General features: G+C 71.6%; 52 protein-coding genes and 2 pseudogenes. 30 read left to right on the top strand and 24 right to left on the bottom strand.

Annotation, left to right across the window (positions count from 1 at the left end; translation table 11 throughout):
• Nucleotides 1-159: 159 nt before the first annotated feature.
• On the bottom strand, nucleotides 160-1383 hold the full coding sequence (serB, locus tag AB0J39_RS13020; protein ID WP_363463856.1) for a phosphoserine phosphatase SerB: 1224 nt from the start codon (nucleotides 1381-1383) through the stop codon (nucleotides 160-162).
• Between the two features lie 189 nt (nucleotides 1384-1572).
• Here serB and AB0J39_RS13015 point away from each other — a divergent pair, with 189 nt between their 5' ends.
• Together AB0J39_RS13015 and AB0J39_RS13010 are read left to right on the top strand one after the other, a co-directional pair.
• Nucleotides 1573-2307 (top strand): GNAT family N-acyltransferase, encoded by a 735-nt coding sequence (locus AB0J39_RS13015; RefSeq protein WP_363463854.1) that lies wholly within the window; start codon nucleotides 1573-1575, stop codon nucleotides 2305-2307.
• Entirely contained in the window at nucleotides 2304-3230 is a 927-nt protein-coding gene (locus AB0J39_RS13010) for a lysophospholipid acyltransferase family protein (RefSeq protein WP_363463852.1), read from the top strand. The genes AB0J39_RS13015 and AB0J39_RS13010 overlap by 4 nt, the downstream gene beginning before the upstream one ends.
• 229 nt (nucleotides 3231-3459) lie before the next feature.
• Here the strand turns inward: AB0J39_RS13010 and AB0J39_RS13005 are convergent, their stop codons facing one another.
• From AB0J39_RS13005 to AB0J39_RS12995, 3 genes are read right to left on the bottom strand one after another with little or no spacing between them, the layout of a single operon-like run.
• Nucleotides 3460-4098, bottom strand: coding sequence for a hypothetical protein (locus tag AB0J39_RS13005; protein WP_363463850.1), 639 nt, complete (start codon nucleotides 4096-4098; stop codon nucleotides 3460-3462).
• The gene (locus AB0J39_RS13000) at nucleotides 4098-5288 is read right to left on the bottom strand and encodes an S-adenosylmethionine:tRNA ribosyltransferase-isomerase (protein ID WP_363463849.1); all 1191 of its coding nucleotides are present in this window, start codon (nucleotides 5286-5288) and stop codon (nucleotides 4098-4100) included. The genes AB0J39_RS13005 and AB0J39_RS13000 overlap by 1 nt, the downstream gene beginning before the upstream one ends.
• Nucleotides 5285-5947, bottom strand: a complete 663-nt coding sequence (locus AB0J39_RS12995) for an SDR family NAD(P)-dependent oxidoreductase (RefSeq protein WP_363463848.1) — start codon at nucleotides 5945-5947, stop codon at nucleotides 5285-5287. Before AB0J39_RS12995 ends, AB0J39_RS13000 begins: the two co-directional genes overlap by 4 nt.
• A gap of 124 nt (nucleotides 5948-6071) precedes the next feature.
• Here AB0J39_RS12995 and AB0J39_RS12990 point away from each other — a divergent pair, with 124 nt between their 5' ends.
• The 4 genes from AB0J39_RS12990 (at nucleotide 6072) to AB0J39_RS12975 (ending at nucleotide 9411) form a co-directional block, all read left to right on the top strand.
• Entirely contained in the window at nucleotides 6072-7298 is a 1227-nt protein-coding gene (locus tag AB0J39_RS12990; protein WP_363463846.1) for a GAF domain-containing sensor histidine kinase, read from the top strand.
• Nucleotides 7295-7915 (top strand): response regulator transcription factor, encoded by a 621-nt coding sequence (locus AB0J39_RS12985; protein WP_363463845.1) that lies wholly within the window; start codon nucleotides 7295-7297, stop codon nucleotides 7913-7915. Before AB0J39_RS12990 ends, AB0J39_RS12985 begins: the two co-directional genes overlap by 4 nt.
• Before the next feature lie 44 nt (nucleotides 7916-7959).
• Nucleotides 7960-8424: a MarR family transcriptional regulator gene (locus AB0J39_RS12980; protein WP_363463844.1), complete on the top strand. Its 465-nt coding sequence runs from the start codon at nucleotides 7960-7962 to the stop codon at nucleotides 8422-8424.
• A gap of 78 nt (nucleotides 8425-8502) precedes the next feature.
• A complete protein-coding gene (locus tag AB0J39_RS12975; RefSeq protein WP_363463842.1) occupies nucleotides 8503-9411 on the top strand; it encodes an LLM class flavin-dependent oxidoreductase in 909 nt (302 codons plus the stop codon).
• A gap of 18 nt (nucleotides 9412-9429) precedes the next feature.
• Here AB0J39_RS12975 and AB0J39_RS12970 read toward each other — a convergent pair whose 3' ends face one another.
• A complete protein-coding gene (locus AB0J39_RS12970; RefSeq protein WP_363463841.1) occupies nucleotides 9430-10161 on the bottom strand; it encodes a hypothetical protein in 732 nt (243 codons plus the stop codon).
• Between the two features lie 64 nt (nucleotides 10162-10225).
• Here AB0J39_RS12970 and AB0J39_RS12965 point away from each other — a divergent pair, with 64 nt between their 5' ends.
• From AB0J39_RS12965 to AB0J39_RS12955, 3 genes are all read left to right on the top strand, one after another.
• Entirely contained in the window at nucleotides 10226-11014 is a 789-nt protein-coding gene (locus AB0J39_RS12965) for an ABC transporter ATP-binding protein (protein ID WP_363463839.1), read from the top strand.
• Nucleotides 11015-11219: 205 nt separating this feature from the next.
• Nucleotides 11220-11969: a sulfite exporter TauE/SafE family protein gene (locus tag AB0J39_RS12960; RefSeq protein ID WP_363463838.1), complete on the top strand. Its 750-nt coding sequence runs from the start codon at nucleotides 11220-11222 to the stop codon at nucleotides 11967-11969.
• A 6-nt stretch (nucleotides 11970-11975) separates the two neighbouring features.
• Nucleotides 11976-12221, top strand: a complete 246-nt coding sequence (locus tag AB0J39_RS12955) for a hypothetical protein (protein WP_363463836.1) — start codon at nucleotides 11976-11978, stop codon at nucleotides 12219-12221.
• A gap of 36 nt (nucleotides 12222-12257) precedes the next feature.
• On the opposite strand, the gene AB0J39_RS12950 is transcribed toward AB0J39_RS12955, so the two are convergent.
• The 3 genes from AB0J39_RS12950 to AB0J39_RS12940 form a co-directional block, all read right to left on the bottom strand.
• On the bottom strand, nucleotides 12258-13169 hold the full coding sequence (locus AB0J39_RS12950; RefSeq protein WP_363463834.1) for a Rieske (2Fe-2S) protein: 912 nt from the start codon (nucleotides 13167-13169) through the stop codon (nucleotides 12258-12260).
• 123 nt (nucleotides 13170-13292) lie between these two features.
• Nucleotides 13293-13844 carry an HD domain-containing protein gene (locus AB0J39_RS12945; protein ID WP_363463859.1) on the bottom strand — a complete coding sequence of 184 codons (552 nt, stop codon included), beginning with the start codon at nucleotides 13842-13844 and terminating at the stop codon, nucleotides 13293-13295.
• Between the two features lie 136 nt (nucleotides 13845-13980).
• Entirely contained in the window at nucleotides 13981-14187 is a 207-nt protein-coding gene (locus tag AB0J39_RS12940; protein WP_363463832.1) for a hypothetical protein, read from the bottom strand.
• Between the two features lie 539 nt (nucleotides 14188-14726).
• On the opposite strand from AB0J39_RS12940, the gene AB0J39_RS12935 reads away from it, so the two are divergent.
• Together AB0J39_RS12935 and AB0J39_RS12930 are read left to right on the top strand one after the other, a co-directional pair.
• Nucleotides 14727-15584, top strand: coding sequence for a helix-turn-helix transcriptional regulator (locus tag AB0J39_RS12935; protein WP_182905307.1), 858 nt, complete (start codon nucleotides 14727-14729; stop codon nucleotides 15582-15584).
• Nucleotides 15585-15645: 61 nt separating this feature from the next.
• The gene (locus AB0J39_RS12930) at nucleotides 15646-15852 is read left to right on the top strand and encodes a DUF397 domain-containing protein (RefSeq protein WP_363463830.1); all 207 of its coding nucleotides are present in this window, start codon (nucleotides 15646-15648) and stop codon (nucleotides 15850-15852) included.
• A gap of 217 nt (nucleotides 15853-16069) precedes the next feature.
• On the opposite strand, the gene AB0J39_RS12925 is transcribed toward AB0J39_RS12930, so the two are convergent.
• Together AB0J39_RS12925 and AB0J39_RS12920 are read right to left on the bottom strand one after the other, a co-directional pair.
• On the bottom strand, nucleotides 16070-16327 hold the full coding sequence (locus tag AB0J39_RS12925; protein WP_363463829.1) for a DUF6082 family protein: 258 nt from the start codon (nucleotides 16325-16327) through the stop codon (nucleotides 16070-16072).
• 130 nt (nucleotides 16328-16457) lie between these two features.
• Nucleotides 16458-17303, bottom strand: coding sequence for an SDR family NAD(P)-dependent oxidoreductase (locus AB0J39_RS12920; RefSeq protein WP_363463828.1), 846 nt, complete (start codon nucleotides 17301-17303; stop codon nucleotides 16458-16460).
• Between the two features lie 125 nt (nucleotides 17304-17428).
• On the opposite strand from AB0J39_RS12920, the gene AB0J39_RS12915 reads away from it, so the two are divergent.
• The gene (locus AB0J39_RS12915; protein ID WP_363463826.1) at nucleotides 17429-18364 is read left to right on the top strand and encodes an RNA polymerase sigma-70 factor; all 936 of its coding nucleotides are present in this window, start codon (nucleotides 17429-17431) and stop codon (nucleotides 18362-18364) included.
• A gap of 124 nt (nucleotides 18365-18488) precedes the next feature.
• Here the strand turns inward: AB0J39_RS12915 and AB0J39_RS12910 are convergent.
• The 3 genes and pseudogenes from AB0J39_RS12910 to AB0J39_RS12900 form a co-directional block, all read right to left on the bottom strand.
• Nucleotides 18489-18623, bottom strand: a pseudogene (locus tag AB0J39_RS12910) (transposase family protein); the annotation flags it as partial.
• Nucleotides 18624-18830: 207 nt separating this feature from the next.
• Entirely contained in the window at nucleotides 18831-20282 is a 1452-nt protein-coding gene (locus tag AB0J39_RS12905; protein WP_363463824.1) for a catalase, read from the bottom strand.
• Nucleotides 20283-20388: 106 nt separating this feature from the next.
• On the bottom strand, nucleotides 20389-20832 hold the full coding sequence (locus AB0J39_RS12900) for a Fur family transcriptional regulator (protein WP_363463822.1): 444 nt from the start codon (nucleotides 20830-20832) through the stop codon (nucleotides 20389-20391).
• A gap of 118 nt (nucleotides 20833-20950) precedes the next feature.
• Here AB0J39_RS12900 and AB0J39_RS12895 point away from each other — a divergent pair, with 118 nt between their 5' ends.
• Together AB0J39_RS12895 and AB0J39_RS12890 are read left to right on the top strand one after the other, a co-directional pair.
• Entirely contained in the window at nucleotides 20951-22042 is a 1092-nt protein-coding gene (locus AB0J39_RS12895) for a CapA family protein (protein WP_363463820.1), read from the top strand.
• Between the two features lie 264 nt (nucleotides 22043-22306).
• Nucleotides 22307-22957: a TetR family transcriptional regulator gene (locus tag AB0J39_RS12890; protein ID WP_363463858.1), complete on the top strand. Its 651-nt coding sequence runs from the start codon at nucleotides 22307-22309 to the stop codon at nucleotides 22955-22957.
• A gap of 36 nt (nucleotides 22958-22993) precedes the next feature.
• Here AB0J39_RS12890 and AB0J39_RS12885 read toward each other — a convergent pair whose 3' ends face one another.
• Nucleotides 22994-23389, bottom strand: coding sequence for a hypothetical protein (locus AB0J39_RS12885; RefSeq protein WP_363463818.1), 396 nt, complete (start codon nucleotides 23387-23389; stop codon nucleotides 22994-22996).
• 172 nt (nucleotides 23390-23561) lie between these two features.
• On the opposite strand from AB0J39_RS12885, the gene AB0J39_RS12880 reads away from it, so the two are divergent.
• On the top strand, nucleotides 23562-24092 hold the full coding sequence (locus AB0J39_RS12880) for a tetratricopeptide repeat protein (RefSeq protein ID WP_363463815.1): 531 nt from the start codon (nucleotides 23562-23564) through the stop codon (nucleotides 24090-24092).
• A 271-nt stretch (nucleotides 24093-24363) separates the two neighbouring features.
• Here AB0J39_RS12880 and AB0J39_RS12875 read toward each other — a convergent pair whose 3' ends face one another.
• The 7 genes and pseudogenes from AB0J39_RS12875 to AB0J39_RS12845 all read right to left on the bottom strand — a co-directional run bounded on the left by AB0J39_RS12875 (nucleotide 24364) and on the right by AB0J39_RS12845 (nucleotide 33212).
• Nucleotides 24364-25680 (bottom strand): hypothetical protein, encoded by a 1317-nt coding sequence (locus AB0J39_RS12875; protein ID WP_363463812.1) that lies wholly within the window; start codon nucleotides 25678-25680, stop codon nucleotides 24364-24366.
• A 97-nt stretch (nucleotides 25681-25777) separates the two neighbouring features.
• On the bottom strand, nucleotides 25778-28369 hold the full coding sequence (gene clpB, locus AB0J39_RS12870; protein WP_363463809.1) for an ATP-dependent chaperone ClpB: 2592 nt from the start codon (nucleotides 28367-28369) through the stop codon (nucleotides 25778-25780).
• 83 nt (nucleotides 28370-28452) lie between these two features.
• Nucleotides 28453-28740, bottom strand: a pseudogene (locus AB0J39_RS12865) (helix-turn-helix transcriptional regulator); the annotation flags it as partial.
• 4 nt (nucleotides 28741-28744) lie between these two features.
• A complete protein-coding gene (gene dnaJ, locus AB0J39_RS12860; protein WP_363463807.1) occupies nucleotides 28745-29923 on the bottom strand; it encodes a molecular chaperone DnaJ in 1179 nt (392 codons plus the stop codon).
• A 126-nt stretch (nucleotides 29924-30049) separates the two neighbouring features.
• Nucleotides 30050-30691 carry a nucleotide exchange factor GrpE gene (gene grpE / locus AB0J39_RS12855; RefSeq protein WP_363463806.1) on the bottom strand — a complete coding sequence of 214 codons (642 nt, stop codon included), beginning with the start codon at nucleotides 30689-30691 and terminating at the stop codon, nucleotides 30050-30052.
• Nucleotides 30688-32553, bottom strand: a complete 1866-nt coding sequence (gene dnaK, locus AB0J39_RS12850; protein WP_363463804.1) for a molecular chaperone DnaK — start codon at nucleotides 32551-32553, stop codon at nucleotides 30688-30690. Before dnaK ends, grpE begins: the two co-directional genes overlap by 4 nt.
• A gap of 191 nt (nucleotides 32554-32744) precedes the next feature.
• Nucleotides 32745-33212, bottom strand: a complete 468-nt coding sequence (locus tag AB0J39_RS12845) for a hypothetical protein (RefSeq protein ID WP_363463803.1) — start codon at nucleotides 33210-33212, stop codon at nucleotides 32745-32747.
• Nucleotides 33213-33356: 144 nt separating this feature from the next.
• Between AB0J39_RS12845 and AB0J39_RS12840 the strand changes: the two genes are divergently transcribed.
• From AB0J39_RS12840 to AB0J39_RS12775, 14 genes are all read left to right on the top strand, one after another.
• On the top strand, nucleotides 33357-33674 hold the full coding sequence (locus tag AB0J39_RS12840) for a hypothetical protein (RefSeq protein WP_363463801.1): 318 nt from the start codon (nucleotides 33357-33359) through the stop codon (nucleotides 33672-33674).
• A 286-nt stretch (nucleotides 33675-33960) separates the two neighbouring features.
• The gene (locus AB0J39_RS12835; protein WP_363463800.1) at nucleotides 33961-34689 is read left to right on the top strand and encodes an ABC transporter ATP-binding protein; all 729 of its coding nucleotides are present in this window, start codon (nucleotides 33961-33963) and stop codon (nucleotides 34687-34689) included.
• Entirely contained in the window at nucleotides 34686-35420 is a 735-nt protein-coding gene (locus AB0J39_RS12830; RefSeq protein WP_363463798.1) for an ABC transporter permease, read from the top strand. The genes AB0J39_RS12835 and AB0J39_RS12830 overlap by 4 nt, the downstream gene beginning before the upstream one ends.
• A gap of 97 nt (nucleotides 35421-35517) precedes the next feature.
• Nucleotides 35518-36312 (top strand): pyrroline-5-carboxylate reductase, encoded by a 795-nt coding sequence (proC, locus tag AB0J39_RS12825; RefSeq protein WP_363463797.1) that lies wholly within the window; start codon nucleotides 35518-35520, stop codon nucleotides 36310-36312.
• 125 nt (nucleotides 36313-36437) lie between these two features.
• Entirely contained in the window at nucleotides 36438-37835 is a 1398-nt protein-coding gene (locus tag AB0J39_RS12820; protein WP_363463795.1) for an HlyD family efflux transporter periplasmic adaptor subunit, read from the top strand.
• Nucleotides 37832-38578: an ABC transporter ATP-binding protein gene (locus tag AB0J39_RS12815; protein ID WP_363463794.1), complete on the top strand. Its 747-nt coding sequence runs from the start codon at nucleotides 37832-37834 to the stop codon at nucleotides 38576-38578. Before AB0J39_RS12820 ends, AB0J39_RS12815 begins: the two co-directional genes overlap by 4 nt.
• Nucleotides 38575-39759 (top strand): ABC transporter permease, encoded by a 1185-nt coding sequence (locus AB0J39_RS12810; protein WP_363463792.1) that lies wholly within the window; start codon nucleotides 38575-38577, stop codon nucleotides 39757-39759. Before AB0J39_RS12815 ends, AB0J39_RS12810 begins: the two co-directional genes overlap by 4 nt.
• A gap of 143 nt (nucleotides 39760-39902) precedes the next feature.
• Nucleotides 39903-41066: an acetoin utilization protein AcuC gene (locus AB0J39_RS12805; protein ID WP_363463790.1), complete on the top strand. Its 1164-nt coding sequence runs from the start codon at nucleotides 39903-39905 to the stop codon at nucleotides 41064-41066.
• 46 nt (nucleotides 41067-41112) lie between these two features.
• Nucleotides 41113-41904 (top strand): phosphatase, encoded by a 792-nt coding sequence (locus tag AB0J39_RS12800; protein WP_363463789.1) that lies wholly within the window; start codon nucleotides 41113-41115, stop codon nucleotides 41902-41904.
• Nucleotides 41905-42226: 322 nt separating this feature from the next.
• Complete coding sequence (locus AB0J39_RS12795; RefSeq protein ID WP_030456159.1) at nucleotides 42227-42430, top strand: helix-turn-helix domain-containing protein; 204 nt, start codon at nucleotides 42227-42229, stop codon at nucleotides 42428-42430.
• A gap of 155 nt (nucleotides 42431-42585) precedes the next feature.
• Nucleotides 42586-42684 carry an AURKAIP1/COX24 domain-containing protein gene (locus AB0J39_RS12790; protein ID WP_018654693.1) on the top strand — a complete coding sequence of 33 codons (99 nt, stop codon included), beginning with the start codon at nucleotides 42586-42588 and terminating at the stop codon, nucleotides 42682-42684.
• A 71-nt stretch (nucleotides 42685-42755) separates the two neighbouring features.
• Nucleotides 42756-43802, top strand: coding sequence for an NAD-dependent epimerase/dehydratase family protein (locus AB0J39_RS12785; protein WP_363463788.1), 1047 nt, complete (start codon nucleotides 42756-42758; stop codon nucleotides 43800-43802).
• Entirely contained in the window at nucleotides 43802-44716 is a 915-nt protein-coding gene (locus AB0J39_RS12780) for a lysophospholipid acyltransferase family protein (RefSeq protein WP_363463786.1), read from the top strand. The genes AB0J39_RS12785 and AB0J39_RS12780 overlap by 1 nt, the downstream gene beginning before the upstream one ends.
• A 170-nt stretch (nucleotides 44717-44886) precedes the next feature.
• The gene (locus AB0J39_RS12775) at nucleotides 44887-45909 is read left to right on the top strand and encodes an alpha/beta hydrolase (protein ID WP_363463785.1); all 1023 of its coding nucleotides are present in this window, start codon (nucleotides 44887-44889) and stop codon (nucleotides 45907-45909) included.
• 50 nt (nucleotides 45910-45959) lie between these two features.
• Here AB0J39_RS12775 and AB0J39_RS12770 read toward each other — a convergent pair whose 3' ends face one another.
• From AB0J39_RS12770 to AB0J39_RS12760, 3 genes are all read right to left on the bottom strand, one after another.
• Nucleotides 45960-46829 (bottom strand): HAD-IB family hydrolase, encoded by an 870-nt coding sequence (locus AB0J39_RS12770; RefSeq protein ID WP_363463783.1) that lies wholly within the window; start codon nucleotides 46827-46829, stop codon nucleotides 45960-45962.
• A 66-nt stretch (nucleotides 46830-46895) separates the two neighbouring features.
• Nucleotides 46896-47645, bottom strand: a complete 750-nt coding sequence (locus tag AB0J39_RS12765; protein ID WP_363463782.1) for a DUF5667 domain-containing protein — start codon at nucleotides 47643-47645, stop codon at nucleotides 46896-46898.
• A gap of 155 nt (nucleotides 47646-47800) precedes the next feature.
• A complete protein-coding gene (locus AB0J39_RS12760; protein WP_363463780.1) occupies nucleotides 47801-48454 on the bottom strand; it encodes a sigma-70 family RNA polymerase sigma factor in 654 nt (217 codons plus the stop codon).
• 180 nt (nucleotides 48455-48634) lie between these two features.
• Here AB0J39_RS12760 and AB0J39_RS12755 point away from each other — a divergent pair.
• A partial coding sequence (locus AB0J39_RS12755) for a hypothetical protein (protein ID WP_363463779.1) occupies nucleotides 48635-49925 on the top strand: 1291 nt, incomplete at its 3' end.

Below are 49925 nucleotides of genomic sequence, written 5' to 3'. Positions count from 1 at the left end.
CCGTCGTGACCCGGCCGTCGTGACCCGGCCGTCGTGACCCGGCCGTCGTGACCCGGCCGTCGTGACCCGGCCGTCGTGACGGGCGCCGCGCCGTGACGAGCGGGACGCGCCACCGAGGACGCGTGGTCCGGACGACGGCGGCAGACCCGCCGGGCGCACTCAGGTCAGGGCGGGCGGCATGCCGTCCTCGGCGTCGGCCGCCTCCACCTCCTCGCGGGAGATGCCGAGCAGGTAGAGGATCGAGTCGAGGTACGGCACGTTGACCGCGGTGTCGGCGGCCTGCCGCACGATCGGCTTGGCGTTGAAGGCGATGCCGAGCCCGGCGGCGGCGAACATGTCGAGGTCGTTCGCGCCGTCGCCGATCGCGACGGTCTGGCTCAGCGGGATGCCCGCCTCGGCGGCGAAGCGCTTTAGCGCGCGGGCCTTGCCCGGCCGGTCCACGATCTCACCGACCACCCGGCCGGTGAGCCGGCCGTCCACGACCTCCAGGGTGTTGGCGGCCGAGTAGTCGATGCCGAGGTCGGCCACGAGGGAGTCGGTGATCTGGGTGAAGCCGCCGCTGACGATCGCGAAGCGGTAGTCCAGCCGCTTGAGGGTGCGCACCAGCGTGCGCGCGCCGGGGGTGAGCACGACCTCCTTGACGACCTTCTCGAAAACCTCCTCCGACAGCCCTTCGAGCAGCGCGACCCGCCTGACCAGCGACTCGGCGAAGTCGAGCTCGCCCCGCATGGCCTCGTCGGTGACCCGGGCGACCTCGTCGAGGCAGCCGGCGTGCCGCGCCAGCAGCTCGATGACCTCGTTCTGGATCAGGGTCGAGTCGACGTCCATGACGATGAGGCGCTTGGCGCGGCGGTGCAGGCCGGTGCGCTGCACGGCCACGTCCACCTGCTGGGCCGCCGCCTCGGCGGCGAGTTCCGCCCGCATCGCCTGGGGGTCGGCGCCGGACACGGCGAGCTCGATGCACGTGACCGGATAGCTCGACAGCCGCTCGATCCTGTCGATGTTGGCGCCGCTCGCCGCGATGCGGCCGGCGATCCCGGCCATGGCGGCGGGCAGCAGCGGCGCGCCCAGGACGGTCACGTGCAGCCGTCCGCGCCGCCGCTTTTCCTTGGAAGTCGTGCCGGTGGCGATTTCCAGGTCCATGTCGAGGTCGGCGGCGACCTGTTCGACGGCCGTCCACAGGCCGCCGATGGTGCCTCCGGTGCCGGTGGGCGGCCCTCCGGCGTAGGCGACGAGCACGCCCAAAGTAAGACGGCCACGGATGACGACCTGCTCCACGTCGGCCACGACGACCGGGAACCCGGCCAGCACGGCGAACAGCCGCGAGGTGACGCCCGGGCGATCCGGACCGGTCAGCGTGATCAGGAGCGTGCGCTGGTTCACGTTGTTTGAGGTTACTGCGCCGCTTGTCATGAGCGCGCACGAGGTTCACGATGCGGACGCCTTCATGCCCCCGCCCTGAGGGACCGCTGTCATTTCCGCATGTCGTGATGGTGGTGGGCCGCGGAGCGGGCCGGGAGAGACGGGACGCCTCACCGTGGCCGGCACCCCCCGAGGAAGGACGCGACGCGCATGACGATCTCTCTGCAGTCCCAGCACTCCCTTGGCTCCGGCCGCTACACCGTCGGGCTCGCCGAGAGCGCCGCCGATCTGCGCGCCGCCCAGCGCCTGCGGTACGAGGTGTTCGCCGGGGAGATGGGGGCCCGGCTCGACTCCCCCGTGAGCGGGCTCGACGCCGAGCCGCTCGACGCCTACTGCGACCACCTCCTCGTCCGCGAGGGGGACACGGTGGTCGGCACCTACCGCCTGCTGCCGCCCCGCCGCAGCGACCGGCTCTACTCCGACTCCGAGTTCGACCTCGGCGCGCTGGAGGGCCTGCGCGGCGACCTGGTCGAGGCCGGGCGCACGTGCGTGCACCCGGATCACCGCGGCGGGGCGGTCGTCGCCCTGATGTGGGCCGGGATCGCCCAGTACATGACCAGCCGCGGGCACGCATGGCTGGCGGGCTGCTGCTCGGTGCCCCTGGACGACGGCGGCACGGTCGCGGCCGGGATCGTCGACCGGGTGCCGCTGGGGCCCGAGGAGCACCGCGTGAGGCCGCACACGCCCTGGCGCGACGCGGGGGTGCGGCGTTCCGACCGGTTCGTGCTGCCGCCGCTGCTGCGCGGCTACCTGCGTCTCGGCGCGTGGATCTGCGGCGCCCCCGCGCACGACCCGGATTTCGGCACCGCCGACTTCTTCGTGCTGCTCTCGGTGGCCGACGCCGACCCCCGCTACCTGCGGCGCTTCCTGGGACAGCCGCGGTGAGCGCCGTCACGCACCGGCCGGCGGCCTCCTCCGCCTGGCTGCCGGTCTCTCCCTGCGCGCCCGGCGCCTGCCTGCGCGCGCAGGCGCGTACGGCCGGCCCCCTGCGCCGGGCCGCCCGCCTGACGGGCGCGGTCGCCGTGCTGGTCGCCGGCCTGCCCATCGCGCTCACACTGGGCCGTACGGCACGGCGTGGGGCGGTCACCATGCTGTGGTCGCGGCTGTTGCTGCGGGCCCTCGGCGTGCGGCTCGTGACGCGCCGGGGGTTCTCCTTCATCGGAGGGTCGGCGCGGGCGCGGGCCGTGCCCGGGGAGGACGGGCCCGCCCTGCTCGTCGGCAACCACGTCTCCTGGCTCGATCCCCTGGTCATCACCGCGACCGTCGCCTGCCGCCCGCTGGCCAAGGCGGAGGTGGGCAGGTGGCCGATCGTCCGCACGCTCGCCGCCGGGGGCGGCGCGCTGTTCATCGACAGGGACAGGCTGTCCGCCCTGCCGGAGGTCGTCGCGGACATGACCGCCGCGCTGCGGAGCGGTGAGAGCGTGGCCGCGTTCCCGGAGGGCACCACGTGGTGCGGGCGGGAGATGGGCAGCTTCCGGCCCGCGGTGTTCCAGGCGGCGCTCGACGCGGGGGTGCCCGTACGGCCGGTGGCGCTGCGGTTCACGGAGGAGACGGGCGTCCGCGCCGCCCTGTCCACGCGGCCGTCGTACGTCGGGGACGACACGCTGCTCGCGTCCGTCCTGCGGATCGTCGCGACCCGGGGCCTCGTCGCGGAGGTGACGCTCTTCCCCGCCGTACGGCTCGACCGGCCGGCCGCGTACGGCGGGCGGGCCCGGCGGGGGGAGGCGCGCGCGGCGCTGGCGCGCATCACCGAGGCTCAGGTCAGGACCGGGCTCACCGAACCCGAGGGGCAGGCCCTGGCGGCCTGAGACGGCGCCAGCGGCCCAGGGACACCGGCGGCTCGGGGACACCGGCGGCCGCCCGGGGAGGCCCTGGACACGGTTCGCGCCCGCCCGACGAGGTGCGGGCACGGTTCGCGCCCGCCGAGGCGCGGACACGGCTCGCGCTTGCCAGACAAGGGCCCGGAAATGGCTCGCGCCCGCCCGGCGAGGCCGGGCGGGCGCCATGGACAGGGGGACTTTCCGCGTCGCGCGGGGCTCAGCGGGTGATCGAGCTCTTCGTCTTCACCCAGCCGATGCTGTCGCCGAATTCGCTGAGCAGCTCCCTCGGGTCGGTGTTCAGCGACGTGTCGGTGACCGCGCCGCCGAAGTAGCCATAGAGCTTGCCGCTGGCCGACCCGCTCACCTGGGCCTTCGCCCAGAACGTGTAGCTCCTGCCCTTCTTCAGACCGGGCAGCACGCACAGCGCGCGGGTCCGCTCCCGGGTGCAGTGCTCGTGGTAGTTGGTGCCGCGCGGGACGTAGATCCGGGTCTTGGTGACGTTCTTGGGGAACTTGACCGCGAGGAAGATCTCGTCGGTCTTCGTCTTGAGCTTGTTGACGAGCGTGACCTTGAAGGACACCACGCGTCCGCGACGGACGCCGTAGGGATAGCTGACCTGGATGCGGACGGGCGCCGACGCCGCCTTGGCCGAGGTCGACGCGGTGGACGCCGTGGACGCCGCCGGCGCGGTGACCGCCGTGGTCGCGGTGGACGCGGACGACGCGGCGGAGGCGGGCACGCCGGAGGCGACCAGCGCGCCCGCGGCCAGTGGCACGGCGAGCAGCGCGGTCGGCTTGCCGATGGGGGTACGCATGCGGAAAGCCTTGACGATCGAGATCACGGTTTGATCACGCATCACAAGATGAGATGGCTGTCGCCGAACTCGTGCCAGAGGTAGCCCTCGTCGATCGCCGCCTCGTACGCGCGGGCCAGGACGCCGGTCCCGGTGATCGCCGACAGCATCATCAGGTGGCTGGAGCGGGGCTCGTGCAGGCCCGTGACCAGGCCGTCGACCGCTCGCACGCCTCCCTCCGGGGTCACGACGTGGGAGGTCCAGCCGGTCGCCGCCCGCACCGTTCCCGGGACGGCTGTGTCGAGGGCGGCGGTCTCCAGAGCCCGTACGACGGTCGTGCCGACGGCGATCACCCGGCCCTCGTGCTCGCGGGTGATGTTCACCTGCCGTGCCGTCCGCGACGAGACCGAGAACCACTCGGGATAGGGCGGTTCGTCCTTCTCGGGAGACGCGACCCCGGTGTGCAGCGTGATCGGCGCGACCCCGATTCCCCGGCTGACCAGCGCGGTGACGAGTTCCGGGGTGAACGGCCGGCCCGCGCTGGGCATCTCCGCGCTGCCCGGCTCGACCCCGAAGACCGTCTGGTAGTCGGCGAGCGGCCAGTCGCGCCCCACGTAGCCGTACCGGATGGGCACGCCGTGCGCGGCGAGGTAGGAGAGCACGTCGCGGTCCAGCCGAGCGCGCCACAGGCGCGGCGTCTCCTGCGCCAGCAGGCGCAGCGTGGCGCCTCCCGGCAACGGCAGCCACTCTCCGGGCGCGGCGCCGGAGTAGGGCTCGGTCGCCGTCGCCGTACGGCGGCGCAGTTCGACCAGCCACTCGCCGGACGCGAGCCGGCCGGAGAAGTGGACGGCGAGCCGGTCCAGCCGCACCGCCGCGGGCAGGGTGGCGGAGTTGTTGACCACCAGCAGGTCGCCGGGCGACAGCAGCGACGGCAGGTCGGCGAAGACGTGGTGGGTGACCTCGCCGGTGTCGCGGCGGGACACCAGCAGCCTGACCTCGTCGCGGTGCAGCCCGCGGGCCTCCGGCGGCTCGTGCGCCTCCAGCGGCGCCGTCAGCGCGAACTCGAACGATCCCCCCGGCCCGTACGGCCGGATTCCCGGGGGGAGTGCTCCGGTGCCGGCGGGCGCCGGGCCGGACTCGCTAGCCGGGCCGGGGCCGCCGGTCGCCGGGGATTCGGCCCGGCTCCGGGCGGTGGCATAGGGACCGGGGCCGGCCTCGCCCCGGCGGGCGGTGTGGGGGCCGGGGGTGGTCATTCCAGCTCTCCCCGGGTGAAGCGGCCGGGCGCGGGGCGGCTGTGCACGAGGCGCAGCAGCCCCGGAACCACGCTCTCGGGCGGCGGCGCGGCCCCGGCCTCCTCCGGGCCGACGGCGTCGGCCAGCATGCGGGTGCGCATCTCGCCGGGGTCCACCCACCAGACCGCGACGTCGGGCTCCTCGGCGGCGAGGACGTGGGAGACCTGGTCGAGGGCGGCCTTGGTCGCGCCGTAGCCGCCCCAGCCCTCGTACGCCTCGACGGCCGCGTCGGACGAGATGTTCAGGATCGCGCCCCGCCGCTTGCGCAGCGCGGGCAGCGTCGCCTGCGCCAGTGCGAGCGGCGCGATCACATTGGTCTCGAACAGCGCGCGCAGCGCGTCCAGCGGGTAGTCGGCGAGCCCGGGCATCGGGGTGGGGCCGAGCCCGCTCGCGTTGTTGACCAGAAGGTCGAGCTCGGGCACGGCCTCGGCGAGCCTGGCCACGTGCGCCGGGTCGGCGACGTCACCCGCAATGGCCCGGGCCCCGAGGTCGAAGGCCGCGGACATCAGGTCCTCCTCGCCCCGGGCGGTGAGCAGGAGCGACCAGCCGTCGGCGGCGAGCGCCTTGGCGAGGGCGAGTCCCAGCCCTCGCGACGCTCCGGTGATCAGTGCGTGCTTCATGTGCTTCACGCTAGAAAGCAGCACGTCAGACGCGCATCGGGCGGAGGTCCGGCCGTTACTCGGCAGATGGGACTAGGACCCGCGGCCGACGCGGGACGCCCGATCCGAGGCCTAATCTGTGTCCGTGCCCCAGTCCGCCGATCCCGCCGTAGACCCCGCCGCCGGTCCCGCCGTAGACCCCGCTGCCGTGTCCGCGCGGGACCGCGACGCGGTGCTGCACGCGGTCAGCTCGGCCGTGCTCGCCGTCACCCGGCACCTGTCGGTCCGCGAGGTCCTCCAGGTGATCGTGCGGTCGGCGGCGCGGCTGCTCGACGCGAAGTACGCCGCGCTCGGCGTGCCCGACGACGACGGCGCGTTCGCCGAGTTCGTGGCCGAGGGCATCTCCGACGAGCAATGGAAGGCCATCGGCCCGACCCCGCGCCAGCACGGCATGCTGGGCGCGATGCTGCGTCAGGGGACGCCGGTCCGGCTCGCCGACATCCGCAAGGACCCCAGGTTCGAGTGGTGGCCGAAGGCCCATCCGATCCTCAAGGACTTCCTGGGCGTGCCGATCACGGACGGCGGCACGGTCCTCGGAATCATCTTCCTGTCCAACAAGCGGACGCCCGGCGGGTTCGACGATGCCGACGAGGAACTGCTGACGTTGTTCGCGGCGCACGCCGCCATCGCGATCACCAACGCCCGGCTCTACGAGCGGGGGCGCGAGCTCACGGTGATCGAGGAACGCACCCGCATGGCCCGCGAACTGCACGACGCCGTCAGCCAGAAGTTGTTCTCGCTGCGGCTGACCGCGCGGGCCGCCGCCGCGCTCGCCCGTACGGACCCGGAGCGGGCGGCCGAGGCGATCGACCGGGTCGAGCGGATGGCGGGGGAGGCGCTGACCGAGCTGCGCGCGGTGATCGTGGAGCTGCGCCCGCCCGAGCTGGACCGGCACGGCCTGGTGGAGAGCCTGCGCAAGCAGGTAGTCCTCCTCGACCGGCTGCACCCCGCGAGGGTCGCCTTCACGGCCGAGGGCGAGCCGCCCGGCGACCCCGACCTGGACAGCGCCCGCGATCTGGCGCCCGAGATCGAGGTCGCCGTGCTCCGGGTCGCCCAGGAGGCGCTGCACAACGCCGTACGCCACGCCCGGGCCGGCCGCATCGACGTGCGGCTCGCGCACGAGGAGACCGGGCTCGTGCTTGAGGTGAGCGACGACGGCGCGGGGTTCGACAGCACCGGGCTCGACGGTGCGGGAGTGCACGGCCTCGGCCTGCCGTCGATGAGCGACCGGGCGCAGGCCGTCGGCGGCAGGCTGTCGGTCTCCTCCGCGCCCGGCCGCGGCACGACCGTACGACTGGAGGTGCCCGCGTGATCCGCGTGCTCATCGCCGACGACCATCCCGTCGTACGGCAGGGCCTGCGCACGTTCCTGGAGATCCAGGAGGACATCAGCGTCGTGGGGGAGGCGGCCGACGGCGCGGAGGCCGTGACGATGACCGGCGAGCTCGCCCCCGACGTCCTGCTGCTCGACCTGAAGATGCCGGTGCTCGACGGCCTCGGCGCGCTCACGGAGCTGTCCGGCCGGGACGTGCGTGTGATCGTCCTCACGTCGGTGAGCGACCGCGGCGACGTGGCCCCCGCCATGCGGGCGGGCGCGGCGGGCTTCCTCTACAAGGACGTGGACCCCGGCGCCCTCGTCCAGGCGATCCGCGCCGTGCACGGCGGGCAGGTCCTGCTCGCGCCGGAGGCCGCCGAGGCGATGCTGGCCGGCCCGGGCCGCGAGCAGAGCGGGGTGGCGGTCGCGCTGACCGACCGGGAGCGCGAGGTGCTGCGGCTGCTCGCCGCGGGCCGCTCGAACCGCGAGATCGCCCGCGAGCTCGTCGTGGCGGAGAAGACCGTGAAGACCCACGTCTCCAACGTGCTCATGAAGCTCGGCGTGCAGGACCGCACCCAGGCCGCGCTCTACGCCGTACGTCACGGCCTCGCCTGAGCCGGAAATGGTAGTTCGTCCCGCGAATTGAATACTCTGGGCGAATGAGCAAGGATGACGGCGGCCGGATCGGGACGGTGGCCGCACTCGTGCGGTCCACGTTCCTGGTGAATGCCGTATACGCGGATTCCGCCCGCGAGTACGGCCTGACCCAGCAGCAGGGCCAGTTGTTGTGCGTCCTGATGGCGCAGCCCTACGGCATGAGCGAGCTGGGCGCGATGCTCGGCCTGGCCAAGTCGAGCCTGACCGGCCTGGTGGACCGCAGCGAGCGCAACGGGCTGGTCGAGCGCGGATCGGACCCCCGGGACTCGCGCGCGGTGCGGGTGTCGCTCACCAGGAAGGGCGCCGAACTGGCGGACGAGTTCTACGCCGAGACCTGCCGCCGTGTCGAGCGGCTCACCGAGCGGTTCACCCCGGCGGAGCGCGACACGCTCGCCGCTCTGCTCGGCCGCGTCGTGACGGACAACGAGGTCCCCACCGTGTTCAAGGAACCGGACCCCGCGCGTTAGGGATTGAAGTTCGCACTACGAACTAATATGGTTCGTGGTACGAACTGCAGCATTTCCTCGCGTCGGAAAGGCAGAGCATTGTCCGCACACGACGTCGTCTTCGGTTTCGGCGCGCACACCGGCATCGACGACATCCCCCAGCTGTTGCGCATGGCCCGGCAGGCCGACCGGGACGGGCTCGACATCTTCACGTTGTCCGACCACCCCTACCTCGGGGGGCGTCTGGACGCCTATGCCGCGCTCGGCTTCGTCCTCGGGAGCACGCGGCACATCGCCGGTTTCGCCAACGTCACCAACCTGCCGACCCGGCCCGCGCCCATGCTGGCGCGCACGGTGACCTCGTTGTCGGCGCTGTCGGGCGGCCGGGTCGTGCTCGGCATGGGCGCGGGCGGGTTGTGGGACCGCATCGCCGACATGGGGGTGCCGCTCCTTTCGCCCGGCGACGCCGTGGACGCCTTCGAGGAGGCGATCGTGCTGGTCAAGCTGTTGTCGGGCGGCGGCCCTCCGGTCACCTACGAGGGCAAGCACTACCGGGTGCACCGGATCGAGCCGGCCCCCGTGCCCGCGCCGCCCGTGTGGACCGGATCGGTCGGCCGCAAATCCCTGGCCGCCACCGGCCGGGTGGCCGACGGCTGGATCCCCGGCCACGCGGCCGACTGGCTCAGCGAGCGATACCGCACGTCACGGCCGGTCATCGACGACGCGGCGGCGTCCGCCGGCCGCGATCCCGGCGAGATCCGCACGGTCTTCAACTTCCCCGGGCGCATCACCGAGCGGCCGCTGCCCGCCACCCGCGACTCCGACGGCCGCTGGATCGGCGGCTCCGCCGCCCAGTGGGTCGAGGAACTGACCGGAGCCGTGCTGGAGCACGGCGCGTCGGGCTTCACGCTCTTCTCCGCGGACCATGGCGCCCCCGACCTCACCCTCCTGGCCCGCTGGGCCCAGGAGGTCGTGCCGGCCGTCCGCGAGGCGATCGCGAAGCGGTGAGGACGGTCCGGGCGGGGGTCAGACCTGGGACTCGACGACGGCGTTGTGCGCGGCCACCCTCGCCCGGCGTACGGCGCGGTCGAGGTCGCGCAGGGCCTGGCCGCGGGCGCCGACCTGCCCCGAGGTGAGCCCTCGCTCGTCGGCGAGGCGGAGCGCGAGCGCCAACCGGGAGGCGAGGGCGCCGACCCGATGAGCCCTGCCCGGGTAGCCGGGCGCGAGAGCCTCGCCGGCGCGGTCGAGGGCATCCGGCGCGGGGAAGCCCTGTGCGGGCCCGTCCACCCCCAGCAGCGCCTCGGTGGCGGCCATCATGGTGGTCCGCAGCGCCTGCTCAGCCTCGGCCAGCGACGGCACGTCGGGCGGGACGGCCGACGCCTCGGCCACCGTCCAGCGGACCCCGGAGTACGACGAGCCGCGCCGGTCGCCGGCCGGCACGAGGCCGAGGCACCGGCCGGGCAGGACGGCCACGGCGGCCTGGCCCGCGTCGATGGCGGCGCCGTTGAACACGGGCGGGCCGGTGAGCCCGAGCGGGTCGCCGGGCACGGGCAGGGCCAGCCGGAACGCGTGGAGCCCTTCGATCCGCCGGTCCACGAGGAAGGCCAGCAACGGAGTGTCGACGCCGTCCGCCGCCACCACCTGCGGTCCGGCCTCGCGCTCGACGCGGTCGAGGGCGTCCTCCAGGCTCACGTGTCCCCCCAGCCAGGCGTTGCCCCAGGCGACGAGCGTGGCGGAGATCGGTGAATCGGTGCGCACCCGATCCACGATATGTGGTCGGACTGCCATAGTTTTATCTCAGCGAACCACGGGAGGGGGCCACATGGGCGGTCAGGTGCTTCAGCTTCAGGACGTGGCCGTCCGCAGGGACGGTGCCGCCCTGCTGCGCGGCATCGACTGGAGCGTCCGGGAGGACGAGCGCTGGGTGGTGATCGGGCCCAACGGCGCGGGGAAGACGACGTTGCTCCAGGTGGCCGCATCGCTGCTGTTCCCGTCCGAGGGCTCGGTCGAGATCCTCGGCGAGCGGCTCGGCCAGGCGGACGTGTTCGACCTGCGGCCCCGGATCGGCCTGGCCAGCGCGGCCCTGTCGGAGCGCATCCCGCCGGACGAGAAGGTCATCGACCTCGTGCTCACCGCGTCGTACGCGATCCTGGGCCGGTGGACGGAGGAGTACGACTCCCACGACGTCACCCGGGCGGTCGAGCTGATCGACCAGCTCGGCTGCGCCCACCTGATCCGGCGGCGCTTCGCGACGCTGTCGGAGGGCGAGCGCAAGCGGGTGCAGATCGCCCGGGCGCTCATGCCGGACCCCGAGTTGCTCCTGCTCGACGAGCCCGCCGCCGGGCTCGACGTGGCGGGCCGCGAGGACCTGGTACGCCGCCTCGGCGCGCTGGCCACGGACCCGAAGTCGCCCACGATGGTGCTGGTCACCCACCACGTCGAGGAGATCCCGCCCGGGTTCACCCACGTGCTGCTGCTGCGGCACGGCTCGGTGGTCGCCCAGGGGCCCATCGACTCGGTGATGACACCGGACAACCTGTCCGCGACGTTCGGCGTGCGGCTGCACCTCGACCGCGGGCAGGAGGGCCGCTGGTACGCCCGTCCCCTCTGACCTCCTCGCGGAACCCGCCGCCTACCCTTGGCGGATGGCCGGACAGCGAGGGGCGCGGCCGTGGTCTGGACTGAGGAGCGCGCGGGAGCGAAGCGACCAAGCGTGACGAGGGCTGTGCTCATCGCGCGACTCCGGCACGACCAACGGCCTCAAAGCGCCCCGAGCAGCCGAGCGAAGCGAGGCAGGAAAACAGGGAGTAGTGCGAGTGACGCCGTGGGAGGCGGCCGCGGTCTTCGCGGCCGGTGTCGGGGCCGGGGGCATCAACGCCGTCGTGGGATCGGGGTCGCTCATCACGTTCCCCACGATGCTGGCCGTGGGCTTCCCGCCGATCGTCGCGAACGTGTCCAACAACGTCGGGCTCGTCCCCGGCGGCGTGACCGGGGTGCTCGGCTACCGCGCCGAGCTCACGGGCCAGCGCGAGCGGCTGCTGCGGCTCGGCGTCGCGTCGGTGATCGGTTCGTTCGCCGGCGGCCTGCTCCTGCTGTGGCTGCCCGCGGAGGCGTTCAAGGTCATCGTCCCGGTGCTCATCGCGGTCGCCTGCCTCCTCGTGGTGTTCCAGCCGAGGATCAACGAGTGGCTCGCCGTACGGCGCAGGCCGCACCCCCACGGCGGGCCGTGGCTGTGGCTGGGCGTCCTCGGCGCCGGCATGTACGGCGGCTATTTCGGCGCCGCCCAGGGGATCGTGCTGATCGGCCTGCTCGGCAGCTTCCTCGACGAGGACCTGCAACGGGTGAACGCGGCCAAGAACCTGCTGTCGCTGCTGGTTAACGGCACCGCGGCGGTGCTGTTCGCGTTCATCGCCCCGGTGGACTGGGCCGCCGTGCTGATGGTCGCGCTCGGCTCGGCCGTCGGCGGGTTCCTCGGCGCCCGGGTGGGCCGCCGGTTGCCCGCGCCCTTGCTGCGGGGATTCATTGTCGTCGTCGGTGTCGTGGCGATTGTGAAGCTGGTGTCCTGAAAGGGTATGTCTGCCCTTATGAAGGGCGACCGGGTGGAGATCGTCATCGATGCGGGGGGAACCCCGCGCACCTACGAGGTGGTCGCGACCAGGGCGGGCCGCCGGATCGAGATCACGACGGGCCGCGGAGTGGTCGAGGTCAGCGAGGTCACGCGGGCGGGCACTCCCGTCCGCACCGCGAGGTTCATGTCCAACCGCGTCCTGGCGCTGGTGGAGCATCCCGCCGACGACCGCGGCCCGGACACCGGCTGAGCCGGTCCGGGCACGGTGCGGCCGACGGGCGCGAGGTCACTCCGCGGGGCGGACCTGGATGACGCCGTCCTGCCGCAGCCGGGTCTGGAAGGCGGGCTGGCGCGACGTCGCGGGACCGTGCATGACGCGGCCGTCGGAGATGCGGAAGGCGCTGCCGTGCCACGGGCAGACGATGCAGGCCTCGCCCTCCTCCATGGCGACCCGGCCCTGGTGGAGGGGACCGGCGAGGTGGGAGCAGTTGTCCGCGAGCACGCTCACGTCGTCGCCGAGACGCAGCACGAACAGGTCGATGTAGCCGAGCCGCCGCCGGACCGGCCGTCCGTTGGGCAGGTCCTTGAGCGAGCACAGGTCGTGCCAGCCGAGCGGCATGAGGTGGCTGACCGACTCCGCGTGGTTGGCCCCGGCCGCCTGGCGGTAGGACATGTGGCTGCCCAGGTGCGCGCCCGCCGAGGCCGCCGCGAGGCCCGCGTACCCCAGGGTGCGTCCGGCCCGTTCGCGTCCCGTGAACCGTAAGAGGAGGGAGCCGGCGTAACAGAGCGCCGCCGTGGCGTTGGTCATCGCGTGCACGAAACCCACGCGCTGCTGCTCCCGGTGCAGCGTGGACCAGTCGGTGAGCCCCGCCGCCACCGTGGGAACGGCGCTGGCCAGCCCGGCGAGGATCAGCGTCCGCGCCGCGCGTGGGCCGGTCTTGGTCATGTCCACCACGCTGGCCGACAGCAGGCAGCCGAAGGTCGTCACGGCGAGCGCCGGATGCAGCGGGTGTCCCATGGGCACGCCGTGCAGGACGTCCCGGAGCTTGCCGGGCCCGAGCCTGCGGCGGACCTTCTTCGAAATGACGGCTATCGGCCGGTCGAGCGCGGTGGCCCGCTCGAGCCCGTCGAGGAGCTCCGCCGAAGGGACCCTCCGTGCCGTCTTGCCCGCACGTCGCGGCCTGGTCGTCTCTTCCATGTTCGCCCCCTAACACGGGATCACGTACCCCCGCGTCACAGGTGTGAACATGGACAGGCATGAGACGGTATGTGCGAGTTTTGGGTGGAAGAGCGTGCGACGGCCCTCGGTGTCGTCGCCCGGTCAGGGCGCCAGATGACCGCGGGCGACCGAGGTGGCGACCAGCCCCGCGGCGTACTCGCCGAGCGTGGGGGATCCCTCCTTGATGAGCCGCACCTTCTCCATCACCTGGGCGGCCGTCACCTTGAACAGCGACCAGGTGCCACCCTCGTTGTGGTGGTTCGCGATGATCGGAGCGAGCCGGTCGAGCGCCCTGGCGAACTTCGCCTCCGGTGTGCGCCGTTCCTCGAACTCGTCCCACAGCGTCCGCAGCCGTGTCCCCTGGTCCTCCGGGAGCAGCCCGAAGATGCGGTCGGCCGCCGCGCGTTCGAGGGCGGCCTGCCCCTCGACGGCGGCGGCGTCGTAGATGAAGGTGTCACCCGCGTCGATCTCCACGATGTCGTGGACGAGCAGCATCGCGACCACCTTGGTCATGTCGGTGCCCGGAGGCGCGTGCTCCGCCAGGGTCATCGCCATCATGGCCAGATGCCAGGAGTGCTCCGCGTCGTTCTCCCGGCGAGAGCCGTCGATCAGCGAGTTCCGGCGGATGACGCGCTTCAGCTTGTCGATCTCCATGTGGAAGGCGAGCTGAGACTGCAGCCGTTCGTGGATGAGCGCGGTCGTCACCCGCGCAAGCCTAACCGGTCACGATCACCTTCCGCCTGATTCACGGGCGCGTGCCGCGCGGACGCGCCCGGGCGCCGGCGGCACGTCAGACGGTGAAGAGGCGGCCGACCTCCTCCAGTTCGCGGACGAGGTCGAAGCGGGGGTCGCGGTAGTGCCGGGCGCCGAAGCCGGTGCGGCTCACGGTCCATCTCAGTTCGCGTGCCCACCTGTCCTGGTCGGCGCACAGCGCCAGGTCGGCCATCGTCATCCGGCTTCTGACCAGCGATAACCAGGCGGCACCGGGGGGATTCATGGGAGCCCTCCTTCCGGACGGGTGCCAAGTGGAGATCTCGTCGTTCTCCGAATTCGTCGTACGGAGGGCGCGGTCCCGGCGCGGGAACGGCCCATCGGGTGATCGCTGTTCAGCGGACGCGAGCGCCGGCGACGCCGGCCGGATGTCGAGATCCCACTGGCCCGGATGCCTCCCGTTGTCACGCGCATCCGAAGCGGCCGGCGCCCCTCGCCGGGCGCGTGCCCCGGATGGGGAATCGGGCCTCGGAGTATTTCGCCGGCGGCCGCCGGCGCCCCCACAATCCGGAAGACCCTTCCCGTATCGATCGTGACTCAGGACGCATTCCCCTGCAATACTTGGCGAAAAGAATTCCGCAAGAATCTTGTGCGGATGCGCCGCAAATCGCGGTGCAAGTTGCACGAGCGGGCGTTGTAATCTTCGGACAGGGCGCCCCTCATCCGTGCGCCCGATCCGCCGGGGCGCGCCCACCATCCGTGCGTCCACCGGAACACCGGAACACCGGACTTACCGGACTCACCGGACGAAGGAGGTCGGCAGGGATGCCCGAGCACGGCAGTCCCACCGTCCGCCGACGGCGCCTGGGGCAGGAACTGCGCCGGTTGCGGGAGCGCGCCGATCTGACGGGCGACCAGGTCGCCGCCCGGCTCGGCTGGTCGGCAGCGAAGATCAGCAGAATAGAGACGGCGCGGACCTCGCCAAGAACGGCCGACGTTGAAGCGCTACTCGTGATCTACATGGTAGATTCCGGCCAACGCCAAGAGCTTCTCGCCCTGCACCGGGACGCGACCCGGAAGGGCTGGTGGGAGGATTACCGCGACTCCCTGCCGAAGGAATACACGACGTTCCTTGGCCTGGAGGCCGAAGCCACGACGGCACGCGACTGGGAACCCCAGGTGGTGCCGGGCCTGTTCCAGACAGAGGCCTACGTCCGAGCCATGATGGAGAGCGGACAGCGGAGCACCCTTGAGGCGCCGGGCAACGTCCGCAGCCGGATCGAGGTCCGGATGGCACGCCAGCAGGCGGTTCTCAGGGCGGAGAGCCCGCTGGCCATCTCGGCCGTCCTGGAGGAGTCGGTCCTGCTGCGCCGGTTCGGTGACCACGAGGTGATGCGGGAACAGCTCAGGCGGCTGGTCGAGGTGTCGGAACTGCCGAACGTCGAGTTGCGGATCCTTCCGCTCGACGCGGACCACCCGATCAACACCGGGGCGTTCTGCCACCTCAAGCTGCCGGAGTTCCACGACGTGGTGTATTTGGAAGCCCTTCTGGGTGGGCGTCTGGTCGAGGACGAGGCCATCGTCTACCGGTACGAGGTGGCATTCGACTACCTGGAGACGAAGGCCCTCGACGTGGACGAATCCCGCCGGTTCTTGGAGAAAACTGTCCGTCACTGGCGATAGCCAGCTTTAGACCGCCCCGGAGACCCGCGCGAATGATTTCCGGGGGGAGAAAACATTGTCCATGAACTCGATTGACCTGTCCGGCGCCGCGTGGTGGAAGAGCAGCCGGAGCTCTAACAACTGCCAGTGCGTCGAAGTCGCCGTTCTCCCCGACGGCCACGTGGGGGTGCGTGACAGCAAGAACCAGGATGGTCCCGCTCTCGTCTTCACCCCCGCCGAATGGGACGCCTTCATCGGCGGCGTCAAGGACGGCGAGTTCGACCTCTGAGCGCCCTTCGCTGAGCAGAGGGCCGGGGTCGTTTACCGACTCGGGCCCTCGCCCTCCGCCTTCCGGCTAGGAGGCTACCCAGCGCTCCTATGATGACCGCTCCAGCGCAGGTCACAAGCACAAGGAGCGGACCGCTTGATCAGCGCAGCTGGCGCCACTGATGGAGTGGCTGGCAGCGGTGGACCGCTAGGGCCGGCTTCCTCGTATTCTTCTTCGACTAGCTGCCAGAAGAGCCGCTTGCTGCCATCCTTATGAGTCGCAGATGATGATTCCGCCCCGAGTCCTTTCGGGCTGCGCGTGACTCCTTTGCCTGTAGTGCAAGAGAGGCGGACACACCTGTTAAGGCGAGAGCTGAGAGCAGAGCGGAGGCGGCACCGTACGTCTGCCCTACGTACTGAGTCTGAGCCAGTCGAGGTACGTGCTCGCCGTGCCGGGCGTCGGCGGCCGTAAACGACTGAGGTGGAAGCCCGATCATCCCGCCCACGTGGGAGCAGGCCCCGACTCCGTCAGGACAATCCGGCTCACCGGCCGAGCGGATCGCCCGGACGCCCAGGTGGCCTGGGCGACCTGGCGCCGCTCGCCGGTTGCGCGGCCTCTCACCTGAGTCAGCGGGCTTCGAGGTCGCCGTGTGCCTCGATTGAGAGGTCCTGCCAGTCGGCCCAGGTCTTGAGCCGGTCGGCGTAGGCCCGCTCGATCAGTGGGTGGAAGCCCTTGCCGAACAGCACCCGCACCGGCGGGTTGGCGGAGTCCACGAGCTTCAGCAGTGCCTGCGCCGCGGCGGCCGGGTCGCCTGCGGGCATCTTCCCTGTCATCGACCCGAGGTGCTGACGGAGACCGTCGTAGGCCGGGTCGGGCTTGGCCATGTAGCCGTTGGCGAGCGGGTCGGGGTTGTTGCCGTCCCGGGTGGCGAAGCCGCCGGGCTCGATGATGGTCACCTTGACGCCGAACTCGGCGACCTCGCCGGCGAGCGCCTCGTTCAGGCCCTCCAGGGCCCACTTAGAGGCGTGGTACGCGCCGCCGAGCGGCATCGCGATGACCCCGGCGGCCGAGGAAAGCTGGATGATGTGCCCCGAGCGCTGCTCGCGCAGGTACGGCAGCGCGGCCTGGACCACCCACACCGCGCCGAACAGATTGGTCTCGAGCTGGTCGCGCAGTTCCTGTTCTGTAAGTTCTTCGACCGCGCCGATCTGGGCGTAGCCGGCGTTGTTCACGATGACGTCGAGCCGGCCGAAGTGCTCCTTGGCGCGCTTCACGCTCTCGAAGACGGTGGCCCTGTCGGTCACGTCCATCTCCAGTGGAAGCACCGCGTCTCCATAGGTGTCGGCCAGCGCCCGCAGGCTCGCGGTGTTCCGGGCGGTGGCAGCGACCTTGTCGCCGCGCGCCAGGGCGGCCTCCACGAAGTTGCGGCCCAGGCCGCGGGACGAGCCGGTGACGAACCAGACCTTGTGCATGATGTGCTCCTTGTTGCCGCTTTCAGTCGTTACAACCCCCTGGACGAGATAGCCCGGCAGAGATGTGAGATCGCCTGAGTGTGACCTGCGACACAATGCCACTTCTGTCCGGCATGGTGATATCAATGGTCGGCGTGACTCGCGTCGAGGACTTCCAGGAACTGAGGCCGCTGCTTTTCGCGATCGCCTACCGCATCCTGGGCAGCGTGAGCGAGGCCGAGGACGCCGTTCAGGAGGCCTGGCTGCGCTACGAAGGCTCCCCGGCCCAGCCTGAGTCACCCAAGGCCTTCCTGTCGGCCACGGTGACGCGGATCTCGATCGACGTGCTGCGCTCGGCCCGCGTCCGGCGCGAGGCTTACGTCGGGCCATGGTTCCCCGAACCGCTGCTGACCGACCCCTACCAGGACCCGGAGCGGTCGGCGGAGCTGTCCGATTCGTTGTCGATGGCGGCGCTGATCCTGCTGGAGCGGCTCAGCCCGCTTGAGCGTGCGGTCTTCGTGCTCCGCGAGGTGTTCGCCTTCAGCTACCGGGAGATCGCCGCCGCGGTGGAGCGGTCGGAGGCGGCCTGCCGCCAGCTCGCGGTGCAGGCGCGCCGTCACATGGACGCGGGCCGGCCCCGCTTCGAGGCGGATCGCCGGGCCCGCGAGCAGCTCGCCGGGCGGTTCTTCCAAGCGATGAGGGAGGGGGACGTCACAGGGCTGCAGGAACTGCTGGCCGCCGACGTCCAGCTGGTCAACGACGGCGCCGGCAAGATCGGGAGTACGATCCCCCTCTTCGGCGTCGCGAAGGTCGCCCGGGTGCTGTCCGTCGCCATCCCGCCGTTCGCCCAGATCGGCGCGGTGCTGGAGGCGCACGAGGTGAACGGCCAGCCGGGTGCGATCATCCGCGACCGAGACGGTCACATCTGCAACGTCTGGACGCTCGACATCCTGGACGGACGCATCCAGACCATCCGCTCGATCGTCAATCCCGACAAGCTCGCTCACCTAGGCCCCGTCGCCGACGCCCACGCGGTCATCCGCGAGAAGAAGCAGACCCGCCGCGACCAGCAGACGCCATGATGGGCGGCACGCGGGTCGGCCGGGCGGAGTCCCGCAAGGCGCTCAATGACGACTGGCAGGTCAACTCGGATATCGCAATCTCAGCTGGTCCATTGAGCCCTTCTAATCCTGAGTAGGGGCCGGCGACCGCACCGGGAAGAGCAGGAGAGGCCCAGACCAGGCGGCCGGCGGGATCGGCGAGGACCTGGACGTCCATCCCATGGCGCTTGTGCTTGCCGGAGTAGTACGGCTTCTGGCCGGCGACGCGGTCGATCGGGATGGGGCATCGGATCTTGGTCGACTGCTGTCTTACCGGGAGCCTCACCTCACACCCAACCCCGCTCTCCCACGCCCATCCTGACCAGCGCCATCAGGATGAAAATGGCTCAGTGCACCAACTAGCAACCGTCGGCTCCTAGGTACGCCCGCGGGACGCGCGTACGGCCCGCGACCGGAATGGCGCGAGCCGTACGCGAGGGGAAGGGGGTCAGGCGACGACGCCGAGCCCCTGGGCGACGCGCTGGCCGAGGTCCTTGTGGACGTTGGTCCAGTATTCGACCACGCGCTTCTTCATGTCGGCGGTGACCTCGGGAGCCGAGGCGTGGCCGACGATGTTGCTCACCATGTGGTCGCGGTCGACGTCCGAGAGCACGTTCTCCCACAGCGCGCGCGGCTGGACGAAGTCGTCGTCCTCGCGGTGCCTGACGTAGGCGCTCCGGATGATCTCACCGGCGATCTGGTAGTTCTCGCCCTGATAGAGCGAGGGGTCGGCGGCCGGGCCGCCGAAGGAGTTCGGCGCGTACAGCGGGTCGCCCGGGTTGGCGAACGCCATTGCGCCGTCCTTGTTGTAGCTGTGGACGGGCGACTTGGGACGGTTCACCGGGAGCTGCAGGTAGTTGGCGCCGATGCGGTAGCGGTGGGTGTCCGGGTAGGAGAACAGCCGGCCCTGGAGCATCTTGTCCGGGGACGCGGCGATGCCCGGCACCAGGTTGGCGGGTTCGAAAGCGGCCTGCTCGATCTCCGCGAAGTAGTTCTCCGGGTTGCGGTTCAGCACGAACCGGCCGATCGTGATCTCCGGGTAGTCGGAGTGCGGCCAGACCTTGGTGAGGTCGAACGGGTTGAACCGGTAGTCCGCCGCGTCCTCGAACGGCATGATCTGGACGTTGACCTTCCACGCCGGGTGGTCGCCGTTCTTGATCGCCGTGTGGAGGTCGCGGATGTGGAAGTCCGGGTCTTCCGCCGTCAGCGCCTTGGCCTCGGCGTCGGTGAAGTTCTCGATGCCCTGCTCGGTCTTGAAGTGGTACTTGACCCAGAACTTCTCGCCCGCGGCGTTGTACCAGAGGAAGGTGTGCGAGCCGAAGCCATGCATGTGCCGCCAGGTGCGCGGCGTGCCCCGGTCGGTCATGAGGAACGACACCTGGTGGGCCGACTCGGGCGACAGCGTCCAGAAGTCCCACTGCATGTTGTGGTCGTGCAGGTGGTTGTCGGCGCGGCGCTTCTGGGTGTGGATGAAGTCCGAGAACTTCGAGGGGTCGCGGATGAAGAAGATCGGCGTGTTGTTGCCGACGATGTCGTAGTTGCCGTCCTCCGTGTAGAACTTGAGCGCGAAGCCGCGGGGGTCGCGCGCCGTGTCGGCGCTGCCCAGCTCGCCGGCCACCGTGGAGAAGCGCAGGAGCAGCTCGGTCTCCTTGCCCTTCTGGAACAGCGTGGCCTTGGTGTACTGGCTGACGTCCTCGGTGATCTGCAGCACGCCGTACGCGCCGCCGCCCTTGGCGTGCACCACGCGCTCGGGGACCCGCTCCCGGTTGAAGTGGGCCATCTTCTGGATCAGGTAGTGGTCCTGCAGCAGCAGAGGGCCGTTGGGGCCGACGGACAGCGAGAACTCGTCACTGGGGGCCGGGATCCCGGCGTCATCGGTGGTGATGGGCCTGTCGGTCATGGGGCTGTCCTCCGGGGTCGATCCATCGGGGTCTGTCGAGAGCGGGCACTTCGAGAACGGTCACCTGGGACACGGGCACTTCGGCGACGGAGGGCGGGGACGGAGGTCAGACGTGAGCGGAGCCGGGCCGGGCGTCGCCGGCCCCGATCCGGCAGGGCGGGCACAGACCCCAGTAGATGACGTCCGCCTCGTCCACCAGGTAACCGGCGTCCGACGCCGGCTCCAGGCACGGCGCGTGCCCCACCGCGCAGTCGACGTCCCTGACTTGTCCGCAGTGGCGGCAGACGAGGTGGTGGTGGTTGTCGCCCACCCGCGCCTCGTACCGCGTCGGGCTGCCCGCGGGCTCGATGCGGCGGAGCAGCCCGCCGCGCTGCAACGCGTTCAGCGAGTCGTAGACGGCCTGCAGGGACACCTGCCCGACGCGTGCGCACACGCCGCGATGGATGGCGTCCACGTCGAGGTGGTCGCCATCGCTCACGGTCTGCATGATCGCCAGCCGGGCCGCGGTCACTCGCAATCCGGCCTGGCGAAGGCGCCCGGCGTCGTCCACGGCACCCACGCTAGCAGCAAAGTTGAATGATTCAAGCAAAGGAAGTGTCCCAGTTACTTGTCCCACGATCTCCCATGGACTCCCCGGATGTCGGCGGGAGATGGCATGCTCAGGTGCCGTGAGACGTCAGCCCCTCGCCCTGTCCCTGCTCGCCCTCCTCGCGGCTCCCCTCCTCGTCGCGGGATGCAGCCCGGCCGAGAGCGAGCCCGTCCCCGAGGCGTCGCAACCGGAGACGAAGACCTCCACGCCGTCTCCCAAGCCGCCGCAGCGGCGGCCCTTCACCATCTCCTTCGCGGGGGACGTGCACTTCGAGGGGGTCCTGCGCAACCGGCTCAACGCCGACCCGCGTACCGCGCTCGGCCCGATCGCCGCCGTCCTGCGCAAATCCAACCTCACGGCGCTCAACCTCGAGACGGCCATCACCACCGCCGGCACGCCCGCGCCGGGCAAGCAGTTCACCTTCCGCGCCCCGGCCACGGCGTTCACCGCGCTCAAGGCCGCCGGGGTGGACGTCGTCACGATGGCCAACAACCACGGCATGGACTACATGGAGAGCGGCCTGGCCGACACGCTCAAGGCGATCAAGTCCTCGAAGTTCCCCGTCATCGGCATCGGCGCGAACGAGACCGAGGCATACCGGCCCTACCGCAGGACGGTCAACGGCAACCGGGTGTCGATCATCGGCGCCACTCAGGTGCTCGACTCGCAGTTCATCCAGTCCTGGACCGCCGCCGGCGACAAGGGCGGGCTCGCCTCCGCCAAAAACGAGCCCCGTCTCGTCCGGGCCGTACGGCAGGCCCGCAAGAACTCCGACACCGTTATCGTGTTCCTCCACTGGGGCACGGAGCTGGTCAAGTGCCCGACGCCGGTGCAGCGGAGCCTGGCGGACAAGCTCGTGGCCGCGGGGGCCGACGTGATCGTGGGCAGCCACGCGCACATCCTGCTGGGCGGCGGCTACTCCGGCCAGGCGTACGTGCACTACGGCCTCGGCAACTTCGCCTTCTACAACTGGGGCCCGGACACCGGAGCGACCGGTGTGCTCACCCTGACGATCAACGGCAGGAAGGTGCTCAAGGACCAGTGGACCCCCGCCCGGATCAACGGCGGCGTGCCGATTCCCGCGACGGGCGGCGCCAAGCAGCAGGCGCTCGGCTCCTACCGCGCGCTGCGCGGCTGCACCGGCCTGTCGGCGGCGCCCGCCGACTCCTGACGGCGAAAGAAACCACCGGATTCTTGCCGCAAATCAGACGACTGGCCGATTAGCGCTGACCGTCGCGCGTGAAACAGGCAAGATGGGTGAGTGTCCAGCCGGTACGTGAGGGAAGCAGGCGGTCCCGCCGTCGCCGTCGAGCCCTGTGTCGAGCCCTGTGTCGAGCCCTGTGTCGAGCGCGGTGTCGTCGAGCGCCGTCTCGCCGACTGTGACGTCGAGCACTGTGACGTCGTCGAGCAACGGAGCGGTGAGGGTGGTGAGGGGATGTCGCCGCGCTCGTCGCATCCCGATGAGCCGCTGCGGCGGCGTCCTTCGCAGCGTCGTAGTGCCCGCAGGGTGGAGCGGATGCTCGACGCCTGCGCCGAGTTGCTCGACGAGGGCGGGTACGACGCGCTGACGACCACCAGGGTGGCCGAGCGGGCCGGGGTGGCGATCGGTTCGGTCTACCAGTTCTTCCCCGACAAGCGGGCGCTCAGCCAGGCCCTGACCCGGCGCAACGTCGAGTCGTTCGTGGCCCGGGTCGGGCGGCGTTTCATGGTCGAGCACTACGCCGGCTGGTGGGACGCCGTCGACGCCGTCATCGACGAGTACGTCGAGATGCACCGCAGCGTGCCCGGATTCCGCTCGCTGCACTTCGGCGAGGTCTTCGATCTCGGCCTCCTCGACTCCGTGGCCGACAACAACACCGTGATCGCCGGGCGGCTCCGGGCGCTTCTCCTCGCCGAATTCGGTCTGGCGGACAGCGAAGAATTGGACCGTGCCATTCCCGTCGCCGTGGAGGCGGGGGACGCGGTGCTGAAGCTCGCCTTCCGGCACGACCCGAACGGCGACTCGGAGATCGTGGCCGAAGCCAAGCAACTGGTCTGCGGATACCTGTCCCGCCAGCTCGCCTCCGCCGTCTCGCGGCGCGGGTGACACCCGCGCGCGGGCGGGGCCGTCCGGCTCGGGGACTCACTCGCGGGATGGGCTCGGCTCGGCCGGTGCCTGAGGGCCGGGCACGCCGCGGGGGACGTCGATCGAGGGCCACAGTCCCGGCGAGCTGCCCTGCACGTAGGCGGTGTTCTGCCACGACCTGGTGTGGGTGCGCGGCGGTATCGTCAGCTCCCGCGGGTCGTCCTCGTCCGTCCGGCTCGGCTGTCCCTTCTCCGCCTTGTCGGTACGGCACCCCAGCGCCGCCGCGGGCTCCATTCTGAGTTCCATGATCTGCAGCTTGGCCTGCAGCCGGGCCAGTTCGGCGCGGGCATGGTCGAGCGCCTCGTACTGCGCCGTGACGAAACCGGCGAAACCGGGGACCACTGCGGCGAGCACCGTTGTGGAGGCGAGAGTCAGTATCACCCGCTTGGACATGCTGTAGCGCTCCTCGCCGAGCTTCGATTGGCACAGGCAGGGTGCGATATGCCCGACTATCTGCCGAGAAAAGCGCATAGTAGTCAAACGTGTACTAATCGTTGCTTCGGCAATGCCTGATGTTGTCCTGCGAAAGCAGGCCGGGATCGGTAGCCTCGGCACTGTGGCACATGTGACAAATGAGCAGGTGGACCGACTGCTCGAACAGGCCCTGCTGCTCGATGACCACGGTGCCCTCGCCCGCCGCCTCGACGCGCTGGCCCAGGGGTACGAGTCCGGAGAGATGTCGAGGGCGGCGATCCTCGTGCTCGCCGCGGAGGAGTGGCGCCAGGCCGGTCAGCCCGCGGCCGCACTCGACCGCTACCAGAGCGCGATGGAGGACGGCGGGGAGGTGCCGGTGGACCCGCGTGCCGGGATCGCCGACACGCTGTTCGAGCTCGATCGGCCCGAGGAGGCCAGGGCTGTGATCGCCGCGATCCGGGCGGGTGACTGCAGCCCGGCCACCGCGCTGACCGTGGCCGAGACGCTCGTGGCGTACGGCGACCTCGGCGCGGCGCACGAGTGGGCCACCGACGGGATCCGGGCCTGCGGGGGTGCGGGATCGGGCATCCGCGACTCCCTGCTGCGCACCCGCTACCGCATCCGGGTCGACCTCGGCCTGCCCGAGGACGACCTGGACGCCCTCCTCGACGTCTCCCGCTGAGCCTCCCGGCGCCCATGCGAAAGGGGCCGTGAACCACGGCCCCTTGGAGTCTCGCTGTCTCGGGTCTCGCTGTCTTCGGTGTTCCGGCGGGTCGGTGCCGGGTGGGAGCTCTGTTGGGCGGGGCGACGCGGCTCACCGCGGCCGGTGTGCGCCCTTCCGGCAGGTGCTCGTCTCCCGTCCCGGCGAACTCGTCCTCGTACGGCCCCGGCCGTCGAACCCGGGCCGCCGGCCGCCGTCTTCGCCCGCCCGCCCGCCCGGGACGTACGGCGAATTAGGGCAGGAGCTTCTTGCCGGTGGCGTCGGCCAGGTCGGTCACCGCGCGTGTGCCCGTGGCCTTGGTGAGGGCGGCCGGTGCGGTGATGTCGCCGTTCTGCCCGCGCGTGGCCGCCTTGGGGTACTCGCGCGGCTGCATCCGCGGCACGTGCCGGCCGTCCGCGGCGTCGGTCCGCACCACCGGGGCGGTCCCCCGCGCGCCGTCGGGCCGTTGACGCCCGTCCTTGGCCCCCTTCTTGCGCTCGCCCTCCGGCAGGGAGGCGTTGCGCGTGCCGGACGCCGGGCGACCGGCCTGGCCCGCCTGGCCCGCCTGGTTCGCCTGGTTCGCGGCCTGCGCCGGCGGCACGAGCCCCGGCTTGCGGGGATGGTGCCCCTTACGGTGGCGGCGGTCCCGCGCCGGGAATGTCCGCGTGCTCTGCTCCTGGCCCGAGGCGGCGCTCTGCGAACTGTTGCTGTTGGAGACGCCCTCGGGCGTCAGAGTGCCCTGCGTGCCCTGGTTCTGTGCCTCCGGCTTCTGCGCTCCCGGCTTGCGTGCCTCCGGCCTGCGCGGTGAGGTGTTCTGCGCCCCCGGGTTCTGTGCCCCCGGATTCTGCCCCCCTGGATTCTGCGCCCCCGGGTTCTGCGACAGCGTGCCACGGGCCGCGTCGCCGCGGGACGGGGCGCCCGCCGGTTCGCCCTCCGGCTTCGGATGCCGGTGGCCCTTCTTCGGATGCCCCTGCGTGGCGGGGTGCTCCCGCTCGTGGGCGGCCGGCGCGGTCCGCAGCGCCGGTGCGCAGGCGTTCGCGTCGCTCGGCTTGGCCGGCGCGACGGCGAGGAGAGGCACGGTGCTCCTGGCCGGGAACAGGGTCTTGGCGTCCGCCGCGGGGACGGCGGGCGCGGCCTTGGCCGCCGAGGGAGCCGCGCCGGTCATCGCACCCGGCAGCGTACGGGGACCCGGCACGGCCGGCAGGGTGCGGGGGCCGGGCACGGCCGGCAGCGCCGCCGGGACGGAGCGCGTGGTCGTGGCGGGGCCGGTAGGCAAGGAGTTGCGCCCCTGACCGGCGGCCGCTCCGGCCGCGTCGGCGATGCTCAGCACGCCCGCCGCCGGAGCGAGGGTGGTCAGCCCGCCCGTGACGTCACGGCCTGGGACGTCACGGCCTGGGACGTCACGGCCCGTGACATCGCGGCCTGTGACGTCGCCGCTCTGGGTCCGGCAGGCGTCGGCCAGCGCGCCGCCCTTCGCCATCGCCGCGCCCCCGGTCAGCCAGCTCACCCCGGCCGTGACCGCCGCAAGCGCGACGCACCGCCCTCGAATACTTCGTGATGTCCTGGACATCCACGTCCCCCTGATCGCGTACGGTAGTCCGACGAACGCCGAACGTAGCAGCGAGGGAGAAGGGCGGGGCGCGCTTGCCCCAATGGTGGGGAAGACCTTACCGAACGGGCCGGATCGTCAGCGTGTCACCTGCCTCGTCGATATCGACGATTACCTCGTCGCCGTCCCGGATGGCGCCCGACAGCAGCTCCTTGGCGAGCTTGTCGCCGATGGCCGACTGGATCAGGCGGCGCAGCGGGCGCGCACCGTACAACGGGTCGTAGCCGGTCAGCGCGAGCCAGTCGCGGGCCGCGGGGGTGACGGTCAGCGTGAGCCGCCGGTCGGACAGGCGCCGGGCGAGCCGGGTGACCTGCAGGTCCACGATTTGCGACAGCTCCTCGGTGCCCAGCGCGTCGAACACGATGATGTCGTCGAGCCGGTTGAGGAACTCGGGCTTGAACGAGGCCCGCACCGCGTTCATCACGGCGTCGCGCTTGGCCTGGTTCTCCATCGTGGGATCCACGAGGAACTGCGAGCCGATGTTCGAGGTGAGGATCAGGATCGTGTTGCGGAAGTCGACCGTCCGGCCCTGCCCGTCGGTGAGCCGGCCGTCGTCGAGCACCTGGAGCAGGATGTCGAAGACCTCCGGGTGGGCCTTCTCGATCTCGTCGAGCAGCACCACGGTGTAAGGCCTGCGCCGCACGGCCTCGGTGAGCTGGCCGCCCTCCTCGTAGCCGACGTATCCGGGCGGCGCGCCGACCAGGCGGGCCACACTGTGCTTCTCGCCGTACTCGCTCATGTCGATGCGGGTCATGGCCCGCTCGTCGTCGAACAGGAACTCGGCGAGCGCCTTGGCCAGCTCGGTCTTGCCGACGCCGGTCGGGCCGAGGAACAGGAACGAGCCGGTCGGCCGGTCGGGGTCGGAGATGCCGGCCCGGGCCCGCCGTACGGCGTCGGAGACGGCCTGGACCGCCTCGCTCTGGCCGATCAGGCGCCTGCCCAGCTCGTCCTCCATCCGCAGCAGCTTGGCGGTCTCGCCCTCGAGCAGCCGTCCCGCGGGGATGCCGGTCCACGAGGAGATGACCTCGGCGATGTCGTCGGGACCGACCTCCTCCTTCACCATGGGCTCGGCCTCGGCCTCCGCCGACTCGGCGGCCTTGGTCGCCTCCGCGAGCTCCTTCTCCAGGCGCGGGACGTCGCCGTACATGAGCCGGGACGCGGCCTCGAAGTCGCCGTCACGCTGGGCCCGCTCGGCCGCGCCGCGCGCCTCGTCGAGCCGCTTCTTCAGCTCGCCGACCTTGTTGAGGCCGGCCTTCTCCCGCTCCCACCGGCTGACCAGGGCGTTGAGGTCCTCCTGCCGGTTGGCCAGCTCCTCGCGGAGCTTCTCCAGGCGCTGGCGGCTGGCCTCGTCGGTCTCCTTGGCGAGCGCGAGCTCCTCCATCTTGAGGCGGTCCACGCTCCGCTGGAGCTGGTCGATCTCCACCGGCCGCGAGTCGATCTCCATGCGCAGCCGCGACATCGACTCGTCCACCAGGTCGATGGCCTTGTCGGGCAGGAACCGCGCCGTGATGTAGCGGTCGGAGAGCGTGGCGGCGGCGACCAGGGCGCTGTCGGAGATCTGCACCTGGTGGTGCGCCTCGTAGCGGCCCTTGAGCCCGCGCAGGATCGCGATCGTGTCCTCGACCGTCGGCTCGCCCACGTAGACCTGCTGGAACCGCCGCTCCAGGGCCGGGTCCTTCTCGATGCGCTCGCGGTACTCGTCGAGCGTGGTGGCGCCGATCATGCGCAGCTCGCCGCGGGCCAGCATGGGCTTGAGCATGTTGCCGGCGTCCATCGCGCCCTCGGCGGCGCCCGCGCCCACCATCGTGTGCAGCTCGTCGATGAACGTCACGATCTGGCCGTTGCTGTTCTTGATCTCGTTGAGCACGGCCTTGAGGCGTTCCTCGAACTCGCCGCGATACTTCGCGCCCGCGACCATCGCGCCGAGGTCGAGCGCGACCAGGCGCTTGTTGCGCAGGCTCTCGGGCACGTCGCCGGCGACGATCCGCTGGGCGAGGCCCTCGACCACGGCGGTCTTGCCGACGCCGGGCTCGCCGATCAGCACGGGGTTGTTCTTGGTGCGGCGCGACAGCACCTGGATGACCCGGCGGATCTCGCTGTCGCGGCCGATCACCGGGTCGAGCTTGCCGGACCGCGCCCGCTCGGTGAGGTCGACGCCGTACTTCTCCAGCGCCTGGTAGGTGTCCTCGGGGGTCTCGCTGGTCACCCTGGCGTGCCCGCGGACCTTCTCGAACGCCTCGAGCAACGCGTCGGGGGTGGCGCCCGCGGCCTTCAGCAGGTCGGCGACCGGCCCGCCGTCGGTGGCGAGCCCGACCAGCAGGTGCTCGGTCGAGACGTACTCGTCCTCGAGCTGCTTGGCCCGCTGGGCGGCGGTGTTGATGACGCTGTGCAGCTGACGCGAGCTGGACGGCGCGCTCACGGTGGAGCCCTGCGCCTTGGGCAGCCGGTCGAGCAGCTCCTCCGCCTGGGCGCGCAGCTGCCGGGGGTCCGCCCCGACGGCCTGCAGCAGCGACCCGGCGATGCCGCCGTTCTGCGCCAGCAGGGTCGTCAGCAGGTGCGCGGGCGCGACCTCGGGGTTGCCGTCCGCCGCCGCGCGCCGGACGGCCGCGGACAGGGCCTCCTGGCTCTTCTGGGTGAACTTGTAGTCCATATGTGAATGCCTCGATTCGCCGGTCAGGCAGGTGGCAGTTCGTAGCGGACCAGTGCCCGCAACATCGTGAGCTCACCCCTGAGCCGGGTGACCTCCTCGCGCAGGCGCATGTTCTCGGTTTCGAGTTCGAGGATGCGCTTGATGCCGGCGAGGTTGATGCCGTGCTCCTGGGAGAGCCGCTGGACCTCGCGCAGGAGCACGATGTCCCTCGTCGAGTACAGCCGCCCCCGCCCGGCCGTACGACCGGGGCTGACGAGCCCGAGCCGGTCGTACTGGCGGAGCGTCTGCGGGTGCAGCCCGGACAGCTGGGCGGCTACGGAGATCACATAAACAGGTGTGTCGTCGGAGATGTCGAAAAAGCTGGCATCCATCGGCTCACTCGCTTCTGGCCTGCTTGATGAGCTCTTCGCGAAGGTCCGGGCCCTCCGTGGCGTTCCTGAACTCCTCGAGGGCCGCTCGGGCCTTGTCGTCGAGGTTCTGCGGCACCGCGACTTGCACGGTGACCAGCAGGTCGCCCTTCGTGCCGTCCTTGCGGGAGGCCCCCCTGCCACGCACCCGGAACGTCCGCCCGTTGGGCGTCCCCTCGGGAATGCGCAGAGTCACCGGCATCCCCCGGAGAATCGGCACCTTGATCTCGGCGCCGAGCGCGGCCTCGGGGAAGGTGACGGGGACCGTGACGGTCAGGTTCTCCCCGCTGCGCCCGAACACGGGGTGCGGCTTGACGTGGACCAGCACGTAGAGGTCGCCGGCCGGGCCGCCGTTCTCACCGGGCGCGCCCTTGCCCTTGATCCTGATGCGCTGGCCGTCGCCGACCCCGGCCGGGATGCGGGCCTGGATCGTACGGGTGCTCTTGCCGCGCCCGCTGCCGTCGCAGACGGGGCAGGGGTCGTCGACCACCAGGCCCCGGCCGCGGCAGTCGCGGCACGGCTCGGAGAAGGCGAAGTTGCCGAGGTTGCGGCTGGCCGCCCCGGTTCCCTCGCAGGTCGGGCAGACCCGTGGCGTGGTGCCTGCCTTCGCCCCCGTGCCGCCACAGGCGGTGCAGGCGGCCGAACTGGTCAGCCGGAGTGACACGGTCGTGCCGTCGACCGCCTCGCCGAAGGCGAGCGTCACCTCCGATTCGACGTCCTGGCCGCGCCGGGGCCGGGCATTGGTCGTGCGCGTGCCCGTGCCCGCGCCGCCCCGGTTGAACAGCCCCCCGAACAGGTCCCCGATCCGCTCGCCCGACCCCGAGCCGCCGAACAGGTCGCCGAGGTCGAAGTTGAAGCCGCCACCGGCCCCGCGCGGGCCGCCCGCCCCCGCGAAGCCGCCCACACCCGACCCGAACAGGGTGCGCGCCTCGTCGTACTCCTTGCGCCGCTTGACGTCGGACAGCACGTCGTACGCCTCGGAGACCTCCTTGAACTTCTCCTCGGTCTCCTTGTTCCCCGGGTTGGCGTCGGGGTGGTACTGCCGGGCGAGCTTGCGGTACGCCTTCTTGATCTCCTCGGCGCTCGCGGTCTTGGGCACACCAAGGACGGCGTAGTAGTCCTTTTCCAAGTAGTCCTTGGTGCTCATCTATCGCTTCCTTCGCACGAAAGGGGGAGTCAATCTGTGTTCCCGCGGGCGGTCCCGCGGCTGTCGTCGCGGGTGCCCTCGCGGGTCTCTCCCGATCTTCGCCGATCGGGAGAGACTCCGCGGTTTTCAGTTCTCGTCCGGCCCGCCGGACTCACCGGAGCCGGCCGCCGTCTCCTCCGGCGCCGCCTCCTCGCTCGGCTCGGCGACGGCCACGCGGGCGGCCCGCAGGATCCGGTCGTTGACCCGGTAGCCGGGCTGGAGGATCTCGACGCACGTCGGCTCGCTCACCTCCGCCGAATAGCTGTGCAGCAGGGCCTCGTGCACGGTCGGGTCGAAGGGGTCGCCCTTCGCGCCGTACGCGGTCAGGCCCAGCTTGCCGACGGCCGCCTCCAGCGATTCGCTCACCTTCGCGAAGCCCCCGGTCAGCTCGCCGTGGTCGCGGGCGCGACCGATGTCGTCGAGCACCGGCAGCAGTTCGGTGAGCACGCTCGCGACGGCCTGCTCCCTGACGGCGATCCGGTCGCGATCGACCCGCTTGCGGTAGTTGCTGAACTCCGCCTGGAGCCGCTGGAGGTCGGCGGTGCGCTCGGCGAGCAGGTCCGTCGCGGACCCCCCGGCGGGCGCCGTCGCCGTCTCCGTCCCGTCGTCCCCGGGGACCGCCTCGGTGGCGTCCCCGGCGGAGTCGCGGGCCTTGCCGGTCTCCGGGTCGATCTTGCGGTTGTCGCGGATCACCGGCTCCTCCTCGGCGCCGTTCTCACGCGGGCTCACTTGCGGCCGCCCTCCCGCTCGTCGTCGACGATCTCGGCCTCGACCACGTCCTCGTCGGCCTTCGCCTGCGCGCCCTCCGCGCCCGCGTCGGCCGCGGCGCCCTCGGCGCCGCCCTGCGACTGGGCGTAGATGGCCGAGCCCATCTTCTGGCTGACGGTCGCGAGCTTCTCGGCGGCGGTGCGGATGACCGGGATGTCCGTGCCCTCCAGCGCCTTCTTCAGCTCGGCGAGCGAGTCGTTGACCTCGGTCTTGACGTCGGCCGGGACCTTCTCGTCGTTCTCGCGGAGGAACTTCTCCGTCTGGTAGGCCAGAGCGTCCGCGTTGTTGCGGACCTCGGCCTCCTCGCGGCGCTTCTTGTCGTCCTCGGCGTAGGACTCGGCCTCGCGCATCATGCGCTCGATGTCGTCCTTGCCCAGAGCCGAGCCGCCGGTGATGGTCATCGACTGCTCCTTGCCCGTGCCGAGGTCCTTCGCGGAGACGTTCACGATGCCGTTGGCGTCGATGTCGAAGGTGACCTCGATCTGCGGGATGCCGCGCGGGGCCGGGGCGATGCCGGTCAGCTCGAAGGTGGCCAGCTTCTTGTTGTACGCCGCGATCTCACGCTCGCCCTGGTAGACCTGGATCTGCACCGACGGCTGGTTGTCCTCGGCCGTGGTGAAAACCTCCGAGCGCTTGGTCGGGATCGTCGTGTTGCGCTCGATGATCTTGGTGAAGATCCCGCCCTTGGTCTCGATGCCGAGGCTCAGCGGGGTGACGTCGAGCAGCAGGACGTCCTTGACCTCGCCCTTGAGGACGCCGGCCTGGAGTGCGGCGCCGATGGCGACGACCTCGTCCGGGTTCACGCCCTTGTTGGGCTCCTTGCCGCCGGTCAGCTCCTTGACCAGCTCGGACACGGCCGGCATACGGGTGGAACCGCCGACCATGACCACGTGGGCGATGTCGGCGACCTTGATCCCCGCGTCCTTGATGACCTGGTTGAAGGGGCCCTTGCAGCGCTCGAGCAGGTCGGCGGTGATCCGCTGGAACTCCGCCCGGGTCAGCTTCTCCTCCAGGTGCAGCGGGCCCTCGGAGGAGGCGGTGATGTAGGGCAGGTTGATCGTGGTCTCGGTCTGGGCCGACAGCTCGATCTTGGCCTTCTCGGCCGCCTCGCGCAGGCGCTGCAGGGCCATCTTGTCCTTGGACAGGTCGACGCCGTGCGCGTTCTTGAAACGGGTCACCAGCTCGTCGACGACCCGCTGGTCCCAGTCGTCGCCGCCCAGGTGGTTGTCACCGCTGGTGGCCTTGACCTCGACGAACCCGTGCCCGTCCTCCTGGCCGACGTCGAGCAGGGACACGTCGAAGGTGCCGCCGCCGAGGTCGAAGACCAGGATGGTCTGGTCCTTCTCCTTGTCCAGGCCGTAGGCCAGGGCCGCGGAGGTGGGCTCGTTGATGATGCGCAGCACGTTGAGGCCCGCGATCTGGCCGGCCTCCTTGGTGGCCTGCCGCTGGGCGTCGTTGAAGTACGCCGGAACGGTGATCACCGCGTCGGTGATCTTCTCGCCCAGGTACGCCTCCGCGTCCTGCTTGAGCTTCTGCAGGACGAACGCGCTGATCTGCTGGGGCGTGAACTTCTTGCCGTCGATCTCGATCGACCAGTTCGTGCCCATGTGGCGCTTGACCGAGCGGATGGTCCTGTCGACGTTCGTCACCGCCTGCCGCTTGGCGACCTCGCCGACGAGAACCTCCCCGTTCTTCGCGAACGCGACCACGGACGGCGTGGTCCGCGAGCCCTGAGCGTTCGCGATGACCGTGGGCTCGCCGCCCTCGAGAATCGAGACGACGGAGTTGGTCGTCCCCAGGTCGATACCTACCGCACGTGCCATGAGTACGTCCTTGTAGTCAAAGTTGAGTCGGTCAGACTCAAATACTGGGGCCCCGGTGGGGGCTCTGTCAAACAGCTTGAGTCTATGGGGCTCAACCCTGGGACGCGCGGATTTCTTCCCGTCATCGCCAGTCGCGAGGCGCCGTCCTCGCTGCTTCGCGGCGGGCGGCGTCCCCCCGCCGCCCGTGCGGCCTATTTGGCGCCGTCCACGACCTTCCGGCCGTCGAGGGGGGCCTTGAGCTGCACCTTGGTGCTCTTGAGGATCGCGATCGCGATGCACATGGCGTCGGGCGAGCGCCGGTCCTGCCCCTCGTACAGCGTGACGGTGACCTCGCGCGCAGTCTCGGTCACCTCGACGCGGTCGAGCACGGTGCAGGGCTCCACGCCCGACCACCACACCACGTCGAGGGACCGGCCGTCGTCGGTGGGAGTGGCGCTCTCCCATGGCACCTTGCGCGGGTTCAGGGTGGGCCCGGCCGGGGTCACGGGAGAAGGGGCGCCGCTCGGAGCGCCGGACGGCGAGACCGGCGCGGGCGAGCCGTGGCCGGCCTCGGCGCCCGTGGGGGAGCCGTCCGGCGGTTCGGGTGAGGCCGAGGTGGAGGAGGTCCCCCCGCAGGCGACCGCCAGGAACAGGAGGGCCACGAGCCAGAGCTTTCTCATGCCCCTTACACGGCTGTGTCGAGCCGCCGGTTCACCCGCCGCCACCGCCCCGGGCATCGCCCGAGGCGCTCTCGCGACGGGTACCGCTCCCGCCGGTGTCGACCGCCTCCGCGGCGGGCCGGCGGGCCCCTGACGAGGGCCTCTATGCGCGGCCGGGACGGATACGTGATCATGTCGGGAGCCGCCGATGACGTGTCCTTCGCCGGCACGGCGTCGCGCGGCATCGCGTACAAGACCGACCCCGAGGCGGCCGCCGTGTATTTCGAGGCGGAGCAGAAGGGCGCGCCGGTCGCCCGGCGGGGCATCCGGGCGCTCACGGTCCGGAGGCAGGGAAGCGCGCCGCGCGGCCCCCAGCGTCTGGACCTGACGCACACGCACTTCAACGGCTCCGTGGACTTCAACGGCTCCGTGGACTTCGGCGGCGGCGACCTGTCCGGCGTCACCTTCCGCGCACCGCCGTGACCGAGCGCGTCTGGCTTCCGGCGTGGCGGGAGAGGCCGGATCCGGCGGACCCCGCTCGCGGCACTCTGGTCCGATCCGTCGCCGCGTATGCCTGAGAAAGACGTCCGAACTCCCGGGGCGGCGTCCGAGACGGCTCGCCCGCGGCGCACGGAAAGGCACGGATCCGAGAGTGTCGGCCGTCGGGTCAGGTCCCTGTTATCGAGCTGCTCGGGCGGCCTCACCGGGCTGTCCGTGAATCACGCGCCGGTGCGTTGACGCGCCGCCGTGCCGAGGATAATTTCATCGCATGATGAATTTATCGGATCCCGCGGTCGCCGTACGCGATCTGCGGGTGTCCAGGGGTGGGGTGGAGGTCCTGCACGGTCTCACCTTCGAGGTGCCCCGGGGACAGGTCACCGGCCTGCTCGGACCGAGCGGCTGCGGCAAGACGACGCTCATGCGGGCGATCGTGGGCGTCCAGATCGTCGGCGGCGGCGAGGTGCGCGTGCTCGGCGCGCCGGCCGGAAACGCGGGTCTGCGGCGCAGGATCGGCTACTCCACCCAAAGCCCGGCCGTCTACCGGGACCTGACCGTGCTGGAGAACCTGCGCTACTTCGCGGCCGTGCTCGGCGCCCCCAAGGACGACCCCGAGCGGGTGCTGATGGAGGTCGGGCTCGCCGGCGCCGCCCACCAGCTCGGGTCCACGCTCTCGGGCGGCCAGCTGGGCCGGGCCGGGCTCGCCGTCGCACTGCTCGGCCGTCCCGAACTGCTCGTGCTCGACGAGCCGACGGTCGGGCTCGACCCCGTGCTGCGGCAGGAGCTGTGGACGCTGTTCAACCGCCTGGCCGAGGGCGGCACCACGATCCTGGTCTCCAGCCATGTCATGGACGAGGCGGCGCGGTGCGAGCGGCTGATCGTGCTGCGCCAGGGGGAGATCCTGGCCGACGACACCCCCGGCGGCCTGCGGGCGCACACGCGTACGACGGACCTGGAGGAGGCGTTCCTGCGCCTGATCGAGGAGAGGGCGGCGGCATGAACGTCGCGATCACCCTCGCCACGGCCCGGCGGATCATCACCCAGCTCCGCCACGACCGGCGCACGGTCGCGCTGATGGTGCTCGTGCCGACGCTGGTGATGATCCTGCTCTACTACGTGATGGACGACGAGCGGGCCTTCGGTCACTGGGCGCCGATCCTGCTGTGCGTCTTCCCCTTCCTGGTGATGTTCCTCATCACCTCGATCGCCACCCTGCGCGAGCGCACGTCGGGCACGCTGGAGCGGCTCATGGCGATGCCGCTCGGCCGGCTCGACCTCCTCCTCGGGTACGGCCTCGCGTTCGGGCTGGCGGCGTGCGCCCAGGTGGCGCTGGCGCTGGCCGTCTCCCTCACCTGGCTGGGCCTGGACCTGCCGGGCCCGCTGTGGCCGCTGGTGCTCGTGGCGCTGCTCAACGCCCTGCTCGGCACCGCGCTCGGCCTGCTGTGCAGCGCGTTCGCCCGTACGGAGTTCCAGGCCGTGCAGTTCATGCCGATCGTCATGCTCCCCCAGATCCTGCTCGGGGGGATCCTCGTGCCGCGCGGGCAGATGGCGACCGTGCTCGAATGGATCTCCGGCGTGCTGCCCATGTCGTACGCGATCGAGGCGATGACGCACGCGGTCGCGGACACCGATCCGGGCGGTGAGTTCTGGCGTGACGTCCTGGTGATGGTGGGGTCGGCCGTGCTCGCCCTCCTGCTCGGCGCCGCCACGCTGCGCCGCCGGACCCCCTGAGCGCCGGCCGGGTGCCGGCGGCCGGCGGTTTCGGCTCCGTCCCGCGAGGTCGGTAAGCTGCGTGGAGATCCCGGCGGAGCCCAGAAGAGGTGCAGCAATGATCGCGATTCTCGGGACCGGAAAGATGGGCGAGGCCCTGCTTTCCGGTCTGGTACGCGCCGGACTGCGGCCCGAGGAGATCGTGGCGACGGCCCGCAGGCCCGAGCGGGCCGAGGCGCTGCGCGAGCGGTACGGCGTGCGGGTCGCGGGCAACGCCGAGGCCGCCAAGCTGGCCGAGACGATCATCCTCGCGGTCAAGCCGCAGGACATGGACGCGCTGCTGACCGAGATCGCCCCGCACGTGGCCGCCGACCGGCTGGTGATCTCGGTGGCCGCCGGCATCACGACGGCGTTCGTGGAGGCGAGGCTCGGCGACGGCGTCGCGGTCGTGCGGGTCATGTCCAACACGCCCGTCCTGGTGGACGAGGCCATGAGCGTCATCTCGGCCGGCGCCCACGCCTCCGAGGAGCACCTCAAGCGCACCGAGGCGCTGCTCAGCCCGGTGGGCAAGGTGCTGCGCATCCCCGAGAAGCAGCAGGACGCCGCCACCGCGCTGTCCGGCAGCGGCCCGGCCTACTTCTTCTACCTGGTCGAGGCCATGGTCGACGCCGGCATCCTGCTGGGCATGCCGCGCGCCGCCGCTCTCGACATGGTCACCCAGTCGATCGTCGGCGCCGCGATCATGCTGCGCGACTCCGGGGAACACCCGGTGATCCTGCGCGAGGGCGTGACCTCGCCCGGAGGCACCACGATCGCCGCCATCGCCGAGCTGGAGCGCCACAAGGTGCGGGCCGCGTTCCTCGACGCGATCGAGGCCGCCTGCGAGCGCAGCCGCCGTCTCGCCGGCGGCTGACACACCGCGTCTTCGCGCCGGCGGCTGACATGGTGCGGTTCCGCGCCGGCGGCTGACGCACCGCGCCTTCGTGCCGGACCGGCGTCTCCCGGGACGGATGTCGACCATCGCTTTACCATTGGCCGGTGGTGTCCCGTCGCGGGATCATCCCGCTTCTCGCCGTCCTGCTCGCCGCCGGGTGCTCGTCGCCCGAACCTTCGAAAACCCAGGTGGCGACGGTCACCAGGACCACCGTCAGCGAGGTCGTCGAGGCCCCGGCGACGGTGGGCGCGCGTGCGACGGCCACTCTGACCGCCCCCGCTCCGGGCACGGTCGCCCGCCTGTACGTCCAGGACGGCGACACGGTGAAGAAGGGCCAGATCCTCGCCAGGATCGGCTCTCCCCAGGCCAGACAGCAGCTCTCCGCCGCGCGGAAGGCCGACCGGCAGGCCGCCCGTCCGGTCTCCTTCGGCGGCGCGGGCGGCGCTCCGGCGAGCGTACGGCTGCCGCGCCTGCGACTGCCTGCCTCGCTCGACGCCCACGTCGCCCGGTCCTTCGCCCGGGCGAGGAAGGCCGCCAGGTCGATCGGCGACCGTAAGGCCCGGGCCCGGCTGCTGGCCGCCATCGACGCCGCCGAGCGGCGCCAGCGCGCCCAGCGCCGGGCGCTGGGTGAGGTGCTCGACGGGCTCACCCGCTCGATCGGTCAGAGCCTGTCGCAGGTGAGCGGCCAGGTCAGCGCGGGGTTGAGCGGGCTGAGCGCGTCGATGGCGTCGCTGCGGGCGGCGTCGAGGTCCCAGACCAGGGCGGCCGTGCGCGTGGCCGAGCAGACCGTGGACGCCCTGGTCGTCAGGGCGCCTTTCGGCGGGGTGGTCACGCTCGGCGGCGCGTCGTCCGCGGGCGGCGCGGCCGGCCTCGGCGCGCTGGTCTCGCAGCTGCCGGCCGGGCTGGCGGGCCAGGCGGGAGCAGCGGCGGCCGCTCCCGCGGGCCGTTCCGGCGGGACGATCGCCACCGGCGTCCCGGTGGCCGCGGGAGACCCGATCGCCACGGTGACCGACGTGTCCGTGCTCACGTTGTCGGCCGACGTCGACGAGACCGACGTGCTGCTGGTCCGCGAGGGCACGCGGGCCGAGGCCGAGTTCGACGCGGTGACCGGCGGAACCTACACCGCCACCGTGACGGGCGTCGGGGTCACGCCCAAGGAGGGCGCGACCGGCGGCGTCAGCTATCCCGTACGACTGCGATTGGGCCGGGGCTCCTACGACGACGGCGGCGCGGCCCCGGCGCCCAAGCCGGGGATGAGCGCCGTCGTGCGGCTGGCCGTACGCCGGTCGGAGAACGCCACGGCCGTGCCCGCGTCGGCGATCGTGACGAGCGGCCGGGAGACGATCGTGTGGGCGGTGCGAGGCGGCAGGGCGGAGCGGCGGGTCGTACGGCTGGGCGCGCAGGGCGACGCGGTCGTGGAGATCCTGAGCGGAGTGTCTCCGGGCGAGCACGTGGTGGTCAGGGGCGCCGACGCCGTACGCCCCGGCCAGTCGCTGTCGTGAGCCGTGACGGGGGCGCGGGAGCGCCGGCGTTCGAGGCGGTCGGCCTCACCCGCTCCTACCGCCTGGACGGAGGAGTGCTGGTCGACGCGCTGCGCGGGGTGGACCTGCGCATCGGGCAGGGGGAGTTCGCGGCGATCGTGGGACCGTCGGGGTCGGGCAAGTCGACGCTCATGCACCTGCTCGGCTGCCTCGACCGGCCGACCTCGGGCACGCTGCGGGTGGACGGAGTCGACGTGGCGACGCTCGACGACGCCGGGCTGGCCGGCCTGCGCAACCGCACGATCGGCTTCGTGTTCCAGTCCTTCCACCTGCTGGCCCGCACGTCCGCTCTCGACAACGTGGCGCTGCCGCTGGTCTACCGGGGCGTGCCCAGGGCCGAGCGCAGGGAGCGGGCCCGGGCGGCGCTGGAGGCGGTCGGGCTCGGCCACCGGCTCACGCACCGGCCGTCCCAGATGTCCGGCGGCGAGCAGCAGCGGGTGGCGGTCGCCCGCGCGCTGGTGGGCGATCCGCGGGTGGTGCTCGCCGACGAGCCCACCGGCAACCTCGACACCCGCAACGGCGAGGAGGTGATGGGCCTGCTCGAACGGCTTAACGAGGGCGGCGTGGCCGTCGTCCTCGTCACCCACGACGCCGAGGTCGCCGCCCGGGCCCGCCGTCAGATCCGCGTACGGGACGGCAGGGTGGAGACGGGCACAGCAGAGACGGACACCGTCGAAGCGGACACAGCGGAGGCGGACGCGTGAGAACCGCCGAGGCGCTGCGGATGGCGGTGGAGGCGCTGCGGGTCAACCGGCTGCGCAGCATGCTGACCATGTTCGGCGTCATCATCGGCGTGCTCTCGGTCGTGATCCTCGTCGCCGTCGGCACCGGCGCCAAGAACGCCGTCGAAAGCGAGATCGCGGGGCTCGGCAGCAACATCATCCTCGTGGTCCCCGGCCAGGTGGGGCTGGGCGCGGCCCCCACCCAGAGCCGCCTCGACCTGGCGGACGTCGCGTACGTGCGGCGCGTGGTCGGCGACCCGTCGAAGGTGACGGTGGCGGTGAACTCGGGTGAGCCGGTCCGGGTGGGGCGCGTGGAGGTGTTCGCCACGCTCACCGGGACGGACGAGAACATGCCCCACGTGTTCGACCGTCCGCTGCGCCGGGGCCGCTACCTCACCGAGACCGACGTGGACACGCGGCGGCGGGTGGCGATCCTCGGCGCGGAGGTCGCGGCCAAGCTGTTCGGCGACGTCGACCCGATCGGCCGCCAGGTCACGATCGCCGGAGTGCGGTTCCGGGTGATCGGCGTCTACGAGACCGTCGGGTCCACGTTCGGGGTGGCGCGGGACCAGGAGGTGCACCTGCCGGTCACCACCGCCCAGCGGCTGATCGGGCTGCCGAGGATCAACGGCATCGCCGTCGGCGCCTCGAGCCCCGACGAGATCGAACCGCTGCGGCAGCGGGTGGTGGCCGCCCTGGACGCCCGCTACCCGGGCGAGAAGTTCTCCGCCGTCACGCAGACCCAGCTTCTCGGCACGATCGGCACGGTCCTCGGCATGCTGACCGGCGTGCTGGCGGCCATCGCGGGGATCTCGCTGCTGGTCGGCGGCGTCGGCGTGTCCAACATCATGCTGGTCAGCGTCAGGGAGCGGACCAAGGAGATCGGCCTGCGCAAGGCGCTCGGCGCCCGCGGCCGCGACATCCTCGGCCAGTTCCTGATCGAGGCCGTGCTGCTGACCACGATCGGCGGCGTGATCGGCATCCTGACCGGCGTCGGCGGGGCGCTGCTGATCCGGACGGTCTCTCCGGTGCCCGCGTCGATCACCTGGTGGTCGATCGCGCTCGCCTTCGGGGTCTCCGCGGCCGTTGGCGTCTTCTTCGGGGTGGCCCCCGCCCGGCGCGCGGCCAGGCTCGACCCCGTCGTCGCCCTCCGCGCGGACTGAGGCCGGCTGAAGCCCCCTGAAGCCCACCGATGCCGACTGACGCCGACTGATGCCGACCGACGCGGACCGACGCGGACCGACGGCGTCACGACCCGCGCCGCCCGTATCGACGTCCGCGACCAGCCGTGCGGTAGCGTCGCGTCATGAGTCAGGCGGTGCGGGTGGTTTGGGACGACGCTCTGGTTTCCTACGATTTCGGGCCCGGCCACCCGCTCGCGCCCGTACGCGTCGAGCTCACCATGGCACTCGCTCGCGACCTGGGCGTGCTCGACGCCGCCGAGATGACCGGCTGCGTCCCCGCGACCGAGGACGAGATCGCGCTGGTGCACCACCGGGACTACATCGAGGCGGTCAAGAACGTCTCCAAGGACGGCCGCCCGGACCTGCGCTACGGGCTCGGCACCGAGGACAATCCCGCCTTCGTGGGCGTCCACGAGGCCTCCGCCCTGGTCACGGGGGCGACGCTGGCCGCCGCCAGGGCGGTGTGGACGGGTGAGGCCGAGCACGCGGTCAACGTGGCCGGCGGGCTGCACCATGCCATGCCCGGCGCCGCCAGCGGCTTCTGCGTCTACAACGACCCGGCCGTCGCGATCGCGTGGCTGCTGTCGCAGGGCGCGACCAGGATCGCGTACGTGGACGTGGACGTCCACCACGGCGACGGCGTGCAGGCGGCGTTCTACGACGACCCGAGGGTGCTCACGATCAGCCTGCACGAGAGCCCGCGCACGCTGTTCCCCGGCACTGGTTTCCCCCACGAGACCGGCGCGGAGGGCACGGCGGTCAACGTCGCGCTGCCGGCCGGGTGTGGCGACACCGGGTGGCTGCGCGCCTTCCACGCGGTGGTCCCGCCGCTGCTGCGGCATTTCCAGCCGCAGATCCTGGTCACCCAGCAGGGCTGCGACAGCCACGCCCTCGACCCGCTGGCCCACCTGATGCTCAGCCTCGACGGGCAGCGCACGGCGTACGCCGCGCTGCACCGGCTGGCCCACGAGACCGCCGGGGGCCGGTGGATCGCGGTGGGCGGCGGGGGATACGAGCTGGTCCAGGTCGTGCCGCGGGCGTGGACCCACCTGATCGCCGAGGCGGTGGGACGCCCTGTCGAACCGTCGGCCGAGACCCCGGAGAGTTGGCGGACCTTCGTGCGGGAGCGCACCGGGGAGATCCCACCGCTGCGGATGACGGACGGACGGCATCCGCAATGGCGTGACATTTCGGAAGGGTACGATCCAGCCGACGCCGTCGACCGGGCCGTCATCGCGACCAGGAAGGCGGTGTTCCCCTTCCACGGGCTGGACCCCATGCCGTAGCCGTGGGGGCCGGAATCACACCGAGCCGAGGAGCGCTGTACCTGTCGTGACCCTTCCGCCGCCCCGAACGCCCACCCGAGCAGAACTGCGCGAACACCTCGTCAGGACCGCCATCGCCGGTGACGTGGCGACCAGCCGCGAGAACAACCTCGATCACTACCGGTCGCTCGCTCTGCGCGACCCGCACTACCTCTTCGGGCTCAGCTTCGCGGGCGAGTGGTCCTACCACGAGGTGCTCGCGCTGATGGCCGAGAAGGCGGGGGTCGTCGCCGATCCCGGGCACCGCGAGGGCCCCGACACCATCGACCCCGAGCGGACCATCGACGCCGTCGAGGAGATGGGCGAGCGGATCGCGAAGGTGCTGCGGCGCGCCTCGCCCCGGATCGTGCTCGCCACCGGCCACCCGACCGGCCTGCTCACCATCCACCTCGCGCTGGCGCGGTTCCTCGCGGACAACGGGGCGACCCTGCTCTTCCCGGCCGAGGGGTGGACGCACATCGGCGGCCTGGGCCGCCGCAGGCGGATCCGCTACCTGGACGGCGTGGCGATGCTGGAGGACCGGGGCACGTTCGTCCACACCCACGAGGCGGTGCCGATGGAGGCGATGCTGGCCGAGGAGCGGCCCGACTTCGTGATCGCCGACCACGGCTGGGCCGGGGCCGCGGGCGAGGCCGGGGTCGAGACCGTGGGCTTCGCCGACAGCAACGACCCGGCGCTGTTCGTGGGCGAGGCCGAGGGCAAGATCGCGGTCACCGTTCCCCTGGACGACAACGTGCTGCCCCGCTTCTACGCTCCGTTGACGGCGTACCTGCTCGCCCGGGTCGCCCGCAGCCTCTAACTCCCCTTGACTCCCCTTCCGGACCTCCCAAACCGGGCATTTCGCGCCCGCTTTTGCGCCTCTGTGCCGACCGGTTGCCAACTTTTTTCTGTGCCTGGGCGACTCTAATGGGAGAGAAGTTGGTCCGTTCCAAGGTTGAGGCGAGGGGCACGGTCCGGCTGCTGCCAGCGACTTTCCCGGTTTTGACGGCGCACGGCTCTGACGACTGATGGAATGAGGGGTTTGCCTAGTCGGAGTCCGGACTTACGCTGACGGCAGTACACGTGCGTGAGCAATGGCACCAGTGGGGATAACCCGGAAACACGTGCGGAAGAGGCGTCCGATGGGTGCAGGCGAAAGACCTCTCAGCGAGGTGAAGTTCTTGACGGTGGCCGAGGTGGCGACCGTCATGCGGGTGTCCAAGATGACCGTGTACCGGCTTGTGCACTCCGGTGAGTTACCGGCCATCCGTGTCGGCCGGTCCTTCAGAGTGCCCGAGCAGGCGGTCCACGACTACTTGCGGGACGCGTTCATCGAAGCAGGATGAACCGCCCGGGCGGCCGCGCTTGACAGTGGCGTGGCCGACTCCCGGCCGATGCGGGGTCCCCCGGGGGAGCGATCTACCACGGATCGCCGGTAGTCTGTTGTGCCGGTGTGCGCTCGCGCGCCGGTTGGACAGACACACCTTCACCTGGGGGTCCCGTGGGCTCTGTGATCAAGAAGCGCCGCAAGCGCATGGCCAAGAAGAAGCACCGCAAGCTGCTGAAGAAGACCCGTATCCAGCGGCGTAACAAGAAGTAGCCGAGACGGAGCGCGCACCGGTCCTCAGGGACCGGGCGACCGTGAACACGCACACCCCCGGCGAGGCATCGATGACTCGTACTGTGCTGGTCACCGGCGTCTCCGGTCACATCGGCGCTCGTGTGGCGATCGCGCTCGCGGCCGACCCGGAGATCGACCGGGTCATCGGCGTGGACACGGCGCCGCCGCCATCCTCCGCCGGGGAGGACGGCGCGGTGCTCGGCCGCACCGAGTTCGTCCGGGTCGCGTTGCGCAGTCCCGACCTTGTCAAGGTCATCAGGGACGCCGACGTCGACACCGTCGTGCACCTCAGCCTGGTCAGCGGCCCCGGCGGCGGCCGGGCCGGTGACACCGTCGGTGGCCGGCCGGCCATGAAGGAGCACAACGTCATCGGGACGATGCAGCTGCTCGCGGCGTGTCAGCGCTCCGCCACGGTGCGCCGGGTGGTCGTGCGGTCCACCACGGCCGTGTACGGCTCCTCTCCGCACGCTCCGGCCGTGTTCACCGAGGACACCCTGCCGGTCGAGGTGTCCCATCACGGCTACGCCAGGGACGCCACAGAGGTGGAGACGTATGTGCGGGGCTTCGCCCGGCGCCGGCCCGACGTGACGACGACCACGCTGCGGTTCGCCAACCTCATGGGGCCGGGCGTCGACTCGCCGTTGACGCGGTACTTCTCCCAGCCCGTGCTGCCCACCGTGCTCGGGTTCGACCCCCGGCTGCAGTTCGTCCACGAGGACGACGCGGTCGAGGTGCTGTGCCGTACGGCGCGGGCCGACCACCCGGGCGTGTTCAACGTCGCGGGCGACGGCGTCCTGCTGCTGTCGCAGTGCGCGCGGCGGACGGGCCGGCCGGTGGTACCGATGCCGTCTCCCGCCTTCCGCCTCGTCAGCGGGGTCGCCCGGGGCGCGCGGCTGGTGGACTTCTCACCCGAGCAGCTGTCGCTCATGAGCCACGGCCGCGCGGTGGACACCACCAGGCTCGGCGCCGAGCTCGGCTGGCGGCCGAAGTACAGCACGGCGGCGGCGTTCGACGACTTCCTCCGCTCCCGCGGCGGCCCGGGCGAGCTGCCGCGCGCCGCCGTCGACTGGCTGGCCGATCTCCTGACGGGACGCTGATGGACGACTTCCGGGACCGGCACACGGTCGAGGGTGCGGCGGAAGGCACGGCTGGGGGCACGGCCGGGAGCACGGCAGACGGGCGGCTCGCCGAGCTGTTCGCCTTCCTGCGGCGCAGGCTCACCGGCGAGTACGAGGTCGACGAGTTCGGCTACGACCCCGACCTCAACGAGAAGGTGCTGCTGGAGGCGTTGCGCCCGCTCTACCGGCACTGGTTCAGGACCGAGGCCCTCGGCCTGGGCAACGTGCCGGCCGACAGCGGCGCGCTGATCGTGGCCAACCATTCCGGCACGCTGCCCGTGGACGCGCTGATGCTGCAGGTCGCGATGCACGACGAGCTGGGCAGGCCGCTGCGTCTGCTCGGCGCCCACCTGGTCTACCAGCTGCCCGTGCTCGGGCACCTGGCCCGCAAGTCCGGGCACACGCTCGCGTGCCCCGAGGACGCCGATCGGCTGCTGCGCAAGGGCGAGGTCGTCGGCGTCTTCCCCGAGGGCTTCAAGGGCATCGGCAAGCCGTTCTCCGAGCGCTACCGGCTCCAGCGGTTCGGCCGCGGCGGGTTCGTCGCGTCGGCGATCAGAGCAGGCGTGCCGATCGTGCCGTGCGCCATCGTGGGGGCGGAGGAGATCTACCCCAAGATCGGCGACGTCCCGTCGCTCGCCCGGCTGCTCGGCCTGCCGTACCTGCCGATCACGCCGCTGTTCCCGTGGTTCGGGCCGCTCGGCCTGCTCCCGCTGCCGTCGAAGTGGCTGATCGAGTTCGGCGAGCCCATCCGGACCGACGAGTACGCCCCGGAGGAGGCCGACGACCCCATGCTGGTCTTCGACCTGACCGACCAGGTCCGGGAGATCTTGCAGGGCCAGCTCGACGCCCTGCGGCTGCGCCGGGGACCGGCGTTTCCGCCGATCGTGATGTGACAACGGGCCGCGTACGGGACGGCCACGGTGACGGCTCCGGCGGCGGGATGTCCTACAGCGCGACCGCGACCCTGCTGCGCAAGGGCGTCTGACGTCGCTCCGGGACCGGGACTAACACGGCGACCTACTGGTCGGTATGGTGTGCTCACCCTCATCCCCGCAGGAGCACCATGAACAAGGGGCGGAAGGCCGCCCTCGCCGGGCTCGCCCTCGGCCTGGCGATCGGCACCGCGCGACGCGTCCAGACCGGACGCGCGAAGGCCGCACAGGGCCCGGACGGCGCGTCCGCGCGCCGTACGACGGTCACGACCGACGACGGGGTACGCCTGGCCGTCGAGATCGACGACCACCCCGACCCCCGGTGCGCCGTCGTCTTCGCGCACGGCTGGCTGATGAACCGGCACTGCTGGCAGCTCCAGCGCGAGGCCCTGGCGGGCCTGGGCACGCTCGTCTTCTACGACCAGCGCGGGCACGGCGACTCCTCGGCCGGGGCGCTGGAGTCGTACACGATCGACCGGCTGGGCGACGACCTGGCGGCCGTCGTCGAGGCCGCCGTGCCGGAAGGGCTGCCCGTCGTCCTCGTCGGCCACTCGATGGGCGGCATGACGATCATGGCGTTCGCGGACCGGCACCCCGGCCTGACCGAGTCGCGGGTGGCGGGCGCCGCGCTGCTCAGCACCTCGTCAGGCGGGCTCGACACCAGCACCTTCGGTCTCCCCGGGCCGTTCGGGCGGCTGGCTCCCCGGGTCGCGACATCGGTGTTCGAGAACATGATGGCCCGCGCCGCGGTCATCGACGCGCGTCCCCGGTTGAAGGGCTGGACGAACCTGCCGGTGACCCGGTACGTCGCCTTCGGCAGGGGCGCGAGCCGCCGGCACGTCCGGGTGGTGAACGCGATGGCCACGGCGACGCCCACTGAGGTCATGGTCGGGTTCTTCCGGGACTTCCGGGTGCACGACAAGCACGCCGCGCTGAAGGCGCTGGAGACCGTGAAGACGCTCGTCATGGTGGGAGAGCGGGACCGGCTCACCCCGCTGGCCCACAGCCGCAGGATCGCCGAGGCGCTGCCGGCCGCCCGGTTCGTCCGCATGCCCGGCACCGGGCACATGATCGGCTACGAACGCCCCGCGTCGGTGAACCGGGAGCTGACCAGCCTGATCATGCGGGCCGTGGCGGACCGGCCGGTGGCCTGACCACCGCTCACGGCCGTGGGCGACCCCCGCGCGGGCCTTGATTCAGAGGGTCAGAGGGCGGAGCGGTAGTGACGGCGCAGCGCGATGCCGGCGGCGACGCCGCCCGCGATGGCCCCCGCCGTCGCGGCGATCGGCAGGCCGACCATCGTCGCCTTCCGGCCCGTGCGGAAGTCGCGGATGTCCCAGCCGTTCTCCCTGGCGTGCTCGCGCAGTTCGCTGTCCGGGTTGATCGCGTGCGGCTGCCCGACCAGGGAGAGCATGGGCAGGTCGTTGGCCGAGTCGCTGTAGGCGGAGCAGCGCTCGAGGTCGAGGCCCTCACGGCGCGCCAGCGCCCGGACGGCCTCGGCCTTGGCCGGGCCGTGCAGCAGATCGCCGACGAGCCTGCCGGTGTAGGCGCCGTCGGCGGTCTCGGCGACCGTGCCGAGCGCGCCGGTGAGCCCGAGCCGCTGCGCGATGACCCGGGCCAGCTCGACCGGAGTGGCGGTGACCAGCCAGACGCGCTGCCCGGCGTCGAGGTGCGCCTGGGCCAGCGCGCGCGTGCCCTGCCACACGCGGTCGGCCATCACGTCGTCGTAGATCTCCTCGCCCAGCCGGACGACCTCGTCCACCTTCAGCCCGGCGACGAAGGCGAGGGCCATCTCCTTGGCCTTCGCGATGTGCTCGGGGTTCTCGTTGCCCCGTACGCGAAACCACGCCTGCCCGAGCGCGAACTTCATCAGGTCACGGCTGGTGAACAGGCCGCGCGACGCCAGTCCGCGGGCGAAGTGGTAAATCGAGGCGCCGCGCATCATGGTGTTGTCCACGTCGAAGAACGCCGCAGCCGTGAGGTCGGGGACGATCTCGGGGGCGGACACCGCCGCGGCGGCCGCCACCTCACCGGCGATTTCCGCCGCTTCCCGCCGTCGCAATAGCCGCCTCATGGCTCATCAGCTTAACCGCCGCACGGTGCCGGGAACGGGACCAGGGTGTGAGCGGAACATGACGTGTCAACGTCCGGAACCCGTGAACGAGTCGATATAACTCAGATACTGGTTCGCTTTGTCGCGATTTTCCTGGTCGAGCTTCGGCAGCAGCGGCTCCACCAGATTGTGCTGCTCACGGGCGAACTTGCGGGCGTCACCCGAGGTCTGTCCCCGCCGGGCCACCCGGCTGAGCGCGGACCTGGTGGTCGACTCCATGTCGTCGAGCGTCTGCGCGATCAGCCGGCGGCTGCCGGGGGCGGACGTGCCCACCAGCGAGGCGGTCTCGGCCGCCCGCTGCCGTGCCGCCACCATCTCCCGCTTCGCCAGCTCCTCCTCGCTGTACGCGAGGTCGAGCACCGTCGACTCCGCCAGCCGCTTCAGCGGGTACAGCACCTCGCCGGGCACCGAATGGTAGGTCCGCACACCGGTGCCGAACATCCCCGCCAGCAGCACGCAGAACACCAGCAGGGGGCGCAGCCGTACGAGCGGGGACCGGCGGGGCCGCGGCCGCGGGGGCCCGGCGGCGGGCGGCGCCGCGTGCCTGCCCGCGGTGCGCTCGGCGGCGTGGGCGCGCATCAGCTCGGCACGCAGCCTCTCGCGGAACTCCGGTCTCGGGCCGTCGCCCAGCCGGGGGCGCAGGCCTGTCAGGCGCGCGACGGCCCCGCGGGTGCGGGCCGGCCGCTCACGGCGGAACGGGTCCCGGCGGCCGGCGACGCCGCGTGCGCGGGCCTTCGACCCGCCGCTCGCCCGGCGCGAGGGTCGCCACCAGCCCATCACCGCTCCCGCCATCCCCCGCTTGACGCCGGCGGAGATCCGCGCGCCGAGCCGCTGGGAGGCGCTCGTCGCCCTCCGGACGGCCCGCGGATCCGCCTGAAGATCCGACCTGCCACATGCCCAACGATGGGGTATGGGTAATGGTTACGGGGGGCTCAGCCGAGATCGTCGGGGAGCGCCCGGGCGAGCGCCCTGATCGCCCGGAACTGCAGCGCCTTGATCGCCCCGGACTTCTTGCCCATGATCTTCGCCGTCTCGGCGAGCGACATCCCGTGCAGGAAGCGCAGGATCACGCATTCCTGCTGCTCCGCGCCTAGTTGCTTGATCGCCTGCATGACCCGCTCGTTGACCATGTTCGCGACGACCGCGTTCTCGGGGATGTGCGGGCCGTCCAGGGGCGTGTCGAGTATCTCGGCGGTGGTCACCTCTAGACGGTTGCGGCCCGACTTGAAGTGGTCGGTGATGAGGTTGCGGGCGATCGTGACCAGCCAGGCGCCGAAGTCGCGGCCCTGCCAGGTGAACTCGGCGATGCCCCGCAGCGCCCGCAGGAACGTCTCGCTCGTCAGATCCTCGGCCAGCGCGTGGCTGCCGACCCGGAAGTAGACGTACCGGTAGACCAGCTCTAAGTAGTGGTCGTAGAGCATGCCGAACGCCTCGCTGTCGCCGGTCTTGGCGCGCAGCACGAGGCTTCGCATCTCGTCGTACTCGTACTCGTGCTCGCGGTCGGCGAGACCGGTGGAGCCCGCGGATTGCGCTGCTCCTGCGGCGGCCGGAGGGGACAGCCCGGCCAACGGCCACGTATTCGGCATCCGTTATCCCATGGGGGAAGGGGAGTCGGCGTGCTCGAACACTCTAGAAATCAACGGGAGATAACACAATCCGTTCGGGTGGAGGAATCGTGTTCGGGTGCGGAGACGCGGGGGGTGACATTCCCGTACAGGGCGACCGGCTACCGGTGACGAGCCGATGTCCGGCAGCATGGGTCCACCATGGAAGTCCTCGTCGCACTCCTCGCGTTCGCCGGCGCACTGCTCGCCGGCATCACCACCGGCGTCCTCGTCGGGCGTCTCCGTGACGAGCCGGCCGGTTGGCTGATCGCGTGGAGCATCGCCACGGGCGCGCTGGCGTTGTCGCTCGGCGCCATCGCCGTCGGCCACCTCACCGGTTTCGGACCCGTGACGTTCCGGGCGTACCAGATCACCGGGTCGCTGCTGGCGCCGCTGTGGCTGACGATCGGCGTCGTCCAGCTCCTCTCGGAGAAGCGCGGCGCCCGCTTCGCCGGCTGGCTCCTCGGCGCCGCGCTCACCGTCGTGGGCACGGTCATCATGGTGCTCGACCCCGTCGTCACCGCCGGGTTCGGCAAGTCGCTGCCCGACGGGCCGGCCCACTGGGACCTCTGGCCGGAGTGGCTGCTGCGGGGCGTCCACGGCCTGGTGGTCTTCCTGCTCCTGCTCTGCCTCGCCATGGCGCTGATGGCCTGGCGTGACGGCGACGACTACGACGTCGACAACATGAACGCGACCGTCGTGCTCGCCCCGGCGGGAATGGTGATCTCGGGCGTGCTCGAATTCGGGCTCCCGGGGCTGGTCGCCGTCGTGGTGCTGGCCGCCTCCGCCGGCGGAGTCTGGTACGCCGTGGCCCGCCCGCTCGCGCCGTACGACGACGAGGACGAGGACGACGAGGCCCCCGAGGAGGAGTGGCAGGGGCGGCGCGGCGGCCGGGCCGACAGCGCCCTGCGCGCCGAGACCCGTGTGCCCTCCGCGCCCTCCGGGCCGCCCGCGCCGCCGCGCGGGGCTCAGGGAGGTCGCCCCGCGAGGCCCGGCGCGGCTCCGCCCGGGGTCCCCGGAGCGCCGGGTGTTCCGGGAGGGCCGGGTGTTGCGGGAGCGGCCGGGGGGCCGGGAGGGCCGCGCCGTTCCGGGCTCGGGGACCTGGTGGCCGAATACCGGGCGGGGGAGCAGGGCGAGGTCGACTACGCCGCCCGCATGCGTCCCTCCGACGGCCGCCCGTCCGCCGACGACTTCGGCGGGCCCGCGACCGGCCAGCTCCTCGCCGCCGACCAGTACGGCCAGCCCCCCCGGCCCGAGTACGGCATGCCCGCGGCGGCTCCGTCCGAGCCCGACCGGGCGATGCCCGCCACGGGGGCCCTTTACCCCGGGGCGGAGGTCCCCGACCCGGCCGACCTCGCGGCGAGCTTCGGCGTGGGGTTCGGCGGCAGGTCCCGGCCGCCCATGAACCGCCCGGGCGGCGGGCAGGGGGACCGGCCGGGCGGCCGGCCGGCCG

The organism is Microbispora sp. NPDC049633, from assembly GCF_040675265.1.
Classification (GTDB): Bacteria; Actinomycetota; Actinomycetes; order Streptosporangiales; family Streptosporangiaceae; genus Microbispora; species Microbispora maris.
The sequence above is the reverse complement of the archived record's forward strand: the minus strand, read 5'-3'. Positions and strand labels throughout refer to the sequence as shown.

What these genes read in the sequence shown, in the direction of transcription:
- AB0J39_RS13015 (WP_363463854.1), top strand. Translation starts at nt 1,573, where the DNA reads ATGACGATCTCTCTGCAGTCCCAGCACTCCCTTGGCTCCGGCCGCTAC.
- AB0J39_RS13005 (WP_363463850.1), bottom strand. Translation starts at nt 4,098, where the DNA reads ATGCGTGATCAAACCGTGATCTCGATCGTCAAGGCTTTCCGCATGCGT.
- AB0J39_RS13000 (WP_363463849.1), bottom strand. Translation starts at nt 5,288, where the DNA reads ATGACCACCCCCGGCCCCCACACCGCCCGCCGGGGCGAGGCCGGCCCC.
- AB0J39_RS12995 (WP_363463848.1), bottom strand. Translation starts at nt 5,947, where the DNA reads ATGAAGCACGCACTGATCACCGGAGCGTCGCGAGGGCTGGGACTCGCC.
- AB0J39_RS12980 (WP_363463844.1), top strand. Translation starts at nt 7,960, where the DNA reads ATGAGCAAGGATGACGGCGGCCGGATCGGGACGGTGGCCGCACTCGTG.
- AB0J39_RS12965 (WP_363463839.1), top strand. Translation starts at nt 10,226, where the DNA reads ATGGGCGGTCAGGTGCTTCAGCTTCAGGACGTGGCCGTCCGCAGGGAC.
- AB0J39_RS12955 (WP_363463836.1), top strand. Translation starts at nt 11,976, where the DNA reads ATGTCTGCCCTTATGAAGGGCGACCGGGTGGAGATCGTCATCGATGCG.
- AB0J39_RS12950 (WP_363463834.1), bottom strand. Translation starts at nt 13,169, where the DNA reads ATGGAAGAGACGACCAGGCCGCGACGTGCGGGCAAGACGGCACGGAGG.
- AB0J39_RS12945 (WP_363463859.1), bottom strand. Translation starts at nt 13,844, where the DNA reads ATGGAGATCGACAAGCTGAAGCGCGTCATCCGCCGGAACTCGCTGATC.
- AB0J39_RS12940 (WP_363463832.1), bottom strand. Translation starts at nt 14,187, where the DNA reads ATGAATCCCCCCGGTGCCGCCTGGTTATCGCTGGTCAGAAGCCGGATG.
- AB0J39_RS12935 (WP_182905307.1), top strand. Translation starts at nt 14,727, where the DNA reads ATGCCCGAGCACGGCAGTCCCACCGTCCGCCGACGGCGCCTGGGGCAG.
- AB0J39_RS12930 (WP_363463830.1), top strand. Translation starts at nt 15,646, where the DNA reads ATGAACTCGATTGACCTGTCCGGCGCCGCGTGGTGGAAGAGCAGCCGG.
- AB0J39_RS12925 (WP_363463829.1), bottom strand. Translation starts at nt 16,327, where the DNA reads ATGATCGGGCTTCCACCTCAGTCGTTTACGGCCGCCGACGCCCGGCAC.
- AB0J39_RS12920 (WP_363463828.1), bottom strand. Translation starts at nt 17,303, where the DNA reads ATGCACAAGGTCTGGTTCGTCACCGGCTCGTCCCGCGGCCTGGGCCGC.
- AB0J39_RS12915 (WP_363463826.1), top strand. Translation starts at nt 17,429, where the DNA reads ATGGTCGGCGTGACTCGCGTCGAGGACTTCCAGGAACTGAGGCCGCTG.
- AB0J39_RS12905 (WP_363463824.1), bottom strand. Translation starts at nt 20,282, where the DNA reads ATGACCGACAGGCCCATCACCACCGATGACGCCGGGATCCCGGCCCCC.
- AB0J39_RS12890 (WP_363463858.1), top strand. Translation starts at nt 22,307, where the DNA reads ATGTCGCCGCGCTCGTCGCATCCCGATGAGCCGCTGCGGCGGCGTCCT.
- AB0J39_RS12885 (WP_363463818.1), bottom strand. Translation starts at nt 23,389, where the DNA reads ATGTCCAAGCGGGTGATACTGACTCTCGCCTCCACAACGGTGCTCGCC.
- AB0J39_RS12875 (WP_363463812.1), bottom strand. Translation starts at nt 25,680, where the DNA reads ATGTCCAGGACATCACGAAGTATTCGAGGGCGGTGCGTCGCGCTTGCG.
- clpB (WP_363463809.1), bottom strand. Translation starts at nt 28,369, where the DNA reads ATGGACTACAAGTTCACCCAGAAGAGCCAGGAGGCCCTGTCCGCGGCC.
- dnaJ (WP_363463807.1), bottom strand. Translation starts at nt 29,923, where the DNA reads ATGAGCACCAAGGACTACTTGGAAAAGGACTACTACGCCGTCCTTGGT.
- dnaK (WP_363463804.1), bottom strand. Translation starts at nt 32,553, where the DNA reads ATGGCACGTGCGGTAGGTATCGACCTGGGGACGACCAACTCCGTCGTC.
- AB0J39_RS12845 (WP_363463803.1), bottom strand. Translation starts at nt 33,212, where the DNA reads ATGAGAAAGCTCTGGCTCGTGGCCCTCCTGTTCCTGGCGGTCGCCTGC.
- AB0J39_RS12840 (WP_363463801.1), top strand. Translation starts at nt 33,357, where the DNA reads ATGCGCGGCCGGGACGGATACGTGATCATGTCGGGAGCCGCCGATGAC.
- AB0J39_RS12835 (WP_363463800.1), top strand. Translation starts at nt 33,961, where the DNA reads ATGATGAATTTATCGGATCCCGCGGTCGCCGTACGCGATCTGCGGGTG.
- AB0J39_RS12830 (WP_363463798.1), top strand. Translation starts at nt 34,686, where the DNA reads ATGAACGTCGCGATCACCCTCGCCACGGCCCGGCGGATCATCACCCAG.
- proC (WP_363463797.1), top strand. Translation starts at nt 35,518, where the DNA reads ATGATCGCGATTCTCGGGACCGGAAAGATGGGCGAGGCCCTGCTTTCC.
- AB0J39_RS12805 (WP_363463790.1), top strand. Translation starts at nt 39,903, where the DNA reads ATGAGTCAGGCGGTGCGGGTGGTTTGGGACGACGCTCTGGTTTCCTAC.
- AB0J39_RS12795 (WP_030456159.1), top strand. Translation starts at nt 42,227, where the DNA reads ATGGGTGCAGGCGAAAGACCTCTCAGCGAGGTGAAGTTCTTGACGGTG.
- AB0J39_RS12785 (WP_363463788.1), top strand. Translation starts at nt 42,756, where the DNA reads ATGACTCGTACTGTGCTGGTCACCGGCGTCTCCGGTCACATCGGCGCT.
- AB0J39_RS12780 (WP_363463786.1), top strand. Translation starts at nt 43,802, where the DNA reads ATGGACGACTTCCGGGACCGGCACACGGTCGAGGGTGCGGCGGAAGGC.
- AB0J39_RS12775 (WP_363463785.1), top strand. Translation starts at nt 44,887, where the DNA reads ATGAACAAGGGGCGGAAGGCCGCCCTCGCCGGGCTCGCCCTCGGCCTG.
- AB0J39_RS12770 (WP_363463783.1), bottom strand. Translation starts at nt 46,829, where the DNA reads ATGAGGCGGCTATTGCGACGGCGGGAAGCGGCGGAAATCGCCGGTGAG.
- AB0J39_RS12765 (WP_363463782.1), bottom strand. Translation starts at nt 47,645, where the DNA reads ATGGGCTGGTGGCGACCCTCGCGCCGGGCGAGCGGCGGGTCGAAGGCC.
- AB0J39_RS12760 (WP_363463780.1), bottom strand. Translation starts at nt 48,454, where the DNA reads ATGCCGAATACGTGGCCGTTGGCCGGGCTGTCCCCTCCGGCCGCCGCA.